The organism is Rhodobacter sp. CZR27 (genome assembly GCF_002407205.1).
Lineage (GTDB): Bacteria > Pseudomonadota > Alphaproteobacteria > Rhodobacterales > Rhodobacteraceae > Cereibacter_A.
In genome coordinates this window covers 222,480-267,500 of sequence record NZ_CP023548.1, presented here as the reverse complement: position 1 = coordinate 267,500, position 45,021 = coordinate 222,480, and the positions used below count along the sequence as shown (strand labels likewise).

The window sequence follows — 45,021 nt, the reverse complement described above, 5'->3', positions numbered from 1 at the left end:
TGTTGATGTAGGCGAAGGCGAGGACGAAACCGAGCGTGCCGAAGGTCAGGATGTATTCCATAACGAGATAGGTGGCCATTGGTCAGTTCCCTTTCCTGTCTTGGTTTACGTGCAAGGGATACGGCGCCTGTGCGGAAGTGGATCACTCCGCCTGCGCGAAAATGTCGCGCGGGTCGGAAAGACTTCGCGTGGGGGCCCCGGCCCGGATCTAGTTGATCACCAGCACCACCAGCAACAGGAAGGCGAGCATCCCGACGACGCCGCCCTGCGCGAAGAGCAGGCTGACGACCATCAGCCCCCCGAGCACGGCGAGCACGATGGCCCCCTGCTCTGGCGCCGGCAGCGCGCCGATCCGCTTCTCCAGGTCCTCGGCCCGGTGGCGGCGCACCAGCCCCGCGAGCACGGCGCAGGCCACCCGCCGGGCTGATGTCCAGAGCGCGCGCAGGATGTCGGCCTGGCCCATGTCCGCCTCAGCGGCCTATCCGGATGGACGCCATGGCCGCGACCTCAGAGCCGGTAGATCTCGCGGAACTTGGTCTCGAGATAGTCGAGCAGCGGCCCCTCGCTCGGCTCGAAGCCGCAGGCCCGGGTGACGGTTTCATGCGGGGTATAGAGCCCGCCGTGCCGCTGCAGGTTCTCGCGCAGCCAGCCGGTCGCGCCCGAGGTGTCGCCGCGGGCGAGTTGGTCGTCGAGATCCGGCACGACCTCGCGGATCGCCTGCATCAGGCAGCCGGCGTAGATGTTGCCGAGCGCATAGGTCGGGAAGTAGCCGAAGAGGCCGACGGCCCAGTGGACGTCCTGCAGCATCCCGTGCGAAGGCCGGTCGACCGCCACGCCGAAATCATCGAGGAAGCGGGCATTCCACGCCTCCTCCAGATCCTCGGGCTCCAGCGTGCCGCGGATCAGCGCGCGCTCCAGATCGAAGCGCATCATGATGTGCAGGTTGTAGTGCACCTCGTCCGCCTCGGTGCGGATGAAGCCGGACTGCACTCGGTTGGCGGTGGCATAGAAGGCATCGGCATCCGCGACGCCGAAATCGCCAAACCGCTCGGACATGCGGCCATAGAGCCAGCCGGTGAAGGCCCGCGACCGGCCAAGCTGGTTCTCGTAGATCCGGCTCTGGCTTTCGTGGACGCCCATCGAGACGCCCGCCCCGATCGGGGTCAGCGCATAATCCGGGTCGATGCCGAGTTCGTAGCAGGCGTGGCCGACCTCGTGGATCGTCGAGTAGAAGCAGTTGAACGGATCGGTCTCGACAACGCGGGTGGTGATCCGCACGTCGCTGCCCGAGCCCGAGGAGAAGGGATGGACCGCCATGTCCATCCGTCCGCGGGTCCAGTCGTAGCCGAAGGTCGCCGCCAGGTCGCGCGCCATCCGCACCTGTGCCTCGAGCCCGAAATGGCCCGAGAGCGGCTTCGGCTGGACTTGGGCCCCCAGCACAGCCTCGCGCAGCGCGACGAGGCGCGGCCGCATCCGGTCGAAGATCGCCGAGATCGACGCCGCCGTAGCGCCCGGCTCGTAGTCGTCGATCAGTGCGTCGTAGCGGTCGCGGCCCGCAGCCAGCGCCGCCGCTTCCTCGCGCTTGAGGCGGATCACCTCGGTCAGCGTCGGCAGGAACATCGAGACGTCGTCCGCCGCCCGCGCCTCGGCCCATATCCCTTGTGCGGCCGAAGTCACGCGGGCGATCTCCTGCGCGAGGCGGACGGGGACCTTGGTCGCCCGGTCGTGGCTGCGCCGGATCAGGCGAAGCTGCGCCTCGTCCTCATCGTCCTCCGGCTCTGCCAGCTCCAGCCATTCCGCGACGCGCGGATCGGTGCGGCGGGCGTGGAGCACGCCTTCCAGCGCTGCCATCTCCTCGGCCCGCTGCTCGACCGCGCCGCGGGGCATCACGGTCTCCTGGTCCCACGACAGGCGTCCCATGACCTGAGCCAGCGCCTCGGTCTGGCGCTGGAATTCCATCAGTTCGGTGAAGGCTGCGTCGGCACTCATAGCGTTCCCTTCCGGATCGAGCCTACACGAGGAAATTGCGCCAGGTGGCGCGTGTTGAGGATCAGCACCCAGATCACGACGGCGCCGACCTGATGGGCGATGGCAACCTGCCACTCCGCGGCCGAAAGCACGGTGCCGACCCCGAGGCCCACCTGGGCCAGCAGCGCCAGCGCCAGCAGGTCGAAGGCCGAGCGTGTGGCGCGATGCTTCGACCGGCGCCCGAAGATCCAGAACACGAGGCCGAGGAGCGCCAGCGCGTAGCCCGTCATCCGGTGCGCGAACTGCACCAGGCCCGGGTTCTGCAACAAGCCGAGCCAGTAGGCCGGGTCACGCATGTCGGTGATGCCGGGCACGTTCAATATATCGGGCGGCAGGAAGCCCCCATTCATGTCGGGCCAGGTCGGGAAGCCGCGTCCGGCGTCGATCCCGGCCACCAGCGCGCCGAGGATCACCTGAAGGAAGGCCACGGCCAGCAGCGCCGTCGTCATCCCGTGCAGCCGCCCCTCGCGCTGGCGGCGGGCCTGCAGAAGCTCCGCCTCGGTGCGGCCCAGCGCCAGCGCCTGTGCCGCGATCAGCCCCAGAATCACGAAGGCGAGCCCGAGGTGGACCGCCAGCCGAGTGCTTTCGACATCGACCCGGTCGGCTGTGAGGCCCGAGGTGACCATCCACCAGCCGATGGCGCCCTGAGTCCCACCGAGCACGCCCAGCAGAAGCAGCCTCGGCCACCAGCCGCGCGGGATCTTGCGGGCGATCAGGAAGCCGAGGAAGCCCACGGCCCAGACGAGGCCGATCACGCGGCCAAGCTGCCGGTGCCCCCATTCCCACCAGTAGAGCCGCTGAAACTCTGCCAGCGACAGACCCGCGTTCTGCAACCGGTACTCCGGCGTCGCGCGGTAGCGCTCGAATTCCGCGGCCCAGTCGGCCGGGCTCATCGGCGGCAGCGCGCCGGACAGCGGGCGCCATTCGGTAATGGCAAGACCCGAGTCGGTCAGCCGCGTCAGCCCCCCCACGACGATCATCGCCAGGACGAGGAGGAACAGCGCCATCAGCCACAGCCGGATGCCGCGACGCGCGCCTCCGTGGCCGCGGTCGATGCTGCCGCCCTGTGGAACGGGTGCCTTCGCCCCCTGCCCCACTTCCTCGAAGATGCTGCGCTTCTTGATTGCCATCCGGCCTCTCCCGTTGCGCGGGCGAGACTAGGGCCGCCCGGTGGCCGCTTCAAGGGCCAGCGGAGGGCGGCGCAGGGACGCGGGATCAGCCGGCGGCGGGCCGGTCGTCGAAGATCAGGATGTCCACACCGCCGGTGGCGAAGCGGCCCACATCCTCGACCGCCGCCTGTCCCTCGGGACTTTCCAGCGCCGCCGTCACCGCCGCGGTATCGTCGAAGGTCAGGATCGCGACGAGGTGATAGGGCGAGGGGCCGCCGGGACTTTGCACCGGGCCGCGGCTGATCTCGTAGCTGCGCAGCCCGGGCATCTTCTGCGCCAGCGCGATGTGGATGTCGGCGTAGTGGCGGTCGAAGGCCGCCTCGTCCTCGGGCTTGCGATACATCACGAGCAGTCTGGCCATCGTCCCCTCCCGTTCCGGCACGGCCCGACTGTCGCACGAATTCGCGCGGCGGGGCCTCATCCAAAGGTCGGCAGGGCTATTGCTTCAGCTTCCAGGCGATCTGGCGCAGCATCCCGTGCAGGGTCTGCACGTCCGCCCGCGTCAGCGGCAGCCGCGCCCACATGCTGCGCAGGTTCAGCTTCATCCCGGCGGCCTTCTCGGCGGGAAAGAAGAAGCCCGCGGCTTCCAGCTTCTCCTCGAAGTGATCGCCCAGCTTCTCGACCTCGAGGCCCGAGGCATAGTCCACCTGCGCCATCGCCAGCGTATGCGGCGCGGCTTCGCCCGACTGCCGCCGCCATTCATAGGCCGTCAGCAGGACGCATTGCGCAAGGTTGAGCGAGAAGAACTCGGGGTTCACCGGCACGGTCACGATGGCGCTGGCCAGCGCCACGTCCTCGTTCTCCAACCCCGTCCGCTCGGGCCCGAACAGCACGCCCACGCGGCGGCCCTCGGCGGCCAGAGCACGGGCCTGCTCCATCGCCTGCTCGGGCGTGAGCACGGGCTTCGTCAGCTCGCGCCCGCGGGCGGTGGTCGCGAAGACATAGTCGCAGTCGCGGACCGCCTCGGCGACCGAGGGGAAGATCCCGGCATGATCCAGCAGCCGCCCCGCGCCCGAGGCCATGGCCACGGCCTTCGGGTTGGGCCAGCCGTCGCGCGGATCGACCAGCCGCATCCGGCCCAGCCCGAAGTTCAGCATGGCGCGGGCGGCGGCGCCGATGTTCTCGCCCATCTGCGGGCGGACAAGGATGAAGACGGGCTCGATGCTCATGGCGGTCCTTCGGGTTCGGCCGCTTCCTACGGGCGAAGCCCCCCACCGCGCAATGACCTTTCCGCTTCGGGTCTGCCCTGCACGCAGTCCCGCCCTCCCGCACCCCCACCTTCCGCTCCCGCAGCCCCGGGTCGCGGTGCAACGCCATTTCCAAGCCGAGAGGGCTCCGTTATAGCCACCCATACTGGAATGGAGACCGACAATGGCCGACAGCGACCGCCCGCAGATCTACCTGATCACGCCGCCCGAGATCGACCTCGAGGTCTTTCCCGACCGGCTGGCGCGGGTGCTGGACGCGACCGAGATCGCCTGCCTGCGGCTCTCGATGGCCGGCAAGGACGAGGACCGGATCGCCCGCACCGCCGATGCGCTGCGCGAGGTGGCCCATGCGCGCGACGTGGCGCTGGTGATCGAGAACCACGTGCTGATGGTCGAGCGGCTGGGCCTTGACGGCGTGCACCTGACGGACGGGGCACGGCTGGTGCGCAAGCTGCGCAAGGACCTTGGTCCCGATGCGATCCTCGGCACCTTCTGCGGCCATACCCGGCACGAGGGCATCAACGCCGCTGAAGCCGGCGCCGACTACGTGGCCTTCGGCCCGGTGGGCGAGACGGGTCTGGGCGACGGCAGCCGGGCGGAGGCGGACCTCTTCGCCTGGTGGTCCGAGATGATCGAGGTGCCGGTGGTGGCCGAGGGCGCGCTGACGCCTGCACTTGTCGCGGACCTCGCCGGCATCACCGACTTCCTTGCCGTGGGCGAGGAGATCTGGCGCGAGGCGGACGCCGCTGCCGCCCTGAAGGCCCTGCTCGCGCCGCTGGACTGAGGGCACGGCGGCACGCCGATCCTCAGCCGGGCCAGGCCGACCGCACCTGCGCCTCGCAATGGGCGGCCAGCCCCTTGCGGCCGTCGAAGCCATCGGCGGGAACCGGGTCGTGGAAGGTGATCTCGACCTGACCGTGCCGGGGCGCGGCCAGAAGCTTCAGCAGGTGGCTGCCGAAATCCATGTCGCCCCACCAGCCGTAGAAGCGCGGGTCCTCGCCCTCGGGCGCCGTGTAGCGCACCGTCACCGGCTGGATGTGCAGCACATGCTCCAGACCGTGCGTGAAGAAGGCTGCGAAGAGCGTCGACTTGAACGGCAGGATGCGCAGCGTGTCCGTGCTGGTGCCCTCCGGAAAGAAAAGCAGCCGGTGCCCGGCGCGCAGGCGCTCCTCGAACAGCTGCTGCTGGGCCTTCGCCTCCGACCCCTTGCGGTTGATGAAGACGGTCCCCGTCGCGCGGGCGAGCCAGCCGATGCCGGGCCAGCCCGCGACCTCGGACTTCGACACAAAGTAGATCCGCTGCGCGGCGTTCAGGGTGAAGATGTCGAGCCAGGAGCCGTGGTTCGACACCACCGCCCCCGGCACTGCCATCGCCCGGCCGCGCCGGATGCAGCGCAGCCCGAGGATCGCGAGGGCGGCTCGACAGACGCCCTGCGTGATCCAGGGCGTGACCGGTCGGTTCCGGCCGCAGACCGGAGCCTCGACCAGCCGCACCAGCAGCAGGAGCGCCAGCCCGGCATAGACCACCGCGGCCATGGCCGGCCCCTTCCACGCCACGCGCAGCCAGCCCGCCGGGCCGATGCGGGCTGGCTCCATCCGGGCCGCGCGCCAGTCGCTCATTCCACGGCCACCTGCCGGCGGGTGTAAAGCTCGCGGTGCCGCGCCGACATGCGCGCGGTGTCCATCACGAGGCAGACATCGGTGGTGTTGAAGGCACGGTCGATCCACGCCCCCTCGCCCACGAACCCGCCAAGTCGCAGATAGGCCTTGATGAGCGGTGGCATGGCAAGCATGGCTGCCCGGCGGTCGATCCGGTCGGCCGGGATCAGGTCCATCCGCACCCCGCATTCCGGCCGGACACGCACCCGCAGTTCGGCCGGCGCGAGGTGGTTGTGGTGAAGGCAGGCCAGCGGCTCGGCCAGTGCCTCCGTGTCGATGCCGTGAAAACTCGCCACGCCGAACAGAAGTTCGGTGCCGTGGGAAAGGACGTAGTCGGCCAGCCCGCTCCAGAGCAGGAACACCGCCGATCCGCCGCGATACTCCTCGTGCACGCAGGACCGGCCAAGCTCCAGCAGACGCCGGCCGCTGCGGCGGAGCGGATCGAGATCGTATTCGGTGTCGCAGTAGAACCTGCCGAGCCGCTCTGCCCGATCGCCCGGCATCAGCCGGTAGACCCCCACAACATCGTCCAGCGCCTCGGCGCTGCGCCGGCGGTCGATGAGCAGAAGATGGTCGCAATGGGCATCGAACTCGTCGCGCTCGAGGCGGGCCGAATGATCGACCAGATCGCCGGTGCCGCCCAGTTCCTCGACAAAGATCCTGTAGCGCAGGCGCTGCGCCGCCCGAAGGTCGCGATCGGACCCCGCCAGGCGCAACTCGAGATGCGGATCTTCCGCTATCATTACCGGCCCCTCGCCCCTGACCCTGGCGTGACCGTGTCATAGGAAAAGCCCGAACGGGATGCAACGGGTGGCACGGCGGCCACGGCCGCGCAACCCTGCGCGGAAATGACCGCAATTCCCGGTTGAAATGCGCAAGCCCGCGCCGCTACATCATTCGGATGTATCGAATATCCGCCTAAGTTCCACCCTTTGACCGTCGATCACCACCTTTCCCGCATGCTCGAAATTCACAGTGATGCGCCCCCCGATGTTCGACTGGACCTGACCCGCGCCCCAATCCGGCTGCTGCGGATGCCGGACCAGCATGCCCGGCTCTAGTAGAGTGTTCATCCCGTTACCTTCCGCCTTCCGTGGAGCCTGCCCATGACCGAAAAGACCGATCTGACCGCCCTGCTGGGCTCCCGCATCTGTCACGATCTTATCAGCCCGATCGGCGCGATCGGCAACGGGGTGGAGCTTCTGATGATGGATGGGTCGATCCGCGGTCCCGAGATGACGCTGATCTCGGAAAGCGTGGCCCATGCCAATGCGCGGATCCGCTACTTCCGCGTGGCCTTCGGCGCCTCGACCGCCGAGCAGCGGATCGGCCGGCCGGAGATCCTGTCGATCCTGGGCGATCTCACGCGCGGGGGGCGGCTGCAGATCGAGTGGCAGGGTCCGGGCGACCTCTCGCGGCGCGAGGTGAAGCTTGCCTTCCTGCTGATCCTCTGCCTCGAGACGGCGATGGCCTATGGCGGCCGGATCCGGGTGGAGCGCAACGATGCGCGCTGGACGCTGACGGGACAGGCCAACAAGATGAAGGTCGACGCCGACCTGTGGGAACTGCTGTCGAACCCGATGGCGCAGGTGGAAATGTCCGCCGCCCGGGTGCATTTCGCGCTCGTCCCCGAAGAGGTGGCGCGGCAGGGCCGCCGCCTGACCGCCGAGATCCGCGAGACCGAGATCCGCCTCGCGTTCTAGCCGGCGAAATCGTGCGGTCGCCCTCCAACCGACACCGTCCCCGGCGCCGACTGGGGACGCCGCAAGTCGCTCAGAACTTGTAGATCATGCCGAGACGCGCGGCGCTGAAGGTGAAGTAGCCTTCGACATACCCGCCGGTTCCGAGGTCAAGCTCTCCCAGATCGAAGTACAGCACCTCGCCCTTGATCGCCCAGCGATCGCTGATCTCGTGCCGAACCCCGGCTCCGACGACGCCGCCCGGCCTCACCTCGTTGAACCCGCAGTTCGAACTGGCGCAGGCGCTGTGATCGGCGCTTCCTTCGATATCCGCGATGGCAAGCCCCGCGGTCAGATAGGGCATCGTGGCGCCGGTCGTGGTTCCGAGCACCAGACGCACCGTACTCACCAGATTGACGTCGGCCCGGCACCCTTCGCGACCGCGCGTGCAGGGCGCGGTGTCCCCGCGCTGGAGATCCGAGGCCATGTCGCCGGCGGTCAGGTCGATCTCGAGTCCCAGGGATTGCCTGCCCCAGTCGTGCAGAATCCGCCCGAAGCCGATCGTTCCGGTGTAGTCCGAAATGCTCAGCTGCGTCATCGTATCATTGTAGATCGCCGGCCGGTCGTCGTAGGTGTAGGGGATCACGGACTCGTACTCCGGCCCGGAGAACGTCCTGCCGATCGATGCAAAGAAATACCAGGGTCTGGACGGGCTTGCCGACGCCATGCCTGACCCTGCACCCGTGCCGTCTGGCGGGTCCGCAAAGGCGGGCAGCGCGATCAGGGGGATCCCCAGCAAGGCACTCTTCACGATCACACTCCTGAACACGCGCGGCGGGGGACTTGCGAGACCTTGAGCGTCATCAGAAGGATGCACGACTCGACGGCATCGGTCAAAACGCGGCAGGACAGGGAAGCCGTTTCCCGCCGAGAGGCGCCACGATCCAGGGCGGGGCGCCGGGGCGCCGCGAGCCGGATCGGCCGCTCCGGTCAGGGACGGATCGTCCCGTCTCCCTCGACGAGATACTTGAAGCTCGTGAGCTGCTCCGCCCCCACCGGGCCGCGGGCGTGCATCTTGCCCGTGGCGATGCCGATCTCGGCGCCCATGCCGAACTCGCCGCCGTCGGCGAACTGCGTCGAGGCGTTGCGCATCAGGATCGCGCTGTCGAGCCGCTGGAAGAAGCGCGCCGCCGTGGCATCGTTCTCGGTCAGGATCGACTCGGTGTGGCTCGAGCCGTAGCGGCGGATGTGGGCGATCGCACCGTCGACGCCATCCACCATCTTCGCCGCGATGATCATGTCGAGAAACTCGCAGCCGAAATCCTCCGGCTTCGCCGGGACCGTACCGGGGACCGCGGCCAGTTCGCCCTCGGCCCGGACCTCGACGCCCGCCTTCAGCAGATCCTCGACCAGCACGGCACCATGCTTTGCATAGAAGCCGCGGTCGATCAGCAGGCATTCCGCCGCGCCGCAGATGCCGGTGCGGCGGGTCTTGGAGTTCAGCACGACCCGGCGGGCCTTCTCGAGGTCGGCATCCGCATCCGCATAGACATGGCAGATGCCCTCGAGATGGGCGAAGACCGGCACCCGCGCCTCGGCCTGCACGAGACCCACGAGACCCTTGCCCCCACGCGGCACGATCACATCGATAAACTCGACCATGCGCAGCATCTCGGCCACGGCGGCACGGTCGCGCGTGGGAACGAGCTGGATCGCATCCTCGGGCAGGCCCGCCGCGCGCAGCCCGTCCTGCAGACAGGCGTGGATCGCGGCCGAGGTATGGAAGCTTTCCGATCCGCCGCGCAGGATCACCGCATTACCGGACTTGAGGCAGAGCGCCCCCGCATCGGCCGTCACGTTCGGGCGGCTCTCGTAGATTACGCCGACGACGCCCAGCGGCGTGCGGACGCGGCGGATGTGCAGGCCGGAAGGCCGGTCCCACTCGGCTATCACCTCGCCCACCGGGTCCTTCTGGGCGGCGACCGCGCGCAGCCCCTCGACCACGCCGGCGATCCGGCCCGCGTCGAGCTTCAGCCGGTCCATCATGGCAGGCGACAGGCCCTTGGACGTGCCATAGGCCAGATCCTCGGCATTGGCAGAAAGGATCTCGGCCTGCCGCGCCAGAACGGCATCGGCTGCGGCCAGCAGCGCCTGCCGCTTGCTCTCCGGCTCGGCAAAGGCCAGGTCCGCGGCCGCCGCCCGCGCCCGCGCGCCGATCTGCTGCATGAGTCCCGTGACGTCCTGTCCGTCCATCATCCTGCCCTTCCCGATGCCCCCGCCTCCGGGGTCAGATCACCATGTCGTCGCGATGCACCAGCGCCGCGCGACCAGAATAGCCGAGAATGCCCTCGATCTCGGCGGAGCGATGGCCCGCAATCTGCACCGCCTCGACCGCCGTGTAGCGCGTCAGGCCCTTGCCCAGAACCTCGCCCGCGGGCCCCGCGATATCCACGGGATCTCCGCGTCCGAAGTTGCCCTCCACCGCCGTCACCCCGGCCGGAAGCAGCGACTTGCCGGCCTGCAGCGCCTGCACGGCGCCCGCATCGACCTTCAGCGTGCCGCGCGGCTTCATCGCGTTGATCCAGCGCTTGCGCGCCGCCTGGGGATCGCCCTGCGCCACGAACCAGGTCCGCGCCGCGCCCTGCTCCAGTGCCTTGAGCGGCCGCATCACCGAGCCTTCGGTGATCGCCATGGCGCAACCGCCCGCCACGGCAGTCTTGGCGGCCATGATCTTGGTCTTCATCCCGCCCTTCGAAACGCCGGAAATAGGATCCCCCGCCATCGCCTCCAACTCGGGCGTGATCGCCTCCACCAGATCGAAACGCTCGGCGGTCGGGTCTTCCTTGGGATTGGCGGAATAGAAGCCGTCCACGTCCGACAGCAACACCAGCTGGTCCGCGCCCACCGTCACCGCGATCTGGGCGGCAAGGCGGTCGTTGTCGCCATAGCGGATCTCGTCGGTCGCCACGGTATCGTTCTCGTTCACGATCGGCACGGCTCCGAGGGCGAGCAGGGTCTCCATCGTGGCGCGCGAATTCAGGTAGCGCCGGCGGTCCTCCGTGTCCTCGAGCGTCACCAGCACCTGCGCGGTGGTGATGCCATGGGGAGCCAGCACTTCCTCATAGGCTCGGGCGAGCCGGATCTGGCCAACCGCGGCGGCGGCCTGGCTCTGCTCCAGCGCCAGCGCGCCCGAGGCAAGACCCAGAACCCGCCGCCCGAGCGCGATCGAACCCGACGAGACGAGGATAACCTGCGTCCCGCGCGTTCGCGCCTCGGCAACGTCCAGCGCCAGCGCGGAAAGCCACTGGCGGCGCAGGCCGTCGCGATCCACCAGCAGCGCCGAGCCGATCTTGACGACCAGCCGCTTCGCCGTGCGGATGTCGGGGGCCTGAAGCGCAGTCAGGGTTGCCATGGCACGTGCTCCTCCTCCGCCTCGCCGCGCGCGGCCTCGATCTCGGCCCAGAGCGCGCGGAGCACGTCGTTGAGACCCGTCCCAGCCACGCCCGATATCGTGAACACCTTGCCGCCGGTCGCCTTCTCCAGCGCGCGACGGCGGGTCGAGATGGTCTTTGCGTCCATCGCGTCGATCTTGTTCATCGCCGTGATGCGCGGCTTCAGCGCGAGGTCGCCGCCATAGGCTTCCAATTCGCCGATGATGGTGCGGTAGTCCTTCACGATGGTCGAGGAGGTGCCGTCGATCAGGTGCAAGAGCACCGAGCAGCGCTCCACATGCGCAAGGAACTGGTCGCCAAGGCCGCGGCCCTCGGAGGCGCCCTCGATCAGGCCCGGAATGTCGGCGATCACGAACTCCTTGCCGTCGATCCCCACCACACCGAGGTTCGGCACCAGCGTCGTGAAGGGATAGTCCGCGATCTTCGGCCGCGCGTTCGAGGTCGCGGCGAGGAAGGTGGACTTGCCGGCATTGGGCAGCCCCAGAAGCCCCGCATCGGCGATCAGCTTCAGCCGCAGCCAGATCGTCCGGTCGATGCCCGGTTGGCCCGGATTGGCCCGCGCCGGCGCGCGGTTGGTCGAGGACTTGAAGCGCAGGTTGCCCCAGCCGCCGTTGCCGCCCTGCGCCAGCAGGACGCGCTGGCCGACCTCGGTGAGGTCGGCGATGACGGTTTCCTCGTCCTCGTCGATGATCTCGGTGCCCACCGGCACCTTCAGCACGATGTCGTCGCCCGACTTGCCGGTGCGCTGGCTGCCCATGCCGGGCTGGCCGGACTTCGCGAAGAAATGCTGCTGGTAGCGGAAGTCGATCAGCGTGTTCAGCCCCTCGACCGCCTCGGCCCAGACCGAGCCGCCATTGCCACCGTCGCCGCCATCCGGGCCGCCGAACTCGATGAACTTCTCGCGCCGGAAGCTGACGCAGCCGCCCCCGCCCCCGCCCGAGCGGATATAGACTTTGCAGAGGTCGAGGAACTTCATGGGCTGCGGCTTTCCGGTTGGTCGCTTCAGGCGATAGAGAGAAACGGGCGAAGGCTCAAGCCTCGCCCGTCACGAAGGTCCCGGCGCCGCCCGTGGGATCACATGCGGCGCAGGTAGGTCCAGGTGGGCACGCGGGCGTTGCGCGCGACCGAGAAGGCCTCGGCATCGCCGATATATTCGAAGCCGCAGTTGGTCAGCACCCGTGCCGACTGCGGATTGTCCTGGAAGACCGCAGCGAAGATCGTGCGCGAGCCCTGCGGGTTGGCGGCCAGGATCGCCCGCACCGCCTCGGAGGCGAAGCCCGCGTTCCAGAAGGCGGGCGCCACCCAATAGGCGATCTCGGACTGGTCGCGGTCGAGCTTCTTCAGCGAGACGACGCCCAGCACCTCGGCCAGCCCCGAGGCCGAGCCGTCCATCACCCAGACGTCCTCGGACCGCTGCTCGGACATGGCGCGGGCCACGAAGGCCTCGGCCGCGCCCGGCGGCAGCGGATGGGGGATGCCGCGCGTGCCCGCGGCCACGCGGCGGTCGCCGGCATACATGGCGAAGAGCCCCGCGTCGGACTTCTGCACCGGGCGCAGCACGAGGCGGCCGCCATGCGGATGCGCGCCGGCGGTGGGCTCGGTCGTCGGGATCATGTCAAGCGTCACGGCTTCCTCCTCTGAAGCACTGGCACCTGCGTCCAAGGGCGGCATGCCCCCGGACTGGCTCCTCCCGCCCGGCAGGGGCCGGAAAAGAGGAAGGGGACCGGCTTGATGGCCGATCCCCCGTTACAGACGAACTGTGAAGGTTCGGCTTATTCCGCGGCCTCCACGGTCGGGAGCACGGAAATGAAGGTCCGGCCCTTGAGGCCCTTCTTGAACTCCACGCGGCCTTCGACCATCGCGAAGATGGTGTGGTCGCGGCCCATGCCGACACCGGCACCCGGGAACCAGGTCGTGCCGCGCTGGCGGACGATGATGTTGCCCGGAATGGCCTGCTGGCCACCATAGAGCTTCACGCCGAGGCGGCGACCGGCGGAGTCGCGGCCGTTGCGGGACGAACCGCCTGCCTTCTTGTGTGCCATGGGGTGTTACTCCTTCGCGCTGGCGTTGTGGGCGGCGCGGCGCGCATCGGCGGTGCCGGTCGCGGCGGCCACGCCCGAGGCTTCGGCGCCCGAGGCGAGCACGTCGGTCACGCGCAGCAGGGTGAGCTGCTGGCGGTGGCCCTTGGTGCGCTGCGACGAATGCTTCCGGCGGCGCTTCACGTAGTGGATGGTCTTCTCGCCCTTGATCTGGGCGATCACCTCGGCCTGCACCGCGGCGCCGGCCACGAAGGGCGCGCCGACGGTCACGGACTCGCCGCCGACCATCAGGATGTCGTTGAACTGGATCTTGTCGCCGGCTTCGCACGCCAGCTTCTCGACGCGCAGCACGTCGCCCGCCTGGACCTTGTACTGCTTGCCGCCTGTCTTGAGGACCGCGAACATGGGTCGTTCCTTTTCGTGTTCCGCGTCCTGCGGCCCCGGAGCGACCCGGCGTTGGATGCCTTCGGACAGCGCACCCCGGAGGGTGTCATGGAGTGGATCCGCCGGCGATTCGCCAACGGAGAAGAGACCCCGCCAGACGGGTCCGGCCGGGATGCGCGCTTATCGGGGAAACACCCTCCCGAGTCAAGCGCCCCGAGGGGCCGGAGCGGTGCACCGCTCAGATATCCTCGCCCTGCATCTGCTTGGCGGCTGCGCGGCCAAGGTCATGCGAAATGGCCGAGAACACCGCATCGAAGGCGGCGAAGGTGGCGCCGTTGAGCCGCCTGCCCTCGGGCGTCCGCGAGAAGGCGATGTAGTCCCGCAGGTCGCTATCGGAGAGCGGCCCGTAGGCGAGGGCGAGGTAGGGATAAAGCCACTCCTCGGTCTCGCGCCGGACGTCGCCCTCCTGCGACCAGACGTCGGCGAGCATCTGCTCCTCGCTCAGCGCCTCGTCAAAGGCCGCGCCCTCGGCCATGCCGCGGTAGAAGGCGAGGTTCGAGTTCAGCGCCCCGGCCACGTTCAGCTCGATCAGGTCGTTCGCCTCGGCGAATTCCTGTAGCAGGTCGAGGCGCGGGTCGTTCCTCGCGCTCATGTCCTCGACCTTGATCTTTGCAGCCTCTTCCGCCGATTCGTCGAGCAACGCCCGGCGGGCCTCGATCTCGAGCTGAAGGATGCGCTGGCCGCGCTCGCTGCCGAAGAAGTCGAGCATGCCCGCTATGGCACCGGGATCGCGGCCGACCTCGGCCTCGAAGAAGGCATCGAAGCGCTTGCGCATCGTATCGGCGTCATAGATCAGCCCCACGACCGCCTGCCAGCGCGGCCCGCCCCGGTCGGGAAACAGTTCGGCCTCCAGGCTGGAGCCGTACTGCAGGCCCTCCTCGCGCATGACGGCGATGACGTCGGCGATGCGCATGGCCTCGCCCAGGGCTGCGATCTGCACGCCGGGCGCCACCACGGGCGGTTCCCCCCCGCCGGGCGCGGGCCGGGTCTGCGCCGCGAGCGGATGCGCGGCGAAGGCCATGCTCAGCACCAGCACGAGGCGGGTCAGGATCGGCGGGAGGACCATGAAGCAAACCTTCGGGAGCGTGGTTCGAACAGAGCTAGTCGCTCGCCCGACGCTTGCCAAGGGACGAGCCGCGTCTCCGCCGCGCTGCGGCATGATCTCGCCGCAGAAAAGCCGCTTGCAAGCGCCCGCGAGCTTCGCTAAACGCCTGCCCCACGACGACCCCTGACGCGGAGAGGTGGCAGAGTGGTCGAATGCGGCGGTCTCGAAAACCGTTGTCGGTGTGAGCCGACCCAGGGTTCGAATCCCTGTCTCTCCGCCACTCAAAAGATGATTTCCTTGTATTTGTGAGGGGGTTACAGGCGGCGCACGATGTGGTGCATGCCATTTGGAGAGGCTCAGGCCGCCTGCCTGCGTGATATCGTTCTGGCCCTTCTCAAGATGAACGCATTCCGCCACGAACAGTCTTCGCCAGCTCTCGACTAGGTCCGTCGGCTACAGCTGCTCGGCGCGACGTAACTTCAAGAGGGCGATGTGGTCCTTGTGCTTCTCCAGGAAGCGCCTAACCTTCTTCCGGAACTGCTGCTTGTCGATGCCGGGACTGATGGCGTCGAGAGTGATTTCGGTGCCTGCGCCGTTCTCGTCGGTGACATCGATGTAGACGATCTTGCGCTCGCGCGGGTCTTCGGGAAGAACGGCCGAAGTCGCGCCATCTGCGTGTCCGTCGGCATAATAGATGGCTCATCGGTCGGGTCGCCTTGCCGAGGCTGAATCACGCTGCTCGTGCAGGAGCAATGGGTCCTGAACCCAGGTCAGTGAACGCCTGCCAGAGCATGAGTCCGGATTACGGGATGCACGGCATCGCGAACGGCTGGGCCGGGTGCTCGCTCAGGGCGCCAAGCAAGTGGTGCCGCATCCTGAAACCCACTTGCGTCAATCCCGTGGATGCACTGAGAAGTCGAGTGTTCCGTGTCATCCCGTTGATGAGCACTCATTCGCCAACACTTGCGGCGAGCGCCGCGTGCCTCACATCAGCAGGGTCGAAGACGTTCACCGTCTTCAGGTTGACCGGAGCGGGCGGCGCGGCAGCAGCCTTGCCAAGGGCATCAGGCAGCGGCAAGTAGCACCGGAACGTCTCGCTGATCAGCATCAATGCGGCATGGCCCCGCTTCGGCGCATCAAGAAAGGCGGCCGCGTTTCGGGTGGCAGTGCCTTTCGCCTGTCCGGGTCGATGACGCCGCTTTTGGAGATGCCTGCAGTGAACCAGGATGACACGCTTTGGAGCCTTGAGGAGCGCCTCTGGACCAGCGGACGCGACAGCGCCCGCACCATGATGGCCTCGGGGGCAATCGTGGTGCTTCCCTATCCCGACGGGATACTTCAGGGCGATGGCCTCTGGTCGCATCCGGCCGTCAACACCGGTTGGCGTCTCGTGGAGATGTCCGACCGCACCGTCGCCCGGCAGGGGAATGTCGCCGTGCTGGCCTATCGGGTGCGGGCAACGAAGCCCCACGTTCCGGAGTACGAGGCATTGTGCGCATCGACATGGCTGAGCGACGCCGGCACCTGGCGCAGGCTTTTCCATCAACAGACGCCCGTCGCGTGACCGCCAGGATCGGGCGAGGACATGGCCATGCGCCACTGGATCCCACAGGAGACCCCATGAGCTATACCATCACCCGGCTGATCCCGGATACCGATCTGGCCACCGCGGAGACACGGACTCGCGCCGCGCTTGAAGCGCAGGGCTTCGGTGTTCTGACCGAGATCGACGTGCAGGCGACGATGAAGGCGAAGCTTGGGCATGACATGCCAGGCTACCGGATTCTCGGCGCGTGCAACCCGCAGATGGCATGGCAGGCGATAGGGATGGAACCCCGGGTCGGCGCGATGCTGCCCTGCAACGTGATCCTGCGCGAAACCGACGGAGGCATCGAGGTCAGCGCGGTGGATCCGGTCGCCTCGATGCGGGCAATCGACAACGCGGACCTTCTGGCCGTAGCGGCCGGGGTGCGTGAGATGCTGTCGAAGGTGGTCGCAGCGGTCTGAGCCGCGGGCCGGCCTGCGGCCCGTGGCGCGGCCTCTCAGCTTCTCCTGCCGCCCCGCGCCAGAATCCCGATGCCGGCAACGATGCCGATGACTCCGACGATCAGATACCACATCGTGCTTCCCGTGAAGCGTCCGGTCAGCGCCTCCGACATCTGGTCTACCGGAGCATTGGAGGCGCGCCAGCCCAACAACAGAAGCAGGATGCCGACGGCAAACAGGACGAGTCCGGCGATCTTGGTCAGTGTCATGGGAAAGCCCTCTTGAACCATGCAATGGGCACCGCCACGCGATGCCAGCCCACACACTCTTTCCCGCAGGTCAGAGGCGCGTGCTGCGGATGATGCCGGGGATCGCCGGGAGGCCGCACTTACCTCGATCAGCATGGCTGGTTCTTCGGGGTGGGGAAACCTGCCGGCCCGTTATACCCGGACCGGCCTGAGTCCCCTTGGGGAAGATCCGGATCCGGCATGGACTGATCCATGTTGTTGAGCCGACGCGGCAATGGTGCGTGGCCGGAGCGAGGAAGACGGTGACCCCGGCCGCAGCAGTGAAGGGGCGAGGCGGGCCGCGCGACATCGCGCGGCAACAGATGCCACGGAGCTGAGTCCTTCGGCGCGACCGTCCGTGCCGCTGGCCGCCTTCGCCTTTGCGCGGCGGCCTTGACGGGCGCCGGGCGGTCCGGCGTCAGGTGGCGCTCCTCGCAGGCGAATCCACCCAGGCGCCCCGCATTCCTGCGCGCTGCTGATGCATGTTAGAGCGCGGCAGCATCGACGCGGCGAGGATCAGTCATCGCGTCGACGGGCCGCCCGGATCTGCGGTCTGCGCGCGGCGCGATGTTCCAGTGATAAGGAGTTCCGATTATGGACAAGAACCGAATCAAGGGGACCGCCAAGCAGGTCGCAGGCACCGTGAAGGAGCAGATCGGCAAGCTGACGGGCAATGAGTCGCTGGAAGTCGAGGGCAAGGTCGAACAGGCCGAAGGCGCGGTTCAGAAGGCCGTCGGCGAGGCCAGCGACGACCTGCGCAAAGGCTGAACGCCAGGGGTTTGAACCGCCTTGGCAAGGCTCCGTCGCGTCACGGGTCGGACAACGACCTGCGGCAACCGATGCGCACCGGGCGAAGATGCCTGATGCCCTCCTGCTCCCGGGGCCGACGGAAGAACGCCAGCGACCGACCCTGCAATTCCATCGGCAAGGCCAGCGCTCGTCCCCGCAGGCAGCTGACGCCCTTGCCGGGCGGCCCCGCCGCGTTTTCCTCGTGTGGCGGGGCCGGTTCCAGTCGACATCACATGAAGGACATCGCCATGCTCGGCACCATTCTCATCGTCATTCTCATCCTGATGCTCGTGGGTGTCCTGCCCACCTGGGGGCACAGCCGGTCATGGGGGTATGGCCCCAGCGGTGCACTGGGGATCATCCTCGTGATCCTGATCGTGCTGGCTCTGACCGGCCGCCTTTGACAGGCAGATCCGGAAGTTCCGGGCCGAAGGCGGATCGGCAAGGCCGGTCCGCCTTCGGCCTAGCGGCCTTTGCGGCCGAAAGTTTCAGCGACGCCGCACCGAGTTGCCGCCGGCCAGGATGCTGTTGATCAGCTCGGCCACGGCGGCGTTCAGCGCGTCGTGCACACTGGGCGGTGCATTCTCGTGCGCTGCGGCGGCATCCTTCAGGATGCCGACGATCTCGTTCTCCGGCAGGACCTTATGGTCGTTCAGCGCCAGCAGGAGCGATTCGAGAATGGCCAGTGCGGCGGTTCCAGCAATGTCGTTGGGAACGGTCATGGTCGGGCTCGCCTTCAAGGTTCTGGATCAGGGTTCCGCCTGGGATCGGCCGAATGACCAAGATCATAGGCGCAATGTGCGCCCCCGTGCTGATCTGGAGCAGCATGAGACATTTCCTTTCGGGTCATTGTGGCTGCGACGATCCTTGTGGCCAGCCTCCTGGAGAGACCATGTTGAACCGGCAGAGCGCGCTGACGCAGAAGCTTTCGGCCTATGTCGCCCTGTCGGACGTCGATCTGGCAACGCTGGCCCGGTTCGACCGCCGCCGCCGGAGCTTTCAGACAGGGCACGAAATGATCCATGAAGGCCAGAAGAACGCCTCGGCCTTCGTGCTGGCCGACGGCTGGGCCTGTTCCTACAAGCTCTTGCCCGGCGGCGAGCGCCAGATCGTCGACTTTCAGGTTCCGGGCGATTTCCTCGGCCTGCGAAGCATCCTGTTCCGCACCTCGGACCACAGCGTCGAGGCCGTCACCCCGATCGAGGCGTTCGAGGTCCTGACCTCGGACATCCTGGAGGCCTTCGCACAGGCGCCGCGCCTGGCCGCCGCCGTTCTCTGGGCCGCCTCGCGGGACGAGGCGATGGTCGTGGAGCATCTCGTCAACATCGGCCGCCGCACGGCCGAGGAACGCATGGCGCATTTCCTGCTGGAGCTTGGATCGCGGCTCAATCTCGTGGGGATCGGCACCAGGTCGGGATACCCCTGTCCGCTGACGCAGAATCATCTGGCGGACGCCCTCGGGCTGAGTGCGGTGCACGTGAACCGAGTCCTGCGCCATCTGCGCGAAGAGGGATTGGTCACCTTCCAGAAGGGCCGCGTGACCTTCGACAATCTCGACAGTCTCAAGGACGTGGCCGCATTCGACACCGCCTACCTGGATCAGGAAGGACCCCTGCTGCGGTGATTTCCCTCCCCAACCGACGCGCCGGAAGGGAACGGCCTCCAGGCTATGCAAGGGCCTGCGTCGCAGCGTCGAGTTCACGGATGCACTCGGCATCCTGACGCGCGGCCCGGGCCTTCTCGGAGTAGTGGCGCAGAGTCGCATCCTTCTTCGGGCCGGCGGGGGCCTTGTCCCAGGCGGCCTTGAGCGACTTCATCCTGTCGGCAATGTTCGGATCGGGGGATTTCGCTTCCATTTGGGCTGTCCTTTCCGGAACTGGTCGAATTGACAGGGCCTCCCGCCCGGCGGGAAGAACACACAACCTCCGGACAGGAAGCCCCGTCGGCACTCAATCAACAGATCGACGGCGGAATATCTTGCCGCCCTGCAAGGGTAGTGCAGTCGGGCCGGATCGGGACTGATGCAGGTTTGCTTCGGACAAAGTCCTTCATGCCGGAACGCCCTGCGGCCGCATGATCCAAAGGGCGGCGTCGCGCGTTCCAGTGAGGAAAACGCGAGGAGGGATCCCGTTGCGTCCGACGGCTGTGTTGATCGGGACTCTTGCCGCTGGCACGGTTCTTCCGCATCGCGTCGGCGTTGACCCGGCAGCAGCCTTGTACCGCCATTCATCAATCGGGAAAATTGGTCGGAGCGAGAGGATTCGAACCTCCGACCCCCTGCTCCCGAAGCAGGTGCGCTACCAGGCTGCGCTACGCTCCGACCGTGGCGTGGGGGTTAAACCGTCGGGCGGATGATTGCAAGGGGGTCCGCGCGCTTTTCCTCAGAGCACTTCGCGCGAGTCGCGGCGGCGCAGGAAGCGTGGCATCAGGGCGATCTCGGCGCGTCCGCGGGTCTGCGTGGCCGGCCGGTTTTCCGACACGTTGCGCCGCGATTCGCGCGCGACGATGTAGAGCCCGCTCGCGATGATGACCCCCGCCCCGACCCAGGTCCACAGATCCACGGATTCCTCGAACACCAGCCAGCCGAAGACGGCCGCCCAGATCATCTGCGAATACTGCATGGGCGCCACCACGACCGCCTCGGCCACCCGGTAGGCCGCAATCGTCAGCAGCATCGCGATGAAGCCGAAGGCCGCGATGATGCCCATCAGGCCCAGATCCTCGACCGGCATCGGCCGGTAGACGAAGGGCAGCGCGCAGCCCAGCACGAAGAAATTCGCCACCATCGGGTAAAGCATCAGCACCGCCGACCGCTCGTTCGATCCGATCTTGCGCACGATCACCGAAGCGAGCGAGGACGTCGCCGCCGCCGCGAGTGCGGCAACATGACCAAGGCTCAGCGCCTCGGCGCCCGGGCGCAGCACGATCAGCACGCCCGCAAGGCCCGTCACCACGGCAAGGCCGCGGTGGAGCCCGATGGTCTCTCCCAGGATCGGGATGGCCAGCAGCGTCACCAGCAGCGGCATGGTGAAGAGGATCGCATAGGTCTGCGCGAGCGGCAGCACCGAGAAGGCGTAGAAGGCGCAGAGCGCCGTGGTCACGATGCAGGCGGTGCGGATCAGCGTCCACCAGGGATGGCGCGGCCGAAGGTTGCCGTCGGCCCGGTCGCGCATCAGCATCAGCGTGGCAAGCGGAAAGCCGAGCAGCGTCGCGAAGAAGATGATCTGCACGGCCGAATAATCGGCGCCGAGGATCTTCACCACCACGTCGTGGGTTGCGTAAATCCCGAAGGCCAGCAGCGCGAGAAGCGCGCCGCGCGTGTTCGATGATGCCACGGACATGGACGGCCGCTCGCTGAGGGGAAGGTTGGCGCAACCTTCGCCCGGAACGCGGGGGAGTGCAAGGCGGCGGCGCGAAAAAGGGGCGGTTGCCCGCACCCTTTTTACCTCACAGGCTGGCGTCGAGCGCCGCGAGGATCGCGTCGCCCATGCCGGAGGTCGAGACCGGCGTGCCGCCCTCGGGGCCCATCAGGTCAGCCGTGCGGACGCCATCGGCCAGGACCTTCTCGACCGCGGCCTCGAGGCGGGTGGCCTCGGTGCCCATGTCGAACGAATAGCGGAGCGCCATCGCGAAGCTGAGGATGCAGGCGATCGGGTTCGCCTTGCCCTGCCCCGCGATGTCGGGGGCCGAACCGTGCACCGGCTCATACAGGGCCTTGGGCCGGCCGTTCGCCATCGGCGCCCCGAGCGAGGCCGAGGGCAGCATGCCCAGCGAGCCGGTCAGCATCGCGGCGCAGTCCGACAGGATGTCGCCGAACAGGTTGTCGGTCACGATCACGTCGAACTGCTTGGGCCAGCGCACCAGCTGCATGGCGCCGTTGTCGGCATACATGTGCGAGAGTTGCACGTCCGGGTATTCGTTGTCGTGGACCCACTGCACTTCCTCGCGCCAGAGGATGCCGGATTCCATCACGTTGGCCTTCTCCATCGAGCAGACCTTGTTGTTGCGCCGACGCGCGAGTTCGAAAGCCGAGCGGGCGACGCGGCGGACTTCCTCGGTGGTGTAGCGCTGGGTGTTGATGCCGACGCGGCCGCCCGCCTCGTCCGGGAAGATGCCGCGCGGCTCGCCGAAATAGACGCCCGAGGTCAGTTCGCGCACGATCATGATGTCGAGCCCGGCGACGATCTCGGTCTTCAGGCTGGAGAAGTCGGCCAGCGCGTCGAAGCACTGCGCCGGGCGGAGGTTGGCATACAGGTCCATCTCCTTGCGCAGGCGCAGCAGGCCGCGCTCGGGCTTCACCGAGAAGTCGAGCACGTCGTATTTCGGGCCGCCCACGGCGCCGAGCAGCACGGCGTCCACGGCCTGCGCCTTCGCCATCGTCTCGTCGGTCAGCGGTACGCCATGCGCATCATAGGCGCTGCCGCCGACGAGATCTTCGCTCACGTCGAAAGTCACGCCGCGCTTCTCGCCGAACCAGCCGATGATGCGTTTCACCTCGGCCATCACTTCGGGGCCGATGCCGTCGCCGGCAAGGATGAGGAGGGAGGGATTGGCCAAGATGCGCTCCTGCGGTCATTGGGGTTTGGCTTCGCCTAGCCCCTCGCCCCAGCCCGGTCAAGCATCAGGGCAGCGCGAGATCGACCCAGACCGGGCGGTGGCGCGAGGCCTGCGCGGCCTCCCCTGCCAAAGGCTCCTCGGGCGCCGGCCAGAGCACACCGGCGGCCGTCACGGGCACGCCTTGCGAGGGCAGGACGTAATCGACCCGCAGCCGGCCCGGCCCCTCGTTGGCGCTGAAGTCAGCCGTGGCAAGGCTGCCGTCCGCCCCCTTCGGCGCCGGATCCAGCAGCGCCGGATGGTCCAGGACCGCGCGCATCGCGGCATGAAGACCATCGCCCGCCTCGGGGTCGATGTTCGCCTTGCCGAGCAGCACGAAAGGCGCCTCTGGCGGCGGGATGGGCAGGCGCCCCTCGATCAGGCGCAGCCAGAAGGCGGCCTCGTCCCCGCCGCGACGGCCGTTGCGATCCTCGGGGCCGTCGAACACCGGCGGCGTCGCCGACCACGCCAGCAGGCGCAGGAACCGTCCGTCCGGCAGCTGAACCGGCACCTCCCAATGGCCGGTGGTGGACAGGCGCTGGACGGACAGCACGTCTTCGGGCAAGGGCGGAGGATCGGCCCCCGGCAGGTCCCGCCACAGGAAGCCGGAGAAATCGCGTGCCTCGCCCAGCGGCAGGCGCGACAGCACGGCCATGCCGGCCTGGCCCGTGAAACGCCCCCAGCCCTGCGCGTCGGAGGCGTCGCCTCGGCGCCCGTTGCCATCGAGATCGACGCCGGACGCCCGGCCGGTATTCGGTCGCAGCGCGAGGAGATGCGGGTAAAGGTCGCCGGCGAAGGCCCGCGCGGCGAGCAGGCCCGCGTCATAGTCGATGCCGGTCAGCAGCAGCACATCCGCATCGAGCGCCTCGAGCATCTTCCTCGCGGCCGCGATTTGCGGATCCTCGCCCTTCAGAATGTCGCGCAGCAGAAGTCCCGGGCCCTTGCGGCTCAGCCCGGCATCCCAGGTGGCGACGCGCAGGCTTTCTGCCGCCGCGGCCAGCGGCAGCAGCAGGAACAGGATCAGACAGGCACGAAGCCGGAGGTGCCGATGGACTCGCCCATGCGCCGCTTCTCGCGGATCATCTCGGCGATGCGCGCCATGCCCACGCCACGCATGAAAAGGCTTGCAGGAAGGAAGGCCCATGCCGCCATCGTCCAGACCAGGGTTTGCGGCGAGGCCAGCGTCAGCGGCTCCAGGCCGCTGCTGCCGATCTTCACCACCGTCGGGATCAGGAATGGCAGAAGAAACCCTAACGCCACGTTAAGGCGCGCATCACGCAGCAGGCGCTGGACCACGTCTCCGCCGGCCGTGGCCTCGAAGGTCGGCAGGTTCACCCAGACGTTGAAGGCCGCGTTGCGCGAGGGCCAGCGGTTCAGGCGGATCACCACGACAAAGAGCGCGATCGTCGCCAGCGCGATGAGATAGGTCGTCGCGGCGGCGTTGCGGACCGCCTCCACGATCTCGGGCCCGGCGCGGTCGGACAGCATGAGGGTCGCGAGGCGCACCGGACTGTAGGGAAAGTCCATCGAACTGCCGACAAGGGCGCCGATCTCCGAGACCAGCATCGTCAGCGACGTCGGCTGGGTTTCGCCTCGCGCGATCAGTGTCAGCGCCAGTACCATCGCGAACAGCAGCAGGAAGCGGATGCGGTTGAAGGGCGGGGCGTCGCGGAACTCGATCAGGCCCGGATATGTCGCGTTGTATTCCACCAGTGTCAGGATGCCGCCGAAAAGCGCCACCAGGGCCACCATCTGCTTTCCGTCCGAGCCGACGCCCGGCAACAGGATCGAGGGCGTCGCCAGAAGAACGACGACGAGGACGGCGCGCACGATCGCGCCCGCAAGCCTTGAAATCACTGCCTTCCCACCCATCAAATCGGATCGAACGGAGCGTTGGCCCCGACAGGTCCCGAAGATCCCCGCACTTGCCGGCGGGTTGCCGCGTCACTGCCCAAAACGTGCCTACTTTCGCCTTTTGCCGCAATCGCGGGGAAAGGAAAGCTAAGCTTTGTGACGTATTCGAGGAGATTGTGTCTCCATATTGCATCAAAAGGTGGAAAGAGTAAGGCCGCCCGGAGGCGGCCTCTCATCTTGAGGTAGACTTAAGCTCAGACCCACGGCCTCAAGGTTGCGGCCTTCTTCTCGAAGCCGTCGATGGCTGCCACTTTTTCCAGCGTGAGCCCGATGTCGTCGAGGCCGTTCATCAGGCAGTGCCTGCGGAACGAATCAAGTTCGAACGGGAAGGACTGGCCATCCGAGGTCGTCACGGTCTGCGTCTCGAGGTCCACGGTCATCCGGGCGTTAGCGCCCTTGCGCGCGTCCTCCATCAGCATGGCAACCACCTCGGGCGGCATCACGATGGGCAGGATGCCGTTCTTGAAGCAGTTGTTGTAGAAGATGTCGGCGAAACTCGTCGAGATCACGCAGCGGATGCCGAAGTCCAGCAGCGCCCAGGGCGCGTGTTCGCGCGACGAGCCGCAGCCGAAGTTGTCGCCCGCCACGATGATCTGGGCGTCGCGGTAGGCCGGCTGGTTCAGCACGAAGTCGGGGATCTCGGTGCCGTCCTGATTGTAGCGCATCTCGTCGAACAGGTTCTTGCCGAGACCCGAGCGCTGGATCGTCTTCAGGAACTGTTTCGGGATGATCATGTCGGTGTCGATGTTCACGAGCGGCATGGGCGCCGCGACACCTGTCAGCTTGGTAAATTTATCCATTTCGGTTTCCCTGGGTGGTCCGCCGCAGCGGCGCCGGAGGCGGCCTTCGCCTCCGGCAGGGGATCAGACGGTCTCGGCCATCATCTCGCGCACATCGGTGAGGTGCCCGGTGATGGCGGCGGCTGCGGCCATGCCGGGGCTGACCAGATGCGTGCGGCCGTTGCGGCCCTGCCGGCCCTCGAAGTTCCGGTTCGAGGTCGAGGCGCAGCGCTCGCCGGGGGAGAGCTGGTCGGGGTTCATCGCGAGGCACATCGAGCAGCCGGCAAGGCGCCACTCAAAGCCCGCGTCGATGAAGATCTGCGCCAGACCCTCTTCCTCGGCCTGCGCACGAACGAGGCCCGAGCCGGGCACGACCATCGCCCGCATGCCGGGGGCGATCTTCTTGCCTTTCAGGATCTCGGCCGCGGCACGCAGGTCCTCGATCCGGCCGTTGGTGCAGGAGCCGATGAAGACCGTGTCGATCTTGATGTCGGTCAGCTTCATGCCGGGCGTCAGGCCCATGTATTCGAGGCTGCGTCGCGCGGCCTCGACCTTGCCGCCGGTGAACTCCTCGGGCGAGGGCACGGTGGCGGTGATCGGCAGCACGTCCTCGGGGCTCGTGCCCCAGGTCACGACGGGCGCGATGTCCTCGCCGCGGATCGTCACCACCTTGTCGAAATGCGCGCCCTCGTCGGTGAAGAGCGTCTTCCAGTAGGAAAGCGCCGCTTCCCACGCCGCGCCCTTGGGCGCGTGCGGGCGGCCTTTCACGTATTCAAAGGTCACCTCGTCCGGCGCGATCAGGCCCGCGCGAGCGCCGCCCTCGATCGCCATGTTGCAGACGGTCATCCGGCCTTCCATCGACAGCTCGCGGATCGCCTGCCCGCAATATTCGATGACATAGCCGGTGCCGCCCGCCGTGCCGGTCAGGCCGATGACGGAGAGCGTGATGTCCTTGGCGGTGACGCCGGGGCGGAGGCTCCCGGTGATCTCCACCTTCATGTTCTTCGACTTTTTCTGGATCAGCGTCTGGGTGGCCAGCACATGCTCGACCTCGGAGGTGCCGATGCCGTGGGCGAGCGAGCCGAAGGCGCCGTGGGTGGCGGTATGGCTGTCACCGCAGACCACCGTCATGCCCGGCAGCGTCCAGCCCTGTTCGGGGCCGACGATGTGCACGATGCCCTGACGGATGTCCGACACCGGATAGTAGTTGATCCCGAAGTCCTTCGCGTTCCTGTCGAGCGCCTCGACCTGGATACGCGATTCCTCGTTGTCGATGCGCGTGTCGCGGCCTTCCGTCGTCGGCACGTTGTGGTCCGGCACGGCGATGGTCTTTTCCGGCGCGCGCACCTTGCGGCCGGTCATGCGCAGCCCCTCGAAGGCCTGCGGGCTCGTCACTTCGTGGACGAGGTGCCGGTCGATGTAGAGCAGGCAGGTGCCGTCTTCGGCTTGATGGACGACATGGTCGTCCCAGATCTTGTCGTAGAGCGTTCTAGGAGCGGTCATGGCTCTCTCGCGGATGGCTGATGTCAATGACGGAAAGGCAGTCGGACGCTGCGCCCCGGCATCAAAGCCGGGCGAGGATCGAGAGGCTGGCGCCGTAGAACCGCCAAGGCAGCCGTGCGCGATCGTCCATGTCGAAGATGCGTTCCATGGAGCGGGGTTTTACGCCCGAATCCGGCGTCAGGCAATACGGCGACGAACCGGACGGGCCGACATGCGTTGTGTAGCGTTCCGGGAGGTGCGAGATGACCGAGGTTGCGGACTACAAGGGCTATGAACTGCCCGCCTACGAGGTGGAGCGCGTCGAGGACTCGGTCGAGCTGCGACGCTACGCGCCCCATCTTGCGGCGCAGGTCTGCATCGCCGGGGACCGCGCCACCGCCATCAACCGCGGCTTCCGTGTGCTGGCGCGCTACATCTTCGGGGGCAATTCCCATGGCAGGAAGGTCGCGATGACGGTGCCGGTCACGCAGGCGCCGGACGGGGCCGACCACTGGGTGGTCCGCTTCATGATGCCGGCCGGGTCCAGCGCCGAGACCCTGCCCCCGCCCAACGACAGCCGCATCCAGTTCGTCACCGTGCCCGCGTCGCGGCAGGCGGTGCGCCGCTTTTCCGGCTGGCCGACCTCTCCCACGCTCGAGCGGCAATCGCGCGACCTTGGCGGCTGGATCGCCGCGCGAGGCCTGCCGGTGGCCGCGGGACCGCTGTTCTACTTCTACGACTCGCCGATGACCCTGCCCTGGAACAGGCGGAACGAGGTTGCCTTCCGCCTCGCCGACAGCTAACCGCCTGCCACCGCTCATTGAGATTTCGGGAGGGCGGTGTTACGCTTGCAGCCATGCCCGGCGCCGGGGCCTCAGCGGCGCGCCACACGGGAGGACGATGTCCTGTCTCATTCTGATCCCACGACCGGACTTCCGGTCGGGCAGCGGCCGCCTCGAATGAGCGCCGCGTCTGAAACCACCGACCAACCGTCGAGCGAGGCCCTTCTGCAGGGAATCCTCGCCTCGCTGGAGGATGACAAGGCCGAGGACATCGTGCAGATCGACCTTCGCGGCCGCTCGGACATGGCCGATTACATGGTCATCTGCTCGGGCCGTTCCTCGCGCCAGGTTGCCGCCATCTCGGAAAAGCTGATGGACCGGGTGAAGCAGCAGTTCGGCCGCTTCTCGAAGGTCGAGGGCAAGGAAACCGGCGACTGGGTGCTGATCGATACCGGCGACGTCATCGTCCACGTGTTCCGCCCCGAGGTGCGCGAGTTCTACCAGCTCGAGAAGATGTGGATGCCGGGCGGCGCGCAAGGCCTGTCGCGCGCCTGATGAAGCTAGCCCTCTGCGCCGTGGGCCGGCTTCGCAGCGGGCCCGAGCGTCACCTCGTGGAGGACTACCTCGCCCGGTTCGAGCGCACCGGCCGCCCGCTGGGCCTGCCGCCCGTGCAGTTGATCGAGGTCGAGGACAAGCGCGGCGGCGGCATGGAGGCCGAGGCCGAACTGCTCTCGCGCGCGATGCCCGCCGGCGCGGCCCTCGCCGTGCTGGACGAGCGCGGCCGGACCCTCTCCTCGCCCGAGTTCGCCGAGCAGCTGGCGCGATGGCGCGACGGCGGGCGCGACGTGGCGCTGGTGATCGGCGGGGCGGACGGGCTTGCGCCGAAGCTGCGCGACCGGGCCGATCTGGCCCTGTCCTTCGGGCGGATGGTCTGGCCGCACATGCTGGTGCGGGTGATGCTGGCCGAACAGCTCTATCGCGCCGCCACCATCCTCGCCGGCTCTCCCTACCACCGGGTCTGACTTGTGCCGCCCGCGCGGTTGCGGTAGGCCCGCCCCATGTCAGAGCTTTTCGCCTATACCGACGGTGCCTGCAGCGGCAATCCCGGCCCCGGAGGCTGGGGCGTACTGATGCTTGCCCGCGACGGCGAGGCGGTGGTGAAGGAACGCACCCTGTCGGGCGGCGAGCAGCTGACCACCAACAACCGGATGGAGCTTCTGGCCGCGATCTCGGCGCTGGAGGCGCTGTCACGCCCGGCCGAGATCACCATCGTCACCGACAGCGCCTATGTGAAGAACGGCGTGACCACCTGGATCCACGGCTGGAAGAAGAACGGCTGGAAGACCGCCGACCGCAAGCCGGTGAAGAACGCCGATTTGTGGGAGCGTCTGGACGCCGCGCAGAAGCGCCACAAGGTGACGTGGCGCTGGATCAAGGGTCACGCCGGCCATGCCGAGAACGAGCGCGCGGACGAGTTGGCCCGCGCCGGAATGGCCCCGTTCAAGTCGCGCTAGTTTACGAGCCTTCGTTCGGTTAGGCTTCCCGAATGGCCCGACCGCGCTCCCTTCCCGATGCCGTGGTGCATGAGACGATCTGCCGGCTGCTCGCGGCCGACGGCGACAGGGGGGTGTCCTTCGGCACCGTCTCGCGGGCCACCGGCCTTGCGGCGGCAACGCTCGCCGGACGCTACGGGACCCGGGACGCGATGATGCGGGCGGCGCTGGGTGACTTCTGGGACAGGGTCGAGGCCGCGACCGAGGCCGCGGGGGCGGAGGGCAAGGCCCCCGCCTTCCTGAAGGCGATCAGCCCTGCCGCGGATCCGCATCTCGTCTCGCTCACGCTGGCCATGCCAGACTTGCGCCACCGCGCCGAGGTCTGGCGGCAACAGGTCGAAGCCGCGCTGGCCCTGCGGCTGGGCCGGGCGGAACCGGCGGCCATGATGTTCGCGCTCTGGCAGGGGCAGCGGATCTGGCAGCCGGCGGGCGGCCGGGGCTTTCGCCTCAAGGATGCGGCGAAGCGCCTTGGTCAGGCCCTGTAGCGCCGCCAGAGCCAGATCACCAGCATCGCGCCCGCCACCGCGCCCACGAACAGCGCCAGCGCGCCCGTCAGCGCCATCAGCACGCGCAGCACCAGCCAGCCCACCACCGCGCCCGCCATGCCGATGGCCACCGTCGTGGGCACATCGGCCTCGAGGCGCATGAAGCGCGTGGCAAGGAAGCCCGCCGCGGCACCGACGATCAGCAGCATCAGGTACAGGGTCATCGATCACCTCCGATCGGCGGATTGCCCGCGTCCGCTGTATTACAAGGTCGCGGCGAGGCTGCCCGTCTGCAAGGGGAAGCCGCGAAGGAATTCCTCGGGCTCCATCGGTCGCTTGCCCTCGCGCTGAGCCAGGGTGACCTCGACCGCGCCGTCTCCGCAGGCGATGGTGAACCCGCCGAGCACCTCGCCCGGCCGGCCCTGCCCCGCCGCCAGCCGGCAGCGAAGCAGCTTGACCCGCTCGCCGTTCAGCAGCGTCCAGGCGCCGGGAGCGGGCGACAGTCCGCGGATCTGCCGGTCGATCTCGACGGCGGGCCGGGTCCAGTCGATCTGCGCCTCGTGCTTCGCGATCTTGTCCGCGTAGGTCACGCCGTCGTCGGGCTGCGGCTGCGGCACCAGATCGTCCAGCGCATCGAGCGCGCCGAGGATCAGCCGCGCGCCGATCCCGGACAGCCGGTCGTGCAGGTCGCGCGTCGTCTCTTCCGGGCCGATATGGGTCTTCTCGCACATCAGCACGGGGCCGGTGTCGAGCCCCGCCTCCATCTGCATGATGCAGATCCCGGTCTCGGCGTCGCCCGCGAGGATCGCACGATGGATCGGCGCCGCGCCGCGCCAGCGCGGCAGGAGCGAGGCATGGATGTTCAGGCAGCCGCGCTCGGGCGCATCGAGGATCGCCTGCGGCAGGATCAGCCCATAGGCCACGACCACCGCCACCTCGGCCCCGAGCGCCGCGAATTCCGCCTGCGCCTCGGGGGTCCGCAGCGAACTCGGATGCCGCACCGGCAGGCCCAGCTCTTCTGCGCGCGCCTGCACCGGGGTCGGGCGGTCCTTCTTGCCGCGTCCCGCCGGGCGGGGCGGCTGGCAATAGACGCAGACGACCTCGTGATGGGCATGAACCGCGTCGAGCACCGGCACCGAGAACTCGGGCGAGCCCATGAAGACGATCCTCATGGCCTCAGCCCACCCGGCGCAGGTATTTCTCGGACTTTGCGATGACCATCTTCCGCTTCAGCGCCGAGAGATGGTCGATGTAGAGCTTGCCGTTCAGGTGGTCGATCTGGTGCTGCACCGAGGTCGCCCAGATATCCACGAAATCGCGCTCCTCGACCTCGCCCGCCTCGTTCAGGAAGCGCACCGTCACCGCCCGCGGGCGCGAGATCACGGCCGTGGCGCCGGGCAGGTTCGGGCTGCCCTCCTCGTGGTCGCGGAACTGGCCCGAGGCATGCAGGATCTCGGGGTTGGCAAGCCGGACGGCCTTGCCCCGGCTTTCCGAACAGTCGACGACCGCGAGCCGCAGCATCACCCCGATCTGCGGCGCGGCAAGGCCATAGCCCGGCATCGCATCCATGGTTTCCACCATGTCGTTCCAGATCGCGCGGATCTCGTCGGTCACGGTGGCCACCGGCTCGGCCACGGTCTTCAGCCGCTTGTCGGGATACATCACGAAAGGCCGGATCATGCCGAATACTCCGTCAGGGCCGCCGCCCGCGCCGCCGGCGTCAGGCGGTCGAGCATCACGATGCCGTCGAGGTGGTCGATCTCGTGCTGTGCGCAGATCGCGGCGAACCCGCGCAGCTCCTCCTCATGCGCGGCACCCGAGGGATCGGTCCAGCGCAGCCGGATCGCGGTGGACCGGCGGACGGAGACGCCGATGCCCGGGATCGACAGGCAGCCTTCGAGGCCTTCCTCACGCTCGTCCGACATCCACAGCAGGTCGGGATTCACGAAGACGCGCGGCTCGGCCCAGCCGTCCTTCCACGTCGCATCCATCACGAACAGCCGGATCGCCTCGCCGACCTGCGGCGCCGCCAGACCGCGGCCTCGGGCGTGATACATCGTGTCCAGCATGTCCTTTGCCAACCGGTCCAGATCCGGCCCGAGCACCGCCGCCCCGGATCGCTGCGCGAGCCGGGGGTCCGGCCAGCGCAGGATCGGCAGCGTCGCCATCAGGCCTTCACCACAAGGCCACTCGCCTGCGCACGCTTGAACTTTTCCATCTTGCGCGTGATCATCTGCCGCTTCAGCGGCCGCAGGTAGTCGATGAACAGCTTGCCATCGAGGTGGTCGATCTCGTGCTGCACGCAGGTCGCCCAGAGGCCGGAGAACTGCTCCTCCTCCTCGCGGCCGTCGATGCCGGTCCAGCGCACCTTGACCTCGGACGGGCGCTCGACATCGGCGAAGACGTTCGGCAGCGACAGGCAGCCTTCCTCGTAGGTGTTCACATCCTCGGACTGCCACACGATCTGCGGGTTGAGCATGGCGAGCGGGCGTTTCGCGCCGTCGCCCTCCTTGTTGCAGTCGAGCACGATCAGCCGCCGGGTCACACCGACCTGAGGCGCCGCGAGCCCGATGCCGGGAGCCTCGTACATCGTGGCCAGCATGTCGTCCGCCAGCCGGCGCAGGTCGTCGGTGATCTCGGCGACGGGGTCGCAGATCTTCTTCAGGCGCGGGTCGGGGTGGATCAGGATGGGGCGTATCATGGCCCCGATTTACGACTTGATCGGCCTTCGTGCAATGGCCGGGACGGGCCGGGTCTGCGGCACGCCTTCGCATCCCTTGCGCCCGAACGCCCGGCGCGCAGGGTCACCGGCGTGCCTCCTGCTTGCACCCGCGCGCCCGATGGCTAGGCTCAGCTCCGCGACAAGGAGCCGCCATGAATTTCGACGAGCGCATCGACCGCCGGGGCACCCATTCGGTGAAATGGGACATGATGGAGAAGATCTACGGCGTCCCCGCCGCCACCGGGATCGCCATGTGGGTCGCCGACATGGAATTCCGTCCGCCGGCCTGCGTCCAGGCCGCCGTCGAGTCGATGGCCGCCCATGGCGTCTATGGCTATTATGGCGACGAGCGCGACTACCTCGACGCGATCCGCTGGTGGATGACCCACCGCCATGGCTGGGAGGTGCCGGCCGAGTCGATATTCACCGTCCACGGCCTCGTGAACGGCACCGCGCTCTGCGTCGAGGCCTTCACGCAACCGGGCGACGGCATCGTGCTGATGACCCCGGTCTACCATGCCTTCGCCCGCGTGATCCGCGCGGCGGGCCGCGAGGTGGTGGAGTGCCGCCTTGCGCAGGAGAACGGGCGCTACGTCATGGACTTCGCCGCCTGGGAGGCGCAGATGACCGGGCGGGAGCGCATGCTGATCCTGTGCTCGCCGCACAATCCGGGCGGCCGGGTCTGGACGGTCGAGGAACTGCGGCAGGTGGCCGAGTTCTGCACGCGGCACGACCTGATCCTCGTCTCGGACGAGATCCACCACGATCTGGTCTACCCCGGCCAGCACCATACCGTCATGCCGCTGGCCGCCCCGGAGATCGCGGACCGTCTGGTCATGCTGACCGCCGGCACCAAGACCTTCAACATCGCCGGCGCCCATGCGGGCAATGTCATCATCCCCGATCCGGCGCTGCGCGCGCGCTTCGCGGCACGGGTCGCGGCGCTCGGCATCTCGCCGAACTCCTTCGGGCTGTTCATGGTCACGGCCGCCTATTCCGCCGCAGGTGCGGAATGGGTGGATACGCTGATGCGCTATCTCGACGGGAACCGCCGCCTGTTCGACGAGCGGATCGACGCCATTCCCGGCCTGCGCTCCATGCCACTGGAGGCGACCTACCTCGCGTGGGTGGATTTTTCGGGCACCGGAATGACGACCGAGGAGATCCTGCGCCGGGTCGAGGGTCAGGCGCGGATCGCGGCCAACCACGGCCCGACCTTCGGCGCCGGCGGCGAAACATTCCTGCGCTTCAACATCGCAGCGCCCCGGGCACAGGTGTCCGAGGCGCTCGACCGGCTGACGGAGGCCTTCGCGGACCTGCAGTAGGCTCAGGCCCGCGGGGCGCCCTTCGCGTGCTCGTCACGCCAGAAGTCGACCGGCGGCCTGTCGGTCGGCATCGTTGCCCGCTTGAACTCGCACAGCAGCTCGCCGTTCTCCACGACCGCGCAGACGATGAGGCAGTGGCAGACCAGCCGCTCGCCGTCGTAGAGGTTCACGAGGCCGCGCAGGTTGCGGATCTGGTCGGCATCCAGCGCAAAACCCCCGTCCCACAGCCGAAGCACCGGGATCTCGGTTCCGCCGAAGCGGACCCGCAGCCGGGACTTGCGCTTCATCTCGGCCTTCTGCGCGGCAGCAAGGCCATCCCTGATCTCCTGAGGCAAATACTCGAGCATGAAATACTCCCTGGTGCTCAAAAATGAGTCTGGTGACAAACGGTGAAAAATCAAGCCATACGAAAGAAGATTTCGTGGGGGATGGCAAGGTTGTTACAAAAAATTCGCAGCTTACGCCGCGCGCAGGTAATGTTCCACGATCGTTGCCAGATCGTTCACGGGAGTCGATGTCGCGAAGTAGCCGCAGGCGTTCTGGCAGTGGCTGAAGATCGACCCGTCCGAGAATACGGTGGTGTCGGTCAGGAAGACAACCTTGGCCCAGGGCTGACGGAAAGCGGCGAAGTCGGCCACCGCCAGCGCGGAGCCGTCATCCAGCATGAGGTCCAGCATCACGACCTGGATCCGGTGCGCACACAGCACGCGAACCGCGCATTCCTGAGAATGGGTGACATGCACGGTGATCCCGGCCTCGCGCAGGCGGTCGGCCCATTGTCCGGCAAGATCTTCGCGGCTCTCAACAATCAGGACGTGCATTCTGGCTTCCTTCAAGTTTGCCGAGAACTTGCCTCAGCTTTGGGGGGAAAGCTTAACGCGCGGTTAACGAAATGGCGCATTCCGGGCACGTGTCCGTGAGACGGCGAATGGTTGCCGGATGCAGCGGCCGTTGCCGCCACGGCCGCTGCTGCTAAGGTCGCACCATGCAGTGCCCGCCCACGATCTTCCAGCCCCGTCAGCCGCGACCGCTGCAGGTCCGCAGGCCAGTCGATCTGCCGGGCCGATCCGCATGAGCTGGGGCGTCTGCTGCACGGTGAAGGCGCCGTCCGATCAGGTGCTGGCGTTCGTCGCCCATCACCTCGACCTCGGGGCCGCCCATGTCTGGCTGTTCCTCGACGACCCCGAGGACGAGGCGGCCGACCTGCTGGCGGCGCGGCCCGAGGTGACAGTGACGCACTGCAGCCTCGAGTGGTGGCGCGGCACGCTGGGCCGCCGGCCGCCGAAGCACCAGAACCGCCAGACGTGCAACATGAACCGGGTCTATGCCGAGACCTCGCTGCCCTGGCTTGCGCATCTTGACGTGGACGAGTTCCTGCTTCCCGCGGTTCCGCTGCCCGAGGTGCTGGCCTCGACCCCGTCCGACCAGCCGATCCTGCGCGCGCCCCCGTGGGAGGCGCTGCATGACCCGGACCTGACCGACGACATCTTCACGGCCCGCCAGTTCCGCGCTGCCATGCCCGGCCCCGGTCACGCGGGCAACCGCAGCATCGCCTTCGGGCCCCACGCCCCGCTCCTGCCCGATGGGGTGCTCAGCCATTCCGCGGGGAAGTGCCTGTTCCGCACCGGGCTGTCGCGCTTCCAGCCACGGCTGCACGGCGCCTTCCGCGCCGGAGAGCGTGTCTCCGGCGTGCCCTTCGACGAGCGCCTCGCCCTTCTCCACTTCCACGCGGAGGATCGCGCGCGCTGGCTCCGCCAGCTGCCGTTCCGGCTGTCCCGGGGCGCCTACCAGTTCAATCCCGCGCTGCAGGCCGCGCTTCAGGCGGCGGGTCCGGAGGAGATCCTGGCCTTCTACGACCGCATCCAGAACCCCGATGCCGCCACCCGGGCCGCACTGTCGGCGCGGGGCCTGCTGCGCAGCGCAACGCTGGACCTGAGGGCCAAGGTCTCGCGGCTGTAAGGCCCGCGGCCGGTGCGATCAGGCCACCAGCGACTCGGCCTTCTTGAGATCGACGGAGACGAGCTGGCTGACGCCCTGCTCGGCCATGGTCACGCCGAACAGGCGGTCCATGCGCGCCATCGTCACCGCGTGGTGGGTGATGATCAGGAATCGCGTCTCGGTCCGCCGGGTCATCTCGTCCAGAAGGTCGCAGAACCGCGTCACGTTCGCGTCGTCGAGCGGCGCGTCCACCTCGTCCAGCACACAGATCGGCGCAGGATTGGCCAGGAACACCGCGAAGATCAGCGCAAGCGCCGTCAGCGTCTGCTCGCCCCCCGACAGAAGCGACAGCGTCGAGAGCTTCTTGCCCGGCGGCTGGCACATGATTTCCAGCCCCGCCTCCAGCGGGTCGTCGCTTTCCACCATCACCAGCCGCGCCTCGCCGCCGCCGAAGAGATGGGTGAAGAGCGTGCCGAAGCTGGCGTTCACCTGCTCGAAGGCGGTCAGCAGACGCTCGCGTCCTTCGCGGTTCAGGCCCTGGATGCCGGCGCGCAGCTTCTTCACCGCCTCCTCGAGGTCGATCTTCTCGCTGCGCAGCGTGTCGTATTCCTGCTGCACCGAAAGCGCATCCTCCTCGGCGCGGAGGTTGACGGCGCCCAGCGCCTCGCGCTGCCGCCTGAGGCGGGCGATGTCGGTTTCCAGCGCCTCGACGGTCGGGATACGGTCGGGATCGGTGCCGAGCAGGTCCAGCAGCTGCTGGGGCGTGCGTTCGGTCTCCTCGCGGATGCGTTCCGCGGCAAGCTCCAGCGCCTCGCCGGCGGCGTCGGCGCGCGCCTCGGCGCGGGCACGGGCCTCGCGCGCCTCACCGGCCTGACGCTCGGCCTCGCGCTCGGCGGTCTGGGCATCCCGCAGCGCCGTCTCGGCCGCCGCCAGCGCATCCGCAGCGCGGCTGCGGCGCTCCTCGGCCGCCTCGATCGCCTCGGCCAGATCCTCGCGGCGGGCGGCGATCTCCTCGGGCGCTTCCGAGGCCTCGCGCAGGTCCTCCTCGGTCTGGGCCTTGCGCTCGGCAAGTTCCGCGCTGCGCTTCTCGGCGGTCTCCAGCCGGTGCTTCCAGCCCGAAAGGTCCTTGGTCACCTCCTGCCGGCGCCGCAGCCGCGCCTCGCCCTCGCGCCGCAACTCGTCGGCCTGCGAGCGGCGGGACATCATGGTGATCCGGGCGGCCTCGACCGCCATCTTCAGATCCTCGATCCCCGAGCGCGCGGCGTCCAGATCCGGCAGCGCCAGTACCGCAGCCTCGGCCTCGCGCAGGCGGGTGCGGGCCTCGGCCGCCTCGTCCTCGTAACGCTTCACCGCAAGGCGGGCCGATTCCAGCTTGCCACCGGCAATGGACCGCTCCGCCTCGGCCTTCGAGGCCGCGCGGCTCGCCTCGGTCACCCGCGCATCCGCGGCGCGGCGGGCCTCGCGCGCCTCCTGATCGGCGCGGGTCAACTGCGCCAGCCGCGCCTGAAGCGCCTCATGCGCCTGACGCGCGCCTTCCGCCCGCGCGGCGACCTCCTCGAGATCGCGCTTCAGCGCCACCAGCCGGTTCAGCTGCTTCAGCCGCAACGCCGCGGCCGAGGGCGCATCCTCGGCCCCCGCCCGGAACCCGTCCCAGCGCCAGAGATCGCCCTCAAGGCTGACCAGCCGCTGCCCCGGCCGCAGAAGGGGTTGCAGGGCCGCACCCCGGCTGCGCTCGACCAGACCGATCTGGCCGATCCGGCGGCGCAGCACCTCGGGCACCCCGACATGCGAGGCCAGCGGCTCGCCCCCCGCGGGTAGGTCCGCGGCATCGTCGTAATCCGGCAGCAGTGCCCAGCCCGAGCGCGCCCCGGCCTCGACCTCGGGCGCGCGCAGGTCATCGGCCAGCGCCGCGCCCAGTGCGGCCTCGTAGCCCGGCTCCACCTGCACCCGGTCGAGAAGCTGGGTTCCCGCCTGCGCCTCGCGCTCGACCAGCCGGGCGAGTGCCGCCACCTCGGCCCGCAGGGCATTGGCCTCGCCTTCCGCGGCGGAGCGGGCGGCCCGGGCCTCGGCCTCGCGCGATTGCGCCTCGGCGCGGGCCTCGTCGGCCAGAACCAGCGCCTCCTCGGCGGCTTCGGCGCGCTCCTGCGCCTCTTCCTGGGCCGAGGCCGCGGCCTCGAAGGCCTCGGCGGCGCGCTCCTGCGCCTCGGCGGCCCCTTCGACGGCGTCGCGCGCGCGCGCAGCCTCGGATTCGGAGCGGGCGACGGTCGTGCGCGTGTCGGCCAGCATCCGCTGCGCCGACTGATGGCGCGCGGAAAGCCGTGCCACGTCCTCGGTGCGCTCGGACAGCACCTCCTCGCGTTCCGAAAGGATTGCGGCGGCCTCATGCGCGGCGTCGCTCGCCTCGGTCAGCCGCTCGTCATGGCCCTCGTGCGCCTTTTCCAGCGCGTCGCGTTCCCATTCCAGCCGGGCGATGGTCTCGGCCGCGTCGCGGTTCAGCCCCGTCTCGCGTTCGATGTCGCGCGAAAGCTGGTCCACCCGGGACATCAGCGTTGCGATGGTGGCGCGCGCGCGATCCTCCTCGGCGGCAAGGGCGTCGCGCTGCACGGTCAGGCGTTGCAGGATTGCGCCCGAGACTGCCTCCTCCTCGCGCTTCGGCGGCAGGGCTTCCTCGGCCTCGGCGCGCAGCGTTGCGGCCTTGCGCGCGGTGGCCTCGGACTGGCCGGCCACCACCATGCGCTCGCGCAGCGCGGCCAGCGCCTCGGTCCGCGCCTGATCGGCCTCGCGCCAGCGGCGGTAGAGCAGCGAGCCCTCGGCCCGGCGCAGTTCCTCGCCGATCTCGCGGTAGCGCGCGGCCTGCTTCGCCTGCCGGGCCAGCGTCGAAAGCTGCTGGGCCAGCTGCTCCAGCACATCCTCGACCCGGGCGAGGTTCTGCTCGGTCGCCGTCAGCCGCAGTTCGGCCTCGTGCCGGCGCTGGTAGAGGCCCGAGATCCCGGCGGCCTCTTCCAGAATACGCCGCCGCGCCTTGGGCTTGGCGTTGATCAGTTCCGAGATCTGCCCCTGCCGCACCAGCGCCGGCGAATGCGCGCCGGTCGAGGCATCGGCAAACAGCATCTGGATGTCGCGCGCGCGCACGTCCCGGGTGTTGGCCTTGTAGGCGCTGCCCGCGTCGCGGGTGATGCGCCGCACGATCTCGATCGTGTCCGCATCGTTGAACCCCGAGGGCGCGAGACGGTCGGCGTTGTCAATGACCAGTGCCACCTCGGCGAAGTTGCGCGCCGGCCGCGTCGCGGCGCCGGCGAAGATCACGTCCTCCATCCCCGCCCCGCGCATCGCGGTTGGGCGGTTCTCGCCCATCACCCAGCGCAAGGCTTCGAGCAGGTTCGACTTGCCGCAGCCGTTCGGCCCCACGACGCCCGTCAACCCCTCGTGGATCACCAGATCCGTGGGGTCCACGAAGCTCTTGAAGCCGTTGAGACGGAGGCGGCTGAACCGCAAGGCGCGTTCCTTCTGATTCCCGGTCGGTTCGGCATGGTCCGGTCTGGGGCTGGGCAAGTCAACCGCCGGGCCCCTCATATGGCGGGTTGTGGCCTGTTATCCCCAAGATGTTGCCGTTGACCCGTAGGCCGTGACGCTGTGAGATGGCCCCATGACACCGCGCAAAGCCACCGGAACCGAAGACTGGCCAGCGATCCTCGCCCTGATCCGGCGCGCTTTCGCCGGGATGGAGGGGCGGATCGATCCGCCGTCCTCGATGCACCGCCTGACGCCCGAGGCCATCGCGGCACAGGCGCGCGAGGGCGAGGTCTGGCTGGCGGGCGATCCACTTGCGGCCTGCCTGTTCCTCACGCCCAAGCCCGACTGCCTCTACCTCGGCAAGCTCGCGGTGGACCCGTCGATGCAGCGCCGCGGCCTCGCCCGGGCCCTCGTCGCCACGGCCGAGGCACGGGCGCGGGCGTTGGGCCTGCCGGCGCTGGAATTGCAGACGCGGGTGGAGCTGGTCGAGAACCACGCGACCTTCCGCGCTCTGGGTTTCCGGCAGGTCGCGGCAACCGCGCATCCGGGCTTCGACCGGCCGACCTCGCTCACCTTCCGGAAGGATCTTTTTCCCGCACCTGCTGCCGCCACAGCGTGAATAGCCCTGCACCCACCACGATCCCGGCGCCGATGACGACGTTCGTCGTCAGCGTCTCGTCGAAGATCGTGAGACCCAGAACCGACACGAAGGGCAGCTGCAGATAGGCGAAGGGCTGGACGGCGCTGGCCTCGGCCAATTCATAGGCGCGGATCAGGCACCAGTGCGCCAAGGCCGCCGTGCAGCAGAGCGCCGCCATCCAGCCCCAGTCGACCAGTGCCATCGGCTCCCAGAACCACAGGCCGACCGGCGTCACCGCCAGCGCGCCCACCGTCCCCGTCCAGAAGAAGCTGACCGAGGCCGGATCGCCCCGCGCGACGAACCGCGTGAGCAGGCCATAGACCGCGAACATGAAGGCGCAGAGCAAGGGCACCAGCGCCCAGGGCGAGAAGACCGCCACGCCGGGCTGCAGGATCACGAGGACCCCCGTGAAGCCGACGCCGATGGCGGTCCAGCGCCGCCACCCCACCTTCTCGCCCAGAACCGGCCCGGAAAGCGCGGCGACCAGAAGGGGATAGCAGGTGAAAACGGCGTGGCTCGCCACCAGCCCGAGCTTCACGAAGCTGATGACCATCACGCAGACCTCGGCCACCAGAAGCACGCCCCGCAGCGCCTGCAGCAGCGGATAGCGCGAGCGTGCGGCCCGCGCGAGGCCCCCGGCCTGCCGCGCCGCCAGCAGCATCACGAAGGCGGCGAAGAACCAGAACCGGATCATCACCACCATGAAGACGCTGTAATGCTCGGCCAGATGCCGCGAGATGCCGTCCTGCAGCGCGAAGATGAAGGTCGTCAGCACCATGAGGCCTATGCCGAGCCGGGTGTTCTGCTCGGTCATGCCGGTAGGATCCCGCTCGTCATGTGCCGCTTGCGCCCGTGTCCGGGCTGCCGGGAGACCGCGAAGCCCGCGGCCTCCAGCGCCCGGCGCACATGCCCAGCGGCGGTGTAGGTGGCAAAGCTGCCGCCGGGCGCGGTGTGGCGGGCCACTTCCGCCATCAGCTCCGGCGACCAGAGCTCGGGGTTCTTCGCGGGCGAGAAGCCGTCGAGGAACCATGCGTCCGCCCGGCCCGCCCAGCTAGGCAGGGTCTCGCGCGCGTCGCCCAGGATCACTTCGACCTCGATCCCGTCATTCACGAAGCGCGAACGACCGGCGGCCCAGGCTTCGAGGAACGGGCCGGCCACCGCCTCGGCCTCGGGGAAGGCGGAAAGGGCGCGGGTGATCTCGGGCGCGGCGAGGGGAAAGGCCTCGAACGAGGTGAAGCGCAGCCGCCCCTGCGCGCCCGCCGCCCGCCACGCGATCAGCGCCGCCAGCATGTTGAGCCCGGTGCCGAAGCCAAGCTCGGCGATGTGGAACCCTTCGCGGAACCGCGCGGGCAGGCCGTTGCCGGACAGGAAGACGTGCCGCGTCTCGGCCAGGCCGTCGGCGAGCGAGAAATAGGGGTCGTCGAAGCGTGTCGAGACCGGGATCACCCCGTCGCGCCAGTCGACGCCTGCGTTCCGCGCGACATCCGCGCTCTGGCCTGTGGCTGGCATCTGTCCTAAAGCCTGCTTTCTCTGGAAGTGGCGACAGTGGGCGAGGGCGCGGGAAATGACAACGCCGGATGTGACAATTCGGGGCGGCGGCATCTTCGGGCTTGCGGTCGCCTGGGCCGCCGCGAAGCGCGGGGCGAAGGTGCGGCTGATCGAGACGAAGGCGATCGGCGCCGGCTCGTCGGGCGGGCTGGTGGGCGCGCTCTCGCCGCATGTGCCCGAGCAGTGGAACGACAAGAAGGCGTTCCAGTTCGACAGCCTCGCGATGGGCGAGGCATGGTGGGCCGAGGTCGCCGATGCCTCGGGCCTGCCCACCGGCTATGCCCGCCTCGGCCGCTACCAGCCGCTGGCCGACGACCGCGCGGTGGAGCATGCCTGCTCGCGCGCCGAGGAGGCCAAGACGCTCTGGCAGGGCCGGTTCCGCTGGGAGGTCGTCCCGGCCGAGGGCGAGTTCGTGCCGCAAAGCCCGACCGGCCTGATGATCCACGACACCCTCACCGCCCGGATCCATCCGCGGATGGGCACGGCCGCGCTGGTCGAGGCGATCCGCGCGCGCGGCGGCGAGGTGATCATCGGCGATGCCGAGGAGGCAGGACCCGTTGTCTGGGCCACCGGCGTCGCCGGTCTTCAGGCGCTGTCCGAGGATCTGGGCAAGCCGGTCGGCAGCGGCGTGAAGGGCCAGGCGATGATCGTGGGCCTCGATGCGCGGGACCGGCCGCAGGTCTTTGCGACCGGCCTGCTGATCGTGCCGCACGGCGATGGCACGACGGCCGTCGGGTCGACCGCCGAGAACGAATGGACCTCGCCCGACACCACCGACGAACAGCTCGACGCGGTCCGTGCCCGCGCGGTGGCGCTCTGCCCCTGGCTCGCGGATGCCCCGGTGCTGACCCGCTGGGCGGGCCTGCGCCCGCGCGCCCGCAGTCTTGCGCCGATGCTGGGCGAGTGGCCGGGCCGGCCGGGGCATTACGTCGCCAATGGTGGGTTCAAGATCGGCTTCGGCATGGCCCCGAAAGTGGGCGAGGTCATGGCCGCCCTCGTGCTCGAGGGCCGGGACGAGATCCCCGAGGGCTTCCGCGTCGAAGCCTCGCTGAAGAAGCGGATCAAGTCGGAGGAGTAGCGCGGGCTCCGATCCACGAGCCTCCGCGAGACGCCGCCCATTGGGCTCCCGCGCCTCGCCCGTTCGCGGCTCGGACGCTCCACAGGAGCATCCGCAAGACGCCGCTCACTGGGCTCCACGGGTCGCTCGTTCGCGGCTCGGACGCTCCACCGGAGCGTCCGCGGGACGCCGCTCATTGGGCTCCCACGGGTCGCCCGTTCGCGGCTCGGACGCTCCACCGGAGCGTCCGCGGGACGCCGCTCACCCCTTCAACTCGGGGGTGATGCGGACGGCGCCCGCGGCACCGCGAAGCTTCGCGCGATAGATCACCACGGATTCGGTCACCCGCATGACATAGGTGCGCGTTTCCGAGAACGGGATCTGCTCCACCCAGTCCACCGCATCGACATGGGCCTGACGCGGATCGCCGAACTCGGCGATCCAGCGCCGCGGCCGCCCCGGTCCCGCATTGTAGCCCGAGGCGACCAGTGCCAGCGAAGGACCGAACTCTTCCACCAGCTGGGCCAGATAGGCCGTGCCGAGCCGCACGTTGTAGGCCGGATCGCCTGTCAGCCGGCGCAGCTCGTAATCCACCCCGACCTTCGCCGAAATCAGCTTGGCCGTGCCCGGCATCACCTGCATCAACCCGCGCGCGCCCGCCGGACTCACGACGACCGGATTGAACTCGCTCTCGCGTCGCGCGATCGACAGCGCCAGGGCGCGGCTGACCGGCAGCCCGTCCGGCGGGACGAGGTCCGGCACCGGAAAATAGGCGTGCGGCAGGATGATGCCCCGGTCCGCCGCCTGCTTGGCGATCAGGACCGCCACATGCGGCTCGCCCATCTCCAGCGCCATGCCGGCCAGCCGGTCGAGGTCGCCCTCGTCGAGCGACTCGGCCAGATGCAGCAGGAAACGCTTGCCAAGATCGCGCTCGCCCGCAGCCAGAAGAAGCCGCCCGGCAGCCAGAACCGACGACGAGGCGAAGCCCGCCTGCCGCCAGTCGCCCACGGCGCGCGGTGCGATCAGTGCCGGATCCATGGCGATACCGGCGCGCTCTGCCGAGAGCAGGCCGTAATAGGCCGTCTGGTGCCTCGCACCCGCCGCAAAGGCCGCCCCTGCGTCGTCATACCGCCCCAGCGCCTCAAGCGCCCGCCCCTGCCAGTAGAGCGCCCGTGACAGGCTGATCGGCGTGCGCACCGCCGCCTGAAGCCGCCGGAAATGCGCAAGCGCAGTCTCGGCATCGTCCAGCTTCCGCAGCGCCACGAAGCCGGCGAAGAACTCCAGTTCGGCGAAATCCGCGCCGCCCTCCAGATGGTGCGAGGCGGCGAGGCGATAGGCCGTCTTCGGGTCGCCCTCCTCGTTCATCGCCCGCGCCAGCCCGGCGCGACGCCCGGCCCATTGCTCGGGATCGCCCAGATCCGCGACGCTGCGCGAGCGTTCGAGCATCAGCGCCGCCGCCTCCGCGTCCCGCCCCTTGCGCGACCGCCACAGGAACCGTTCGTAGGCAAGGCCCGGATGGTCCGCCAGCGCGGGCGGAACGGCGGCGATCAGGCCGTCCACGCCATCGGCATCGGCCCGCAGCGCGAGCCGCGCCGCCGCCAGCCGCTTCCAGCCGTCCGACACCCGCGGCAGCATCCGGCGCGCCTGCTCGGGGCGGTTCTGCCACAGCAGCATGTCAAGGCGCTCCTCATGCGCCCGGGCCAGCACGTCGGGGAACAAGGACAGGGCAAGGGCCTCCTCCTCGGGATCGAAGGCAAGGCTGGTCCAGGCGCGGCGGATCACCGCCTCGGCCTCGGCCTGCCGCCCCGTCCCGGCCAGCGCCCGGGCCAGCGCGATCGCGCCCATGGCCGTGGCAGGCGCCCGCGAGCCGAAGTACGCGATCACGCGCGAGGGCGTGGTCGAGCGCGCCACCGCCTCCTCGCCTTCCGAGCGCAGCAGCTTCAGGCCCGGCCAGTCGGCGTGGTGCGCCAGGAAGGATTCGTAGTCGCCCAGCAGCCCCTCGCCCGATCGAAGCCGCTGCCATTCCACGATCGACTGCGCCAGGGGCCCCGTCGCCCGCGCCTGGGCCGCGGCCTCGCCCCAGTCCTTGCCCCAGGCATGCCGCATGGCGAGGCGAAGGCCCTCGGGATCGTCGGCACGGGCCACCGGCGGCAGCGCCACCAGCAGCGGCAGGATCAGAAGCGCGAGAACGCGGATCGACGGGAGACGGGCGGAACGGGGGCAAGACATGGGCGCAATCTGCCCAAGCGCGGACCGGCCCGCAACACACAACCGCAAGAGCCGCCCGCGTCCCGGCGACAACTTGGCAAGCCCTGCGGCGAACGCTAGGAAGGCGCGGTTTCAACCGGGCGACTCTGCCCAACAGATGGAGATGCGTGTCATGATCAGAGGGTCGATCCCTGCCCTTGTGACGCCGTTCAAGAACGGCGAGCTGGATCTGGACACGCTGAAGAAACTCGTGGACTGGCAGATCGCCGAAGGTTCGACCGGGCTCGTGCCGGTGGGCACCACGGGCGAAAGCCCGACGCTCAGCCATGAGGAGCACGAGACGGTGATCGAGGCGGTGGTCGCCGCCGCCGCAGGCCGCGTGCCGGTGATCGCGGGCGCGGGCTCGAATTCGACCGCCGAGGGCATCCGGCTGATCCGCTTTGCCGAACGCGTCGGCGCCAATGCGGCACTGGTCGTGACGCCCTACTACAACAAGCCGACCCAGGCCGGGCTCATCGCGCATTTTACTGCGCTGCACGACTGCTGCAGCCTGCCGATCGTGATCTACAACATCCCCGGCCGGTCGGTGGTCGACATGACGCCCGAGACGATGGGCAAGCTCGCGCAGTTGCCCCGGATCATCGGCGTGAAGGATGCCACGGGCAAGATCGAACGCGTGAGCCAGCAGCGCGCCTCCT

The 45,021-nt window shown here is 68.7% G+C and carries 55 protein-coding genes and 2 tRNA genes (2 of these 57 running past the window's edge); 18 read left to right on the top strand and 39 right to left on the bottom strand.

Annotated features, from left to right (window positions below; all coding sequences use genetic code 11):
- From CK951_RS01340 to CK951_RS01315, 6 genes are all read right to left on the bottom strand, one after another.
- On the bottom strand, positions 1-79 hold the start of the coding sequence (locus tag CK951_RS01340) for a hypothetical protein (protein WP_096784462.1). The gene continues 101 nt to the left of window position 1, outside the view; 79 of the gene's 180 nt are visible here — the first part of the coding sequence; it begins with the start codon at positions 77-79; the stop codon falls past the left edge of the window.
- 129 nt (positions 80-208) lie between these two features.
- Complete coding sequence (locus tag CK951_RS01335; RefSeq protein ID WP_096784461.1) at positions 209-463, bottom strand: hypothetical protein; 255 nt, start codon at positions 461-463, stop codon at positions 209-211.
- A gap of 44 nt (positions 464-507) precedes the next feature.
- Positions 508-1,989, bottom strand: coding sequence for a carboxypeptidase M32 (locus tag CK951_RS01330; RefSeq protein WP_096784460.1), 1,482 nt, complete (start codon positions 1,987-1,989; stop codon positions 508-510).
- Entirely contained in the window at positions 1,986-3,158 is a 1,173-nt protein-coding gene (gene ctaA, locus CK951_RS01325) for a heme A synthase (protein WP_096784459.1), read from the bottom strand. Before ctaA ends, CK951_RS01330 begins: the two co-directional genes overlap by 4 nt.
- Positions 3,159-3,243: 85 nt before the next feature.
- Complete coding sequence (locus CK951_RS01320; RefSeq protein ID WP_096784458.1) at positions 3,244-3,558, bottom strand: EthD family reductase; 315 nt, start codon at positions 3,556-3,558, stop codon at positions 3,244-3,246.
- A 76-nt stretch (positions 3,559-3,634) separates the two neighbouring features.
- Positions 3,635-4,366, bottom strand: a complete 732-nt coding sequence (locus tag CK951_RS01315; RefSeq protein WP_096784457.1) for an RNA methyltransferase — start codon at positions 4,364-4,366, stop codon at positions 3,635-3,637.
- 202 nt (positions 4,367-4,568) lie between these two features.
- On the opposite strand from CK951_RS01315, the gene CK951_RS01310 reads away from it, so the two are divergent.
- Entirely contained in the window at positions 4,569-5,189 is a 621-nt protein-coding gene (locus tag CK951_RS01310; RefSeq protein WP_096784456.1) for a thiamine phosphate synthase, read from the top strand.
- A 22-nt stretch (positions 5,190-5,211) separates the two neighbouring features.
- On the opposite strand, the gene CK951_RS01305 is transcribed toward CK951_RS01310, so the two are convergent.
- From CK951_RS01305 to CK951_RS01295, 3 genes are all read right to left on the bottom strand, one after another.
- Positions 5,212-6,024 carry a 1-acyl-sn-glycerol-3-phosphate acyltransferase gene (locus tag CK951_RS01305; protein ID WP_096784455.1) on the bottom strand — a complete coding sequence of 271 codons (813 nt, stop codon included), beginning with the start codon at positions 6,022-6,024 and terminating at the stop codon, positions 5,212-5,214.
- Positions 6,021-6,806, bottom strand: a complete 786-nt coding sequence (locus tag CK951_RS01300) for a GNAT family N-acetyltransferase (RefSeq protein WP_096784454.1) — start codon at positions 6,804-6,806, stop codon at positions 6,021-6,023. The genes CK951_RS01305 and CK951_RS01300 overlap by 4 nt, the downstream gene beginning before the upstream one ends.
- 150 nt (positions 6,807-6,956) lie before the next feature.
- Complete coding sequence (locus tag CK951_RS01295) at positions 6,957-7,136, bottom strand: DUF3553 domain-containing protein (RefSeq protein ID WP_096784453.1); 180 nt, start codon at positions 7,134-7,136, stop codon at positions 6,957-6,959.
- A 33-nt stretch (positions 7,137-7,169) separates the two neighbouring features.
- Between CK951_RS01295 and CK951_RS01290 the strand changes: the two genes are divergently transcribed.
- The gene (locus tag CK951_RS01290; protein WP_096784452.1) at positions 7,170-7,766 is read left to right on the top strand and encodes a histidine phosphotransferase family protein; all 597 of its coding nucleotides are present in this window, start codon (positions 7,170-7,172) and stop codon (positions 7,764-7,766) included.
- 70 nt (positions 7,767-7,836) lie between these two features.
- On the opposite strand, the gene CK951_RS01285 is transcribed toward CK951_RS01290, so the two are convergent.
- The 8 genes from CK951_RS01285 to CK951_RS01250 all read right to left on the bottom strand — a co-directional run bounded on the left by CK951_RS01285 (position 7,837) and on the right by CK951_RS01250 (position 14,743).
- Positions 7,837-8,388, bottom strand: a complete 552-nt coding sequence (locus CK951_RS01285; RefSeq protein ID WP_096784451.1) for an outer membrane protein — start codon at positions 8,386-8,388, stop codon at positions 7,837-7,839.
- A gap of 344 nt (positions 8,389-8,732) precedes the next feature.
- Entirely contained in the window at positions 8,733-9,995 is a 1,263-nt protein-coding gene (locus tag CK951_RS01280) for a glutamate-5-semialdehyde dehydrogenase (protein WP_096784450.1), read from the bottom strand.
- A gap of 34 nt (positions 9,996-10,029) precedes the next feature.
- Complete coding sequence (gene proB, locus CK951_RS01275) at positions 10,030-11,154, bottom strand: glutamate 5-kinase (protein ID WP_096784449.1); 1,125 nt, start codon at positions 11,152-11,154, stop codon at positions 10,030-10,032.
- Positions 11,142-12,170 (bottom strand): GTPase ObgE, encoded by a 1,029-nt coding sequence (obgE, locus tag CK951_RS01270; RefSeq protein WP_096784448.1) that lies wholly within the window; start codon positions 12,168-12,170, stop codon positions 11,142-11,144. Before obgE ends, proB begins: the two co-directional genes overlap by 13 nt.
- Positions 12,171-12,268: 98 nt before the next feature.
- The gene (locus CK951_RS01265; RefSeq protein WP_096784447.1) at positions 12,269-12,820 is read right to left on the bottom strand and encodes a GNAT family N-acetyltransferase; all 552 of its coding nucleotides are present in this window, start codon (positions 12,818-12,820) and stop codon (positions 12,269-12,271) included.
- A gap of 146 nt (positions 12,821-12,966) precedes the next feature.
- The gene (gene rpmA, locus CK951_RS01260) at positions 12,967-13,236 is read right to left on the bottom strand and encodes a 50S ribosomal protein L27 (RefSeq protein WP_096784446.1); all 270 of its coding nucleotides are present in this window, start codon (positions 13,234-13,236) and stop codon (positions 12,967-12,969) included.
- 6 nt (positions 13,237-13,242) lie between these two features.
- Positions 13,243-13,638, bottom strand: coding sequence for a 50S ribosomal protein L21 (gene rplU, locus CK951_RS01255; RefSeq protein ID WP_096784445.1), 396 nt, complete (start codon positions 13,636-13,638; stop codon positions 13,243-13,245).
- 217 nt (positions 13,639-13,855) lie between these two features.
- Entirely contained in the window at positions 13,856-14,743 is an 888-nt protein-coding gene (locus tag CK951_RS01250) for a DUF2059 domain-containing protein (protein WP_096784444.1), read from the bottom strand.
- Between the two features lie 169 nt (positions 14,744-14,912).
- On the opposite strand from CK951_RS01250, the gene CK951_RS01245 reads away from it, so the two are divergent.
- Positions 14,913-15,002: transfer RNA gene (locus CK951_RS01245), tRNA-Ser, on the top strand.
- A gap of 669 nt (positions 15,003-15,671) precedes the next feature.
- Here the strand turns inward: CK951_RS01245 and CK951_RS20905 are convergent.
- Entirely contained in the window at positions 15,672-15,830 is a 159-nt protein-coding gene (locus CK951_RS20905) for a hypothetical protein (protein WP_157764488.1), read from the bottom strand.
- Positions 15,831-15,839: 9 nt separating this feature from the next.
- Here CK951_RS20905 and CK951_RS01240 point away from each other — a divergent pair, with 9 nt between their 5' ends.
- Together CK951_RS01240 and CK951_RS01235 are read left to right on the top strand one after the other, a co-directional pair.
- A complete protein-coding gene (locus CK951_RS01240; RefSeq protein WP_232520657.1) occupies positions 15,840-16,286 on the top strand; it encodes a nuclear transport factor 2 family protein in 447 nt (148 codons plus the stop codon).
- 56 nt (positions 16,287-16,342) lie between these two features.
- The gene (locus CK951_RS01235) at positions 16,343-16,729 is read left to right on the top strand and encodes a DUF302 domain-containing protein (protein WP_096784443.1); all 387 of its coding nucleotides are present in this window, start codon (positions 16,343-16,345) and stop codon (positions 16,727-16,729) included.
- A 35-nt stretch (positions 16,730-16,764) separates the two neighbouring features.
- On the opposite strand, the gene CK951_RS01230 is transcribed toward CK951_RS01235, so the two are convergent.
- Complete coding sequence (locus CK951_RS01230) at positions 16,765-16,977, bottom strand: DUF3185 family protein (RefSeq protein ID WP_096784442.1); 213 nt, start codon at positions 16,975-16,977, stop codon at positions 16,765-16,767.
- A 612-nt stretch (positions 16,978-17,589) separates the two neighbouring features.
- Here CK951_RS01230 and CK951_RS01225 point away from each other — a divergent pair.
- Both CK951_RS01225 and CK951_RS01220 read left to right on the top strand, forming a co-directional pair.
- Positions 17,590-17,763, top strand: a complete 174-nt coding sequence (locus CK951_RS01225; RefSeq protein ID WP_096784441.1) for a CsbD family protein — start codon at positions 17,590-17,592, stop codon at positions 17,761-17,763.
- A 269-nt stretch (positions 17,764-18,032) separates the two neighbouring features.
- The gene (locus CK951_RS01220) at positions 18,033-18,188 is read left to right on the top strand and encodes a DUF3309 domain-containing protein (RefSeq protein ID WP_096784440.1); all 156 of its coding nucleotides are present in this window, start codon (positions 18,033-18,035) and stop codon (positions 18,186-18,188) included.
- Positions 18,189-18,272: 84 nt separating this feature from the next.
- On the opposite strand, the gene CK951_RS01215 is transcribed toward CK951_RS01220, so the two are convergent.
- Entirely contained in the window at positions 18,273-18,506 is a 234-nt protein-coding gene (locus tag CK951_RS01215; protein ID WP_096784439.1) for a hypothetical protein, read from the bottom strand.
- Between the two features lie 170 nt (positions 18,507-18,676).
- On the opposite strand from CK951_RS01215, the gene CK951_RS01210 reads away from it, so the two are divergent.
- Positions 18,677-19,408 carry a Crp/Fnr family transcriptional regulator gene (locus CK951_RS01210; RefSeq protein ID WP_096784438.1) on the top strand — a complete coding sequence of 244 codons (732 nt, stop codon included), beginning with the start codon at positions 18,677-18,679 and terminating at the stop codon, positions 19,406-19,408.
- Between the two features lie 43 nt (positions 19,409-19,451).
- On the opposite strand, the gene CK951_RS01205 is transcribed toward CK951_RS01210, so the two are convergent.
- The 8 genes from CK951_RS01205 to leuC form a co-directional block, all read right to left on the bottom strand.
- Positions 19,452-19,640 carry a hypothetical protein gene (locus tag CK951_RS01205; RefSeq protein ID WP_096784437.1) on the bottom strand — a complete coding sequence of 63 codons (189 nt, stop codon included), beginning with the start codon at positions 19,638-19,640 and terminating at the stop codon, positions 19,452-19,454.
- 387 nt (positions 19,641-20,027) lie between these two features.
- A tRNA-Pro gene (locus CK951_RS01200) sits at positions 20,028-20,104 on the bottom strand.
- Positions 20,105-20,165: 61 nt separating this feature from the next.
- Positions 20,166-21,119, bottom strand: a complete 954-nt coding sequence (locus CK951_RS01195; protein ID WP_096787128.1) for a DMT family transporter — start codon at positions 21,117-21,119, stop codon at positions 20,166-20,168.
- A gap of 112 nt (positions 21,120-21,231) precedes the next feature.
- On the bottom strand, positions 21,232-22,341 hold the full coding sequence (leuB, locus tag CK951_RS01190; RefSeq protein WP_096784436.1) for a 3-isopropylmalate dehydrogenase: 1,110 nt from the start codon (positions 22,339-22,341) through the stop codon (positions 21,232-21,234).
- A 64-nt stretch (positions 22,342-22,405) separates the two neighbouring features.
- On the bottom strand, positions 22,406-23,305 hold the full coding sequence (locus CK951_RS01185) for an endonuclease/exonuclease/phosphatase family protein (protein WP_232520738.1): 900 nt from the start codon (positions 23,303-23,305) through the stop codon (positions 22,406-22,408).
- A 92-nt stretch (positions 23,306-23,397) separates the two neighbouring features.
- Positions 23,398-24,249 (bottom strand): hypothetical protein, encoded by an 852-nt coding sequence (locus tag CK951_RS01180; protein WP_232520655.1) that lies wholly within the window; start codon positions 24,247-24,249, stop codon positions 23,398-23,400.
- A gap of 236 nt (positions 24,250-24,485) precedes the next feature.
- Positions 24,486-25,091: a 3-isopropylmalate dehydratase small subunit gene (leuD, locus tag CK951_RS01175; protein ID WP_096784434.1), complete on the bottom strand. Its 606-nt coding sequence runs from the start codon at positions 25,089-25,091 to the stop codon at positions 24,486-24,488.
- 63 nt (positions 25,092-25,154) lie between these two features.
- Positions 25,155-26,573, bottom strand: a complete 1,419-nt coding sequence (gene leuC / locus CK951_RS01170) for a 3-isopropylmalate dehydratase large subunit (protein ID WP_096784433.1) — start codon at positions 26,571-26,573, stop codon at positions 25,155-25,157.
- Between the two features lie 242 nt (positions 26,574-26,815).
- On the opposite strand from leuC, the gene CK951_RS01160 reads away from it, so the two are divergent.
- The 5 genes from CK951_RS01160 to CK951_RS01140 all read left to right on the top strand — a co-directional run bounded on the left by CK951_RS01160 (position 26,816) and on the right by CK951_RS01140 (position 29,372).
- On the top strand, positions 26,816-27,355 hold the full coding sequence (locus CK951_RS01160; RefSeq protein ID WP_096784432.1) for a heme-binding protein: 540 nt from the start codon (positions 26,816-26,818) through the stop codon (positions 27,353-27,355).
- Positions 27,356-27,568: 213 nt separating this feature from the next.
- A complete protein-coding gene (rsfS, locus tag CK951_RS01155) occupies positions 27,569-27,889 on the top strand; it encodes a ribosome silencing factor (RefSeq protein ID WP_096787127.1) in 321 nt (106 codons plus the stop codon).
- The gene (gene rlmH / locus CK951_RS01150) at positions 27,889-28,356 is read left to right on the top strand and encodes a 23S rRNA (pseudouridine(1915)-N(3))-methyltransferase RlmH (protein ID WP_096787126.1); all 468 of its coding nucleotides are present in this window, start codon (positions 27,889-27,891) and stop codon (positions 28,354-28,356) included. The genes rsfS and rlmH overlap by 1 nt, the downstream gene beginning before the upstream one ends.
- A gap of 36 nt (positions 28,357-28,392) precedes the next feature.
- Complete coding sequence (rnhA, locus tag CK951_RS01145) at positions 28,393-28,848, top strand: ribonuclease HI (RefSeq protein ID WP_096784431.1); 456 nt, start codon at positions 28,393-28,395, stop codon at positions 28,846-28,848.
- A 32-nt stretch (positions 28,849-28,880) separates the two neighbouring features.
- Positions 28,881-29,372 carry a transcriptional regulator gene (locus CK951_RS01140; RefSeq protein WP_096784430.1) on the top strand — a complete coding sequence of 164 codons (492 nt, stop codon included), beginning with the start codon at positions 28,881-28,883 and terminating at the stop codon, positions 29,370-29,372.
- On the opposite strand, the gene CK951_RS01135 is transcribed toward CK951_RS01140, so the two are convergent.
- The 5 genes from CK951_RS01135 to def (CK951_RS01115) are packed head-to-tail and all read right to left on the bottom strand — an operon-like array spanning position 29,360 to position 32,073.
- A complete protein-coding gene (locus tag CK951_RS01135; RefSeq protein WP_096784429.1) occupies positions 29,360-29,596 on the bottom strand; it encodes a GlsB/YeaQ/YmgE family stress response membrane protein in 237 nt (78 codons plus the stop codon). The two genes, CK951_RS01140 and CK951_RS01135, sit on opposite strands and share 13 nt — an antisense overlap.
- Positions 29,597-29,635: 39 nt before the next feature.
- The gene (gene fmt, locus CK951_RS01130) at positions 29,636-30,544 is read right to left on the bottom strand and encodes a methionyl-tRNA formyltransferase (RefSeq protein ID WP_096784428.1); all 909 of its coding nucleotides are present in this window, start codon (positions 30,542-30,544) and stop codon (positions 29,636-29,638) included.
- A 4-nt stretch (positions 30,545-30,548) separates the two neighbouring features.
- A complete protein-coding gene (def, locus tag CK951_RS01125; RefSeq protein WP_096784427.1) occupies positions 30,549-31,052 on the bottom strand; it encodes a peptide deformylase in 504 nt (167 codons plus the stop codon).
- The gene (gene def / locus CK951_RS01120; RefSeq protein ID WP_096784426.1) at positions 31,049-31,540 is read right to left on the bottom strand and encodes a peptide deformylase; all 492 of its coding nucleotides are present in this window, start codon (positions 31,538-31,540) and stop codon (positions 31,049-31,051) included. The genes def (CK951_RS01125) and def (CK951_RS01120) overlap by 4 nt, the downstream gene beginning before the upstream one ends.
- Entirely contained in the window at positions 31,540-32,073 is a 534-nt protein-coding gene (gene def, locus CK951_RS01115; RefSeq protein WP_096784425.1) for a peptide deformylase, read from the bottom strand. Before def (CK951_RS01115) ends, def (CK951_RS01120) begins: the two co-directional genes overlap by 1 nt.
- A 173-nt stretch (positions 32,074-32,246) precedes the next feature.
- Here def (CK951_RS01115) and CK951_RS01110 point away from each other — a divergent pair, with 173 nt between their 5' ends.
- A complete protein-coding gene (locus CK951_RS01110) occupies positions 32,247-33,419 on the top strand; it encodes a MalY/PatB family protein (RefSeq protein WP_096784424.1) in 1,173 nt (390 codons plus the stop codon).
- Between the two features lie 2 nt (positions 33,420-33,421).
- On the opposite strand, the gene CK951_RS01105 is transcribed toward CK951_RS01110, so the two are convergent.
- Entirely contained in the window at positions 33,422-33,766 is a 345-nt protein-coding gene (locus tag CK951_RS01105; protein ID WP_096784423.1) for a hypothetical protein, read from the bottom strand.
- A gap of 111 nt (positions 33,767-33,877) precedes the next feature.
- Positions 33,878-34,240 carry a response regulator gene (locus tag CK951_RS01100; protein WP_096784422.1) on the bottom strand — a complete coding sequence of 121 codons (363 nt, stop codon included), beginning with the start codon at positions 34,238-34,240 and terminating at the stop codon, positions 33,878-33,880.
- 250 nt (positions 34,241-34,490) lie between these two features.
- Between CK951_RS01100 and CK951_RS01095 the strand changes: the two genes are divergently transcribed.
- Positions 34,491-35,378 carry a glycosyltransferase family 2 protein gene (locus CK951_RS01095; RefSeq protein WP_157764487.1) on the top strand — a complete coding sequence of 296 codons (888 nt, stop codon included), beginning with the start codon at positions 34,491-34,493 and terminating at the stop codon, positions 35,376-35,378.
- Between the two features lie 18 nt (positions 35,379-35,396).
- On the opposite strand, the gene smc is transcribed toward CK951_RS01095, so the two are convergent.
- Entirely contained in the window at positions 35,397-38,852 is a 3,456-nt protein-coding gene (gene smc / locus CK951_RS01090; protein ID WP_096784420.1) for a chromosome segregation protein SMC, read from the bottom strand.
- A gap of 151 nt (positions 38,853-39,003) precedes the next feature.
- Between smc and CK951_RS01085 the strand changes: the two genes are divergently transcribed.
- Entirely contained in the window at positions 39,004-39,489 is a 486-nt protein-coding gene (locus CK951_RS01085; RefSeq protein ID WP_096784419.1) for a GNAT family N-acetyltransferase, read from the top strand.
- Here CK951_RS01085 and CK951_RS01080 read toward each other — a convergent pair.
- Both CK951_RS01080 and mnmD read right to left on the bottom strand, forming a co-directional pair.
- Entirely contained in the window at positions 39,440-40,324 is an 885-nt protein-coding gene (locus CK951_RS01080) for a DMT family transporter (protein ID WP_096784418.1), read from the bottom strand. The two genes, CK951_RS01085 and CK951_RS01080, sit on opposite strands and share 50 nt — an antisense overlap.
- Entirely contained in the window at positions 40,321-41,019 is a 699-nt protein-coding gene (gene mnmD, locus CK951_RS01075; protein ID WP_096784417.1) for a tRNA (5-methylaminomethyl-2-thiouridine)(34)-methyltransferase MnmD, read from the bottom strand. Before mnmD ends, CK951_RS01080 begins: the two co-directional genes overlap by 4 nt.
- Before the next feature lie 55 nt (positions 41,020-41,074).
- Between mnmD and CK951_RS01070 the strand changes: the two genes are divergently transcribed.
- Positions 41,075-42,136 (top strand): FAD-binding oxidoreductase, encoded by a 1,062-nt coding sequence (locus tag CK951_RS01070; protein ID WP_096784416.1) that lies wholly within the window; start codon positions 41,075-41,077, stop codon positions 42,134-42,136.
- A 240-nt stretch (positions 42,137-42,376) separates the two neighbouring features.
- Here the strand turns inward: CK951_RS01070 and CK951_RS01065 are convergent, their stop codons facing one another.
- Positions 42,377-44,344: a lytic transglycosylase domain-containing protein gene (locus CK951_RS01065; RefSeq protein WP_096784415.1), complete on the bottom strand. Its 1,968-nt coding sequence runs from the start codon at positions 44,342-44,344 to the stop codon at positions 42,377-42,379.
- A 151-nt stretch (positions 44,345-44,495) separates the two neighbouring features.
- On the opposite strand from CK951_RS01065, the gene dapA reads away from it, so the two are divergent.
- A protein-coding gene (gene dapA / locus CK951_RS01060; RefSeq protein ID WP_096787125.1) for a 4-hydroxy-tetrahydrodipicolinate synthase crosses the window boundary here: on the top strand, positions 44,496-45,021 show its 5' portion. It continues 347 nt past the right edge of the window; 526 of the gene's 873 nt are visible here — the first part of the coding sequence; the start codon lies at positions 44,496-44,498; the stop codon falls past the right edge of the window.

Bases quoted from the DNA above. Each gene is read 5' to 3' on its own strand.
- rlmH (WP_096787126.1), top strand. From the start codon at position 27,889: ATGAAGCTAGCCCTCTGCGCCGTGGGCCGGCTTCGCAGCGGGCCCGAG.
- CK951_RS01235 (WP_096784443.1), top strand. From the start codon at position 16,343: ATGAGCTATACCATCACCCGGCTGATCCCGGATACCGATCTGGCCACC.
- obgE (WP_096784448.1), bottom strand. From the start codon at position 12,170: ATGAAGTTCCTCGACCTCTGCAAAGTCTATATCCGCTCGGGCGGGGGC.
- CK951_RS01135 (WP_096784429.1), bottom strand. From the start codon at position 29,596: ATGACCCTGTACCTGATGCTGCTGATCGTCGGTGCCGCGGCGGGCTTC.
- rpmA (WP_096784446.1), bottom strand. From the start codon at position 13,236: ATGGCACACAAGAAGGCAGGCGGTTCGTCCCGCAACGGCCGCGACTCC.
- CK951_RS01225 (WP_096784441.1), top strand. From the start codon at position 17,590: ATGGACAAGAACCGAATCAAGGGGACCGCCAAGCAGGTCGCAGGCACC.
- rnhA (WP_096784431.1), top strand. From the start codon at position 28,393: ATGTCAGAGCTTTTCGCCTATACCGACGGTGCCTGCAGCGGCAATCCC.
- CK951_RS01300 (WP_096784454.1), bottom strand. From the start codon at position 6,806: ATGATAGCGGAAGATCCGCATCTCGAGTTGCGCCTGGCGGGGTCCGAT.
- CK951_RS01205 (WP_096784437.1), bottom strand. From the start codon at position 19,640: ATGGAAGCGAAATCCCCCGATCCGAACATTGCCGACAGGATGAAGTCG.
- CK951_RS01230 (WP_096784442.1), bottom strand. From the start codon at position 16,977: ATGACACTGACCAAGATCGCCGGACTCGTCCTGTTTGCCGTCGGCATC.
- CK951_RS01240 (WP_232520657.1), top strand. From the start codon at position 15,840: ATGGCCCCGCTTCGGCGCATCAAGAAAGGCGGCCGCGTTTCGGGTGGC.
- CK951_RS01295 (WP_096784453.1), bottom strand. From the start codon at position 7,136: ATGAACACTCTACTAGAGCCGGGCATGCTGGTCCGGCATCCGCAGCAG.
- CK951_RS01330 (WP_096784460.1), bottom strand. From the start codon at position 1,989: ATGAGTGCCGACGCAGCCTTCACCGAACTGATGGAATTCCAGCGCCAG.
- rplU (WP_096784445.1), bottom strand. From the start codon at position 13,638: ATGTTCGCGGTCCTCAAGACAGGCGGCAAGCAGTACAAGGTCCAGGCG.
- leuD (WP_096784434.1), bottom strand. From the start codon at position 25,091: ATGGATAAATTTACCAAGCTGACAGGTGTCGCGGCGCCCATGCCGCTC.
- CK951_RS01065 (WP_096784415.1), bottom strand. From the start codon at position 44,344: ATGTCTTGCCCCCGTTCCGCCCGTCTCCCGTCGATCCGCGTTCTCGCG.
- ctaA (WP_096784459.1), bottom strand. From the start codon at position 3,158: ATGGCAATCAAGAAGCGCAGCATCTTCGAGGAAGTGGGGCAGGGGGCG.
- CK951_RS01220 (WP_096784440.1), top strand. From the start codon at position 18,033: ATGCTCGGCACCATTCTCATCGTCATTCTCATCCTGATGCTCGTGGGT.
- CK951_RS01160 (WP_096784432.1), top strand. From the start codon at position 26,816: ATGACCGAGGTTGCGGACTACAAGGGCTATGAACTGCCCGCCTACGAG.
- CK951_RS01210 (WP_096784438.1), top strand. From the start codon at position 18,677: ATGTTGAACCGGCAGAGCGCGCTGACGCAGAAGCTTTCGGCCTATGTC.
- CK951_RS01310 (WP_096784456.1), top strand. From the start codon at position 4,569: ATGGCCGACAGCGACCGCCCGCAGATCTACCTGATCACGCCGCCCGAG.
- CK951_RS01315 (WP_096784457.1), bottom strand. From the start codon at position 4,366: ATGAGCATCGAGCCCGTCTTCATCCTTGTCCGCCCGCAGATGGGCGAG.
- mnmD (WP_096784417.1), bottom strand. From the start codon at position 41,019: ATGCCAGCCACAGGCCAGAGCGCGGATGTCGCGCGGAACGCAGGCGTC.
- CK951_RS01180 (WP_232520655.1), bottom strand. From the start codon at position 24,249: ATGGGTGGGAAGGCAGTGATTTCAAGGCTTGCGGGCGCGATCGTGCGC.
- CK951_RS01280 (WP_096784450.1), bottom strand. From the start codon at position 9,995: ATGGACGGACAGGACGTCACGGGACTCATGCAGCAGATCGGCGCGCGG.
- def (WP_096784425.1), bottom strand. From the start codon at position 32,073: ATGATACGCCCCATCCTGATCCACCCCGACCCGCGCCTGAAGAAGATC.
- CK951_RS01305 (WP_096784455.1), bottom strand. From the start codon at position 6,024: ATGAGCGACTGGCGCGCGGCCCGGATGGAGCCAGCCCGCATCGGCCCG.
- CK951_RS01105 (WP_096784423.1), bottom strand. From the start codon at position 33,766: ATGCTCGAGTATTTGCCTCAGGAGATCAGGGATGGCCTTGCTGCCGCG.
- CK951_RS01095 (WP_157764487.1), top strand. From the start codon at position 34,491: ATGAGCTGGGGCGTCTGCTGCACGGTGAAGGCGCCGTCCGATCAGGTG.
- CK951_RS01215 (WP_096784439.1), bottom strand. From the start codon at position 18,506: ATGACCGTTCCCAACGACATTGCTGGAACCGCCGCACTGGCCATTCTC.
- CK951_RS01290 (WP_096784452.1), top strand. From the start codon at position 7,170: ATGACCGAAAAGACCGATCTGACCGCCCTGCTGGGCTCCCGCATCTGT.
- leuC (WP_096784433.1), bottom strand. From the start codon at position 26,573: ATGACCGCTCCTAGAACGCTCTACGACAAGATCTGGGACGACCATGTC.
- CK951_RS01110 (WP_096784424.1), top strand. From the start codon at position 32,247: ATGAATTTCGACGAGCGCATCGACCGCCGGGGCACCCATTCGGTGAAA.
- def (WP_096784426.1), bottom strand. From the start codon at position 31,540: ATGGCGACGCTGCCGATCCTGCGCTGGCCGGACCCCCGGCTCGCGCAG.
- CK951_RS01250 (WP_096784444.1), bottom strand. From the start codon at position 14,743: ATGGTCCTCCCGCCGATCCTGACCCGCCTCGTGCTGGTGCTGAGCATG.
- CK951_RS20905 (WP_157764488.1), bottom strand. From the start codon at position 15,830: ATGCTGATCAGCGAGACGTTCCGGTGCTACTTGCCGCTGCCTGATGCC.
- CK951_RS01085 (WP_096784419.1), top strand. From the start codon at position 39,004: ATGACACCGCGCAAAGCCACCGGAACCGAAGACTGGCCAGCGATCCTC.
- proB (WP_096784449.1), bottom strand. From the start codon at position 11,154: ATGGCAACCCTGACTGCGCTTCAGGCCCCCGACATCCGCACGGCGAAG.
- CK951_RS01080 (WP_096784418.1), bottom strand. From the start codon at position 40,324: ATGACCGAGCAGAACACCCGGCTCGGCATAGGCCTCATGGTGCTGACG.
- CK951_RS01100 (WP_096784422.1), bottom strand. From the start codon at position 34,240: ATGCACGTCCTGATTGTTGAGAGCCGCGAAGATCTTGCCGGACAATGG.
- fmt (WP_096784428.1), bottom strand. From the start codon at position 30,544: ATGAGGATCGTCTTCATGGGCTCGCCCGAGTTCTCGGTGCCGGTGCTC.
- CK951_RS01140 (WP_096784430.1), top strand. From the start codon at position 28,881: ATGGCCCGACCGCGCTCCCTTCCCGATGCCGTGGTGCATGAGACGATC.
- CK951_RS01335 (WP_096784461.1), bottom strand. From the start codon at position 463: ATGGGCCAGGCCGACATCCTGCGCGCGCTCTGGACATCAGCCCGGCGG.
- CK951_RS01070 (WP_096784416.1), top strand. From the start codon at position 41,075: ATGACAACGCCGGATGTGACAATTCGGGGCGGCGGCATCTTCGGGCTT.
- CK951_RS01320 (WP_096784458.1), bottom strand. From the start codon at position 3,558: ATGGCCAGACTGCTCGTGATGTATCGCAAGCCCGAGGACGAGGCGGCC.
- def (WP_096784427.1), bottom strand. From the start codon at position 31,052: ATGATCCGGCCTTTCGTGATGTATCCCGACAAGCGGCTGAAGACCGTG.